This window comes from Streptomyces sp. NPDC051105, from assembly GCF_040682795.1.
GTDB lineage: Bacteria > Actinomycetota > Actinomycetes > Streptomycetales > Streptomycetaceae > Streptomyces.
Genome location: NZ_JBFBBR010000005.1, coordinates 498,475 through 555,469 on the forward strand (window position 1 = coordinate 498,475; position 56,995 = coordinate 555,469).

At 70.8% G+C, this 56,995-nt stretch carries 51 protein-coding genes and 5 pseudogenes (2 of these 56 running past the window's edge); 17 read left to right on the forward strand and 39 right to left on the reverse strand.

Going from position 1 to position 56,995, the window contains the following annotated elements:
- Positions 1-672, reverse strand: partial view of an alpha/beta fold hydrolase gene (locus tag AB0N16_RS15940; RefSeq protein ID WP_365796986.1) — the 5' portion only. The gene continues 189 nt to the left of window position 1, outside the view; the window shows 672 of its 861 coding nt (coding positions 1-672); the start codon lies at positions 670-672; its stop codon lies beyond the left edge, outside the window.
- Positions 673-1,280: 608 nt separating this feature from the next.
- Between AB0N16_RS15940 and dnaE the strand changes: the two genes are divergently transcribed.
- From dnaE to AB0N16_RS15955, 3 genes and pseudogenes are all read left to right on the forward strand, one after another.
- Complete coding sequence (gene dnaE, locus AB0N16_RS15945) at positions 1,281-4,733, forward strand: DNA polymerase III subunit alpha (RefSeq protein WP_365796988.1); 3,453 nt, start codon at positions 1,281-1,283, stop codon at positions 4,731-4,733.
- Positions 4,730-5,713, forward strand: a complete 984-nt coding sequence (locus tag AB0N16_RS15950; protein ID WP_365796990.1) for an ImpB/MucB/SamB family protein — start codon at positions 4,730-4,732, stop codon at positions 5,711-5,713. Before dnaE ends, AB0N16_RS15950 begins: the two co-directional genes overlap by 4 nt.
- Before the next feature lie 25 nt (positions 5,714-5,738).
- Positions 5,739-5,990: pseudogene (locus AB0N16_RS15955) on the forward strand (universal stress protein); the annotation flags it as partial.
- Between the two features lie 17 nt (positions 5,991-6,007).
- Here the strand turns inward: AB0N16_RS15955 and ppk2 are convergent.
- Positions 6,008-6,811: a polyphosphate kinase 2 gene (gene ppk2, locus AB0N16_RS15960; RefSeq protein WP_365796992.1), complete on the reverse strand. Its 804-nt coding sequence runs from the start codon at positions 6,809-6,811 to the stop codon at positions 6,008-6,010.
- 41 nt (positions 6,812-6,852) lie between these two features.
- Here ppk2 and AB0N16_RS15965 point away from each other — a divergent pair.
- Positions 6,853-7,017 (forward strand): annotated as a pseudogene (locus tag AB0N16_RS15965) (hypothetical protein); the annotation flags it as partial.
- A 69-nt stretch (positions 7,018-7,086) separates the two neighbouring features.
- Here AB0N16_RS15965 and AB0N16_RS15970 read toward each other — a convergent pair.
- The 3 genes from AB0N16_RS15970 to AB0N16_RS15980 form a co-directional block, all read right to left on the reverse strand.
- Positions 7,087-7,752: a CBS domain-containing protein gene (locus AB0N16_RS15970; RefSeq protein WP_365796994.1), complete on the reverse strand. Its 666-nt coding sequence runs from the start codon at positions 7,750-7,752 to the stop codon at positions 7,087-7,089.
- Between the two features lie 293 nt (positions 7,753-8,045).
- Entirely contained in the window at positions 8,046-8,705 is a 660-nt protein-coding gene (locus AB0N16_RS15975; RefSeq protein ID WP_365796996.1) for a response regulator transcription factor, read from the reverse strand.
- Positions 8,702-9,889 carry a histidine kinase gene (locus tag AB0N16_RS15980; protein WP_365797141.1) on the reverse strand — a complete coding sequence of 396 codons (1,188 nt, stop codon included), beginning with the start codon at positions 9,887-9,889 and terminating at the stop codon, positions 8,702-8,704. The genes AB0N16_RS15975 and AB0N16_RS15980 overlap by 4 nt, the downstream gene beginning before the upstream one ends.
- Before the next feature lie 540 nt (positions 9,890-10,429).
- On the opposite strand from AB0N16_RS15980, the gene AB0N16_RS15985 reads away from it, so the two are divergent.
- The 4 genes from AB0N16_RS15985 (at position 10,430) to AB0N16_RS16000 (ending at position 14,120) form a co-directional block, all read left to right on the forward strand.
- Positions 10,430-11,386, forward strand: coding sequence for an ABC transporter ATP-binding protein (locus AB0N16_RS15985; protein ID WP_365796998.1), 957 nt, complete (start codon positions 10,430-10,432; stop codon positions 11,384-11,386).
- Entirely contained in the window at positions 11,383-12,399 is a 1,017-nt protein-coding gene (locus AB0N16_RS15990; RefSeq protein WP_365797000.1) for an ABC transporter permease, read from the forward strand. Before AB0N16_RS15985 ends, AB0N16_RS15990 begins: the two co-directional genes overlap by 4 nt.
- A 270-nt stretch (positions 12,400-12,669) precedes the next feature.
- On the forward strand, positions 12,670-13,326 hold the full coding sequence (locus tag AB0N16_RS15995) for a TetR/AcrR family transcriptional regulator (RefSeq protein WP_365797002.1): 657 nt from the start codon (positions 12,670-12,672) through the stop codon (positions 13,324-13,326).
- Positions 13,327-13,406: 80 nt separating this feature from the next.
- On the forward strand, positions 13,407-14,120 hold the full coding sequence (locus tag AB0N16_RS16000) for an alpha/beta hydrolase (RefSeq protein WP_365797004.1): 714 nt from the start codon (positions 13,407-13,409) through the stop codon (positions 14,118-14,120).
- 106 nt (positions 14,121-14,226) lie between these two features.
- Here the strand turns inward: AB0N16_RS16000 and AB0N16_RS16005 are convergent, their stop codons facing one another.
- A complete protein-coding gene (locus AB0N16_RS16005) occupies positions 14,227-14,808 on the reverse strand; it encodes a TetR/AcrR family transcriptional regulator (RefSeq protein ID WP_365797006.1) in 582 nt (193 codons plus the stop codon).
- 127 nt (positions 14,809-14,935) lie between these two features.
- Here AB0N16_RS16005 and AB0N16_RS16010 point away from each other — a divergent pair, with 127 nt between their 5' ends.
- Positions 14,936-15,775 (forward strand): alpha/beta hydrolase, encoded by an 840-nt coding sequence (locus AB0N16_RS16010; RefSeq protein ID WP_365797008.1) that lies wholly within the window; start codon positions 14,936-14,938, stop codon positions 15,773-15,775.
- A gap of 56 nt (positions 15,776-15,831) precedes the next feature.
- On the opposite strand, the gene AB0N16_RS16015 is transcribed toward AB0N16_RS16010, so the two are convergent.
- On the reverse strand, positions 15,832-15,984 hold the full coding sequence (locus AB0N16_RS16015; protein ID WP_365797010.1) for a hypothetical protein: 153 nt from the start codon (positions 15,982-15,984) through the stop codon (positions 15,832-15,834).
- 80 nt (positions 15,985-16,064) lie between these two features.
- Here AB0N16_RS16015 and AB0N16_RS16020 point away from each other — a divergent pair, with 80 nt between their 5' ends.
- Positions 16,065-16,934: a hypothetical protein gene (locus AB0N16_RS16020; RefSeq protein WP_365797012.1), complete on the forward strand. Its 870-nt coding sequence runs from the start codon at positions 16,065-16,067 to the stop codon at positions 16,932-16,934.
- A gap of 294 nt (positions 16,935-17,228) precedes the next feature.
- Here AB0N16_RS16020 and AB0N16_RS16025 read toward each other — a convergent pair whose 3' ends face one another.
- Together AB0N16_RS16025 and AB0N16_RS16030 are read right to left on the reverse strand one after the other, a co-directional pair.
- On the reverse strand, positions 17,229-17,621 hold the full coding sequence (locus tag AB0N16_RS16025; RefSeq protein WP_365797013.1) for an SRPBCC domain-containing protein: 393 nt from the start codon (positions 17,619-17,621) through the stop codon (positions 17,229-17,231).
- 29 nt (positions 17,622-17,650) lie between these two features.
- Positions 17,651-18,586, reverse strand: coding sequence for an NADP-dependent oxidoreductase (locus AB0N16_RS16030; protein WP_365797015.1), 936 nt, complete (start codon positions 18,584-18,586; stop codon positions 17,651-17,653).
- A gap of 137 nt (positions 18,587-18,723) precedes the next feature.
- On the opposite strand from AB0N16_RS16030, the gene AB0N16_RS16035 reads away from it, so the two are divergent.
- Positions 18,724-19,596, forward strand: coding sequence for a LysR family transcriptional regulator (locus AB0N16_RS16035; RefSeq protein WP_365797017.1), 873 nt, complete (start codon positions 18,724-18,726; stop codon positions 19,594-19,596).
- Positions 19,597-19,889: 293 nt separating this feature from the next.
- Here the strand turns inward: AB0N16_RS16035 and AB0N16_RS16040 are convergent, their stop codons facing one another.
- The 10 genes and pseudogenes from AB0N16_RS16040 to AB0N16_RS16085 form a co-directional block, all read right to left on the reverse strand.
- Complete coding sequence (locus tag AB0N16_RS16040) at positions 19,890-21,149, reverse strand: cytochrome P450 (RefSeq protein WP_365797019.1); 1,260 nt, start codon at positions 21,147-21,149, stop codon at positions 19,890-19,892.
- 655 nt (positions 21,150-21,804) lie between these two features.
- Positions 21,805-23,889 (reverse strand): SpoIIE family protein phosphatase, encoded by a 2,085-nt coding sequence (locus AB0N16_RS16045; protein WP_365797021.1) that lies wholly within the window; start codon positions 23,887-23,889, stop codon positions 21,805-21,807.
- 310 nt (positions 23,890-24,199) lie between these two features.
- Positions 24,200-25,279 carry a S1 family peptidase gene (locus tag AB0N16_RS16050; RefSeq protein ID WP_365797023.1) on the reverse strand — a complete coding sequence of 360 codons (1,080 nt, stop codon included), beginning with the start codon at positions 25,277-25,279 and terminating at the stop codon, positions 24,200-24,202.
- Position 25,280: 1 nt separating this feature from the next.
- Positions 25,281-25,834 (reverse strand): annotated as a pseudogene (locus tag AB0N16_RS16055) (hypothetical protein); the annotation flags it as partial.
- Between the two features lie 159 nt (positions 25,835-25,993).
- On the reverse strand, positions 25,994-26,893 hold the full coding sequence (locus AB0N16_RS16060; protein WP_365797025.1) for a S1 family peptidase: 900 nt from the start codon (positions 26,891-26,893) through the stop codon (positions 25,994-25,996).
- 309 nt (positions 26,894-27,202) lie between these two features.
- Positions 27,203-27,388, reverse strand: a pseudogene (locus AB0N16_RS16065) (DUF1684 domain-containing protein); the annotation flags it as partial.
- Positions 27,385-28,197 carry an LLM class flavin-dependent oxidoreductase gene (locus AB0N16_RS16070; RefSeq protein ID WP_365797027.1) on the reverse strand — a complete coding sequence of 271 codons (813 nt, stop codon included), beginning with the start codon at positions 28,195-28,197 and terminating at the stop codon, positions 27,385-27,387. The gene AB0N16_RS16070 and the pseudogene AB0N16_RS16065, both read right to left, overlap by 4 nt.
- 61 nt (positions 28,198-28,258) lie before the next feature.
- Positions 28,259-28,387 (reverse strand): hypothetical protein, encoded by a 129-nt coding sequence (locus AB0N16_RS16075; RefSeq protein WP_365797029.1) that lies wholly within the window; start codon positions 28,385-28,387, stop codon positions 28,259-28,261.
- 30 nt (positions 28,388-28,417) lie between these two features.
- Positions 28,418-30,175, reverse strand: coding sequence for an FAD/NAD(P)-binding protein (locus AB0N16_RS16080; RefSeq protein WP_365797031.1), 1,758 nt, complete (start codon positions 30,173-30,175; stop codon positions 28,418-28,420).
- On the reverse strand, positions 30,172-30,333 hold the full coding sequence (locus AB0N16_RS16085) for a hypothetical protein (RefSeq protein ID WP_365797033.1): 162 nt from the start codon (positions 30,331-30,333) through the stop codon (positions 30,172-30,174). The genes AB0N16_RS16080 and AB0N16_RS16085 overlap by 4 nt, the downstream gene beginning before the upstream one ends.
- A 981-nt stretch (positions 30,334-31,314) precedes the next feature.
- Here AB0N16_RS16085 and AB0N16_RS16090 point away from each other — a divergent pair.
- Positions 31,315-31,755 carry a cell division protein SepF gene (locus AB0N16_RS16090; RefSeq protein ID WP_351699550.1) on the forward strand — a complete coding sequence of 147 codons (441 nt, stop codon included), beginning with the start codon at positions 31,315-31,317 and terminating at the stop codon, positions 31,753-31,755.
- Between the two features lie 37 nt (positions 31,756-31,792).
- On the opposite strand, the gene AB0N16_RS16095 is transcribed toward AB0N16_RS16090, so the two are convergent.
- Both AB0N16_RS16095 and AB0N16_RS16100 read right to left on the reverse strand, forming a co-directional pair.
- Positions 31,793-32,986 carry an acyl-CoA dehydrogenase family protein gene (locus AB0N16_RS16095; protein ID WP_365797035.1) on the reverse strand — a complete coding sequence of 398 codons (1,194 nt, stop codon included), beginning with the start codon at positions 32,984-32,986 and terminating at the stop codon, positions 31,793-31,795.
- A 140-nt stretch (positions 32,987-33,126) separates the two neighbouring features.
- A complete protein-coding gene (locus AB0N16_RS16100; RefSeq protein WP_365797037.1) occupies positions 33,127-34,734 on the reverse strand; it encodes an MFS transporter in 1,608 nt (535 codons plus the stop codon).
- Between the two features lie 260 nt (positions 34,735-34,994).
- Between AB0N16_RS16100 and AB0N16_RS16105 the strand changes: the two genes are divergently transcribed.
- Positions 34,995-36,326 carry a mannosyltransferase family protein gene (locus tag AB0N16_RS16105; RefSeq protein WP_365797039.1) on the forward strand — a complete coding sequence of 444 codons (1,332 nt, stop codon included), beginning with the start codon at positions 34,995-34,997 and terminating at the stop codon, positions 36,324-36,326.
- A gap of 238 nt (positions 36,327-36,564) precedes the next feature.
- Entirely contained in the window at positions 36,565-37,596 is a 1,032-nt protein-coding gene (locus AB0N16_RS16110; protein ID WP_365797041.1) for a phosphatase PAP2 family protein, read from the forward strand.
- Between the two features lie 126 nt (positions 37,597-37,722).
- Here AB0N16_RS16110 and AB0N16_RS16115 read toward each other — a convergent pair whose 3' ends face one another.
- Positions 37,723-37,938 (reverse strand): I78 family peptidase inhibitor, encoded by a 216-nt coding sequence (locus AB0N16_RS16115; RefSeq protein ID WP_351699538.1) that lies wholly within the window; start codon positions 37,936-37,938, stop codon positions 37,723-37,725.
- A gap of 473 nt (positions 37,939-38,411) precedes the next feature.
- Positions 38,412-39,107: a transglycosylase family protein gene (locus AB0N16_RS16120; RefSeq protein WP_365797043.1), complete on the reverse strand. Its 696-nt coding sequence runs from the start codon at positions 39,105-39,107 to the stop codon at positions 38,412-38,414.
- 542 nt (positions 39,108-39,649) lie between these two features.
- On the opposite strand from AB0N16_RS16120, the gene AB0N16_RS16125 reads away from it, so the two are divergent.
- Positions 39,650-40,435: a hypothetical protein gene (locus AB0N16_RS16125; protein WP_365797045.1), complete on the forward strand. Its 786-nt coding sequence runs from the start codon at positions 39,650-39,652 to the stop codon at positions 40,433-40,435.
- Between the two features lie 621 nt (positions 40,436-41,056).
- Here AB0N16_RS16125 and der read toward each other — a convergent pair.
- From der to AB0N16_RS16155, 6 genes are all read right to left on the reverse strand, one after another.
- Positions 41,057-42,535: a ribosome biogenesis GTPase Der gene (der, locus tag AB0N16_RS16130; RefSeq protein ID WP_365797047.1), complete on the reverse strand. Its 1,479-nt coding sequence runs from the start codon at positions 42,533-42,535 to the stop codon at positions 41,057-41,059.
- 77 nt (positions 42,536-42,612) lie between these two features.
- Complete coding sequence (locus AB0N16_RS16135; protein WP_365797143.1) at positions 42,613-43,200, reverse strand: lysophospholipid acyltransferase family protein; 588 nt, start codon at positions 43,198-43,200, stop codon at positions 42,613-42,615.
- A 134-nt stretch (positions 43,201-43,334) separates the two neighbouring features.
- Positions 43,335-44,021, reverse strand: a complete 687-nt coding sequence (gene cmk / locus AB0N16_RS16140) for a (d)CMP kinase (RefSeq protein WP_365797049.1) — start codon at positions 44,019-44,021, stop codon at positions 43,335-43,337.
- 96 nt (positions 44,022-44,117) lie between these two features.
- On the reverse strand, positions 44,118-45,203 hold the full coding sequence (locus tag AB0N16_RS16145; RefSeq protein ID WP_365797051.1) for a prephenate dehydrogenase: 1,086 nt from the start codon (positions 45,201-45,203) through the stop codon (positions 44,118-44,120).
- Positions 45,200-45,562, reverse strand: a complete 363-nt coding sequence (gene aroH, locus AB0N16_RS16150; RefSeq protein WP_365797053.1) for a chorismate mutase — start codon at positions 45,560-45,562, stop codon at positions 45,200-45,202. Before aroH ends, AB0N16_RS16145 begins: the two co-directional genes overlap by 4 nt.
- Positions 45,563-45,659: 97 nt before the next feature.
- Positions 45,660-46,067: a YidB family protein gene (locus AB0N16_RS16155; RefSeq protein WP_365797055.1), complete on the reverse strand. Its 408-nt coding sequence runs from the start codon at positions 46,065-46,067 to the stop codon at positions 45,660-45,662.
- 108 nt (positions 46,068-46,175) lie between these two features.
- Between AB0N16_RS16155 and AB0N16_RS16160 the strand changes: the two genes are divergently transcribed.
- Both AB0N16_RS16160 and AB0N16_RS16165 read left to right on the forward strand, forming a co-directional pair.
- Entirely contained in the window at positions 46,176-46,928 is a 753-nt protein-coding gene (locus tag AB0N16_RS16160) for a DUF6529 family protein (protein WP_365797057.1), read from the forward strand.
- Positions 46,929-46,950: 22 nt separating this feature from the next.
- Positions 46,951-47,694, forward strand: coding sequence for a nucleotidyltransferase domain-containing protein (locus tag AB0N16_RS16165; protein WP_365797059.1), 744 nt, complete (start codon positions 46,951-46,953; stop codon positions 47,692-47,694).
- A 31-nt stretch (positions 47,695-47,725) separates the two neighbouring features.
- On the opposite strand, the pseudogene AB0N16_RS16170 reads toward AB0N16_RS16165, so the two are convergent.
- From AB0N16_RS16170 to AB0N16_RS16215, 10 genes and pseudogenes are all read right to left on the reverse strand, one after another.
- Positions 47,726-47,926 (reverse strand): annotated as a pseudogene (locus AB0N16_RS16170) (nucleotidyltransferase domain-containing protein); the annotation flags it as partial.
- Positions 47,927-47,930: 4 nt separating this feature from the next.
- Positions 47,931-48,953 carry an ADP-ribosylglycohydrolase family protein gene (locus AB0N16_RS16175; RefSeq protein WP_365797061.1) on the reverse strand — a complete coding sequence of 341 codons (1,023 nt, stop codon included), beginning with the start codon at positions 48,951-48,953 and terminating at the stop codon, positions 47,931-47,933.
- A complete protein-coding gene (locus tag AB0N16_RS16180) occupies positions 48,950-49,669 on the reverse strand; it encodes an NUDIX domain-containing protein (protein ID WP_365797063.1) in 720 nt (239 codons plus the stop codon). Before AB0N16_RS16180 ends, AB0N16_RS16175 begins: the two co-directional genes overlap by 4 nt.
- Before the next feature lie 253 nt (positions 49,670-49,922).
- Positions 49,923-51,044, reverse strand: a complete 1,122-nt coding sequence (locus AB0N16_RS16185; RefSeq protein WP_365797065.1) for a pseudouridine synthase — start codon at positions 51,042-51,044, stop codon at positions 49,923-49,925.
- Between the two features lie 11 nt (positions 51,045-51,055).
- Entirely contained in the window at positions 51,056-51,706 is a 651-nt protein-coding gene (gene scpB / locus AB0N16_RS16190; protein WP_365797067.1) for an SMC-Scp complex subunit ScpB, read from the reverse strand.
- Positions 51,703-52,794: a segregation/condensation protein A gene (locus tag AB0N16_RS16195; protein WP_365797069.1), complete on the reverse strand. Its 1,092-nt coding sequence runs from the start codon at positions 52,792-52,794 to the stop codon at positions 51,703-51,705. Before AB0N16_RS16195 ends, scpB begins: the two co-directional genes overlap by 4 nt.
- A gap of 18 nt (positions 52,795-52,812) precedes the next feature.
- On the reverse strand, positions 52,813-53,439 hold the full coding sequence (locus tag AB0N16_RS16200; protein ID WP_365797071.1) for a hypothetical protein: 627 nt from the start codon (positions 53,437-53,439) through the stop codon (positions 52,813-52,815).
- Positions 53,424-54,551 (reverse strand): ParA family protein, encoded by a 1,128-nt coding sequence (locus AB0N16_RS16205; RefSeq protein WP_365797073.1) that lies wholly within the window; start codon positions 54,549-54,551, stop codon positions 53,424-53,426. The genes AB0N16_RS16200 and AB0N16_RS16205 overlap by 16 nt, the downstream gene beginning before the upstream one ends.
- Positions 54,552-54,963: 412 nt before the next feature.
- Complete coding sequence (gene ald / locus AB0N16_RS16210; RefSeq protein ID WP_365797075.1) at positions 54,964-56,088, reverse strand: alanine dehydrogenase; 1,125 nt, start codon at positions 56,086-56,088, stop codon at positions 54,964-54,966.
- Between the two features lie 135 nt (positions 56,089-56,223).
- Positions 56,224-56,995: the final stretch of a tetratricopeptide repeat protein gene (locus AB0N16_RS16215; protein WP_365797077.1), read on the reverse strand. Its footprint extends 1,286 nt past the window's final position; only the last 772 of its 2,058 coding nucleotides appear in the window; the start codon falls outside the window, past its right edge — the gene reads right to left on this strand; it ends in the stop codon at positions 56,224-56,226.

The window sequence follows — 56,995 nt, forward strand, 5'->3', positions numbered from 1 at the left end:
GGCCACCTCGTCGTACTTGGTGGCGATGACCGTGTAGTGCACGCCGGGAACGGTGTCGCCGCCCGCGTTGAGGTTGGTGAGGAAGGCCGAACCGGGGATCTGGTCGGCCAGGCCGGGGGTACTGGCCGTGATCAGGTCCGCGGCGCCGGGGAAGTACGGCAGCAGGTTGGTGAGGCCGCTGATGGTGGCGCCGTGGTTGTCGGGGGCGAGGCCAACGAGGGCGTTCACCTTGGCGGCGCCGCCGAGGAACCTGAGGTAGTAGCGGGGCATCATGCCGCCCTGGGAGTGGCCGACGAGGTCGGCCTTGGCGGCGCCGGTCGCACTCAGCACCTTGTCGACGTAGGCGGAGAGTTGCTGTGCCGACTTGTCGATGGGGCCGAGGCCGTAGAAGAGCGGGACGCCGGAGAGCTGGCCGTAGTCGAGGGAGAAGACGCAGTAGCCGCGATCCTCCAGGTACGGGGCGAGGGAGAGCCAGTTGTCGACGGAGTTGCCCAGCGTGCCGTGGACGAGGATCACTGGGCGGGGGTGGGTGGCGGAGGGGCGGCAGGAGTAGTCGTTCCAGCCGGTGCTGGGGGCGCTCGACGCGTGGGCGGTAGCGGCGGGGACGGTGGCGACGGCGGCGGCGAAGAGCAGTGCGGTCAGGGGTCTGAGCACTCGCTTCCAGGGCAGCATCGTGTGATCTCCTTGCGGCTCAAGGGAGTTGCGACGGCCTTACGCCCTGTGATCCGGATCACGAGGATGCTGTTCACTCATCAAGTTACGGACGAGTAGTGCAACCGTGAAGTTACGCGTCGGTAAAACTTCCGAGTAACCGGTCGCGCGTCATCCACCTGATGGGGTGTCACCAGTCAGGCCCGAGAGGACCATAGGGCGCGATACGCGCCAAACCGTCACACAACACCCATCTCTCGGCCGCCCGGGGCGCACACCCACCCCCCGCCACCACCGACCACCGATCACCAGCCACCGGCCACCGGTCACCGGTCACCGGTCACCGGTCACCGGTCACCAGCCACCAGCCACCAGCCACCAGCCCACGAAACGTGTCGGTTGCACTACAAACAGCTACCGCCCGCTCGTCTCAGCCTCCAACCACCCTGCACGGCTGGAGAAGTGACGGAGCGGCACTTCCCCTGCCCGCCACCCACCCCACCAAAGAACCGTTTACACGTTCGATTCCTGTCGCCTACCTGGGCTGATGAGGTTAGAGTAATCGAACGAGCGTACGATGAACATATCGGGCGCATGGTCGAAAAGGGGTGGAGTGATGGAGGTGCGGCATGACGGGCTTCGCCCATCTGCACGTCGCGTCCGGTTACTCCGCCCGCTACGGCGCCTCCCACCCCGAGCAGCTCGTCCGGCGGGCGGCCGAGCAGGGCATGCCGGCGCTCGCGCTCACCGACCGGGACACGGTCACCGGGGCCGTCCGGTTCGCGCAGGCCTGCGCGAAGGACGGGGTCACGCCGGTCTTCGGCATCGACCTGGCGGTGCAGGCCCTTGCGCCTCCGCCGCCCGCCCGGCGTCACCACACCCCGGCGCGCGGTGGCGCACACGTCGTGGAGCCGCCGCTGCGGTTCGTGCTGCTCGCGCGGAACCGGGAGGGCTGGGCACGGCTGTGCCGCATCACCTCGGCCGCCCACGTCGGCGCCGTGTCCGGTACACCGCCGGTGGTGCCGTGGGAGGCGCTGCGCGAGTACGGCGGCCCCGGTCTGAGCGTGCTGCTCGGGCCGCTCTCGGAGCCGGTGCGGGCACTGTCGGTGGGCCGGGAGGACGTCGCGATGAAGCTGCTGGCGCCCTGGCGGGAGATCTTCGGGAGGGAGGTCCGATTGGAGGTCGTCGCGCAGAAACGTTTCGGCATGGAGCCTGGATCCCTGCGCCTGGCCGCCCGCACCCTCGCGCTGGCCGACCGCACCCGCACCACCGCCGTGCTCTCCAACGCCGTCCGCTACGCCGACCCCGGCCAGCACCGCCTCGCCGACGTCCTGGACGCCGCCCGACTGCTGCGACCGATCGACCGGCGCCGGCTGGACAGCGGACAGCGCTGGCTCAAGGACGAGCGAGGAATGGAGACCGTCGCGCGCATGATCGTCGAATGCGCCGGAGGAGACATCCGTCGGGCCCGCCGGCTGATCGCGGACACCGCCGCCACGGCGGCCGCGTGCACCGTCGACCCGGCGGCGGACCTCGGGCTCGGCACACCGCACTTCCCGGAACCGGCCCTCTTCGGGGCGGAGCCCCGGACGGGCGGCGCGGCACAGCTGCTGCGCGGGCAGTGCGAGGCCGGTCTGGCCAGGCGCGGCCTCGACCGCGACCGTACGGCGCTCGACCGACTGGACGAAGAGCTCAAGGTGATCTCCGAGCTGGGCTACGACTCGTACTTCCTCGCCGTGTCCCAGGTCGTGGCCGACATCCGGGCCAAGGGCATCCGGGTCGCCGCCCGCGGCTCCAGCGCCGGCTCGCTGGTCTGCCACGCCCTGGACATCGCCACCGCCAACCCGCTCGACCACCGCCTCCTGTTCGAACGCTTCCTCAGCACGCGCCGGGCCTCACTGCCCGACATCGACATCGACGTGGAGTCCGCACGCCGGCTGGAGTGCTACGACACGATCTTCGAACGGTTCGGCAAGGAGCGGATCGCGGTCACCGCCATGCCCGAGACCTACCGCGCGCGCAGGGCGCTCAGGGACACCGGCCTCGCGCTCGGCATCGCCCCCGCTGACATCGACCGGATCGCCAAGAGCTTCCCGCACCTGCGCGCCTCCGACATCACCAGCGCCCTCGCCGAACTGCCCGAGCTACGACAGCTGGCCGCCGAGGCACACCGGTACGGCCCCCTGTGGGAGCTGGCCGAAGGCCTCGACTCCCTGGTCCACGGCATGGCCATGCACCCCTGCGGCGTGGTCATCAGCGACGCCACCCTGCTGGACCGGCTGCCGGTGCAGCCCACGCCGCAGGGCGACTACCCCATGGCGATGGCCGCGAAGGAGGAGATCGAGGCGCTCGGCAACATCAAACTCGACGTCCTGGGCGTGCGGATGCAGTCCGCGATGGCCCACGCCGTCACCGAGATCGAACGGACCACCGGCAACCACATCGACCTGGACGACTCCGAGCAGGTGCCGCTCGACGACGTCTTCGCCTTCAAGCTCATCCAGGAGAGCCAGACCCTCGGCCTGTTCCAGCTGGAGTCCCCCGGCCAGCAGGACCTCCTCTCCCGGCTCCAGCCCCGAGACGTCCAGGACGTCATCGCCGACATCAGCCTCTTCCGCCCCGGCCCGGTCGCCGGCGGCATGCCCGAGCGCTACATCGCCGCCCGCCACGGCGGCACACCCGGCTACGCCCACCCCGACCTCGAACCGACGCTCTCCGACACCTACGGCGTGACCATCTGGCACGAGCAGATCATCGAGACACTGTCGGTGATGACCGGCTGCGACCGGGCCTTCGCGGAGATCACCCGGCGGGCGCTCGGCGACAAGGAGCAACTGCCCAGGATCAGGGACTGGTTCCACGAGCGGACCCGCGCGCGCGGCTACAGCGCGGCCGTCCGGGAGGAGGTCTGGAATACCGTCGAGGCCTTCGGGGCGTACGGCTTCTGCCGCGCCCACGCGGTCGCCTTCGCCGTACCCGCCCTGCAGAGCGCCTGGCTCAAGGCGCACTATCCGGCGTTCCTGCTCGCCGGGCTCCTCGAACACGACCCCGGGATGTGGCCCAAGCGGGTCCTCGTCTCCGACGCCCGCCGCCGCGGGGTTCCCGTCCTGTCCGTCGACATCAACAACTCCCGGGTGAAGCACACCGTGGAGAAGACCGACGGAGACCAGTGGGGAGTGCGTCTCGCCCTCTCCGCCGTGCACGGCATCAGTGAGCAGGAGTGCGCCCGGATCGAGGAGGGACAGCCGTACGGATCGCTGTCCGACTTCTGGCAGCGGGCGCACCCCAGCAGACCGGTCGCCGAACGCCTCGCCGAGATCGGTGCCCTGAACTGCCTCCACGACGGCCGCCTCACCCGGCGCGACCTGCTGCTCCAGATCGCCGAACTCCACCGCCAGTCCCGCACCCGGTCCGCGCACGAGGGACAACTGCCCATCGACACGGGCGCGGTCGGCGGGGCGGAGCCGAGCGGGCTGCCGGAGATGACCGGACGCGAGGCCCTGAGCGCCGAGCTGAGCACCCTCGGCATCGACGTCTCCCGGCATCTGATGGTGCACCACCACCGGCTGCTGCGCGAGATCGGCGCCACCGACGCGGCCCACCTGGCCGGACTGCGCGCCGGTCAGCAGGTCCTCGTCGCGGGTGTACGGGCCTCCACCCAGACCCCGCCGATCGCGAGCGGCAAGCGGATCATCTTCGTCACCCTGGAGGACGGTTCCGGCCTGGTCGACCTGGCCTTCTTCGAGGACTCCCACCCGGCCTGCGCACACACCGTCTTCCACAGCGGGCTGCTCCTCGTCCGTGGCACGGTCCAGGTGCGCGGCACCCGCCGTACCGTCGTCGGCACCATGGCCTGGGACCTGGACGAGATCGCCGCCGCCCGCCGCGACAACGGCCCCGAAGCCGCCCTCGCCCTCCTCGGCGCCAGCCGCCCCCACCCGACCCCCGCCCAGCCGCACCGCACCCTGGCCGACGGCACCGCGGGCGCACGGCTGCACCCCTACGCCGACCTCCAGCCCGCCGGCACCCGCTCCGCCGACCTGAAGAAGTTCGGCCACCGAAGCCCAGGGAGCGCGGGATGACCACACGTCAGCGGCACATCGCCCACCTTCACCTGCACGCGACACCGACCGAGGATCAGTACGCCGATATAATCGAACTGATGTCTGGTGTCACGCCCCACGTCCAGGTCGTCCCGCCCAACGCCGTACAACTGGACCTGACGTCGGCACTCAGATACTTCGACCTGTCTCCTTACGAGGTGGTCCAGCTGGCGAAGCTCAGACTGAAGGCCCTCTACGGCATCGACAGCAGCGCCGGACTCGCGGGCAACCGCATGCTGGCGGCCATGGCGGCCGACGCCTCCGCGCCGGGAGAGACCACCTGGGTACCCACCACCGACGCGGCCGACTGGCTGTACCCGCGACCGGTCACCGCGCTGCCGGGGATCGGCCGCACCACCGCGGACACGCTCAGCAGATACGGCCTGCACACCATCGGCCAGGTCAGCGAGCTGCCCGCCGGGACGTTGCAGCGGCTCCTCGGCGCGGGCCCCGCCCGACTGCTGGCCGAACGCGCCCGCGGCCGCGACCCTCGCCCGGTCGTCCCGATGGAACCGGCAGAACACCTGACCGCCGACCTCGTACTGGAACGGGACTGCCTCGACCCGGCACAACATCACCGGGCGGTCCTGGGGCTTGCCGACCAGATCGGTCAACGCCTGCGCGGTGAAAGCCAGATCGCGCGGCGACTCACCCTCACGGTCCGGTACGCCGACCGCAGCTCCACCACACGCACCCGCACCCTGCCGGAACCCACCAGCCACTCACCCACCCTGGCCACGACCGCCCTGGGCCTGCTGACCGCCCTCGGGCTGCAACGGGCAAGAGTCCGTGCCTTCGCGGTCCGTGCGGACGGTCTGTTGCCGGCCGACAGCGCCTACTGGCAGCTCTCTCTGGACACTGGTGATACCCGTGCCCGCGCGGTCGAAGCCGCCGCAGACCGCGCCCGTCGACGCTTCGGGCCGGAGGCCGTACGCCCGGCCGCTCTGGCGACGGAGTGACCTTGTGCGCCGATCAGCCGGTGGGTACGACGAGAACGGGCCAGTGGGAATGGCGGAGGAGGCGCTGCGCGACGTACCGGAGGAGGTGCGCGTGCACCGGCAGACCGTCGGGGGCCCCGCCCGCCAGGTACTGCTGGCCGCCTCCCACACGGCCGACCTGCTGGTGGTGGGCGCCCGGCGGAACACCGGGCACCTCGGGCTCCAGCTCGGCCGGGTGGCCCACGGCGTCCTGCACCACGCCGCGTGCCCGGTCGCCGTCGTACCCGAGCGGACGTGACCGTGATGACCGGCTACTCAGAGACTCGCCGCGTGGTCGGGGACGTAGGTCTGCAGATCCCGCGGCGGACGCTCGTAGCCGGTCGACGGCGGGCGCTTCGGGAGCTTCAGCACCGGCGGCGGCACGTCGTGGTACGGGACGGTCGACAGCAGGTGGGCGATCATGTTCAGCCGTGCCCGGCGCTTGTCGTCGCTCTCCACGACGTACCAGGGCGTATCGGGGACGTCGGTGTGCACCAGCATCTCGTCCTTGGCCCGGGAGTAGGCCTCCCAGTGGGTGATCGACTCCAGGTCCATCGGCGACAGCTTCCAGCGCCGCAGGGGGTCCTCAAGGCGCTTGCGGAACCGCTCCTGCTGCTCGGTGTCGCTCACCGAGAACCAGTACTTGCGCAGCAGGATCCCGGACTCGACCAGCATCCGCTCGAAGATCGGGCAGTGCCGCAGGAACAGCTGGTACTCCTCCTTCGTACAGAAGCCCATCACATGCTCGACGCCGGCCCGGTTGTACCAGGACCGGTCGAACAGCACGATCTCCCCGGCGGCCGGCAGGTGCTCCACGTACCGCTGGAAGTACCACTGGGTGCGCTCGCGCTCGGTGGGCTTGGGGAGCGCCGCGATCCGGGCGATGCGCGGGTTGAGGTTCTCCGTCACCCGTTTGATCGTGCCGCCTTTGCCGGCCGCGTCCCGCCCCTCGAAGATCACTACAAGACGTGCCCCCGTGGCCCGTACCCACTCCTGCAGCTTCGCCAACTCCGCCTGCAGACGCCGCAGTTCCGCTTCATACACCTTGCGCGGCAGCTCCGCCGCCTTCTTGCCGGCCATGCCGCCTCCACCGCCCGATGACTGACTCACGGAGCCATCTCATGTCCAAGGTCGAACACCAGGACGCCACCGTACTTTCCGACGAGGAACTGCGCACCCTGGACGCCCACTGGCGCGCCGCCAACTACCTCGCCGCGGGTCAGATCTACCTGAGGTCCAACCCGCTGCTCACCGAACCGCTGCGCCCCGAGCGCATCAAGCCCCGGCCGGGTGCACAGCGCCGTGTCGAGGCGTCACGGGTGCGGGGCAGCGGTGCTTCCGTACGCCCAGGCCTGTCAGCGCGAGGCGTTTCGCGCGGACATCGGCATGAGGCAGCAGCGGACGTCGACCACGCCCTCGACCGCGCGGGCCAGTTGCTCGGCCACCCGGGCCAACCCGTTGTCGTCGACCCACCCGGTGAGGCTGACGACACCCTCCGCGACCTCGACCCGCATGTGGTCGGCGGAGAGCGGGAAGAGGCGGTCGATGACCTCGTGCCGTACCTCTTCGGCAAGTTCCTCGTCGTCCCGCAGGAACACCTTCAGCAGATCCGAGCGACTGACGACGCCCTCGAGCATGCCCTCGGCGTTGACCACGGGCAGCAGCTTGACCTTGCGCTGGGCCATGATGCGCGCAGCCTGGGCGAGCGTGGCGTTCGGATGCGCGGTCACGGCGGGCGTGCTCATCAGCTCTTCGGCGGTCACCGCGCCGGCCTTCGCCAGGTCGTCGAGGCGCTGCCGCTGGGGGAACCGGTCCGGATCGCTGTCCCGGAGCTCCTCCTTCGGGAGCAGATCGGCCTCGGAGACGACACCGATCACCCGGCCCCCGCCCTCCAGCACGGGCAGGGCGCTGACCTTCCGCTCCTCCATCATGGTGACGACGTCCTTGAACGGGGCGTCGCGACCGACGGCCGCGACGGTGTGGGTCATCACGTCGCTCACGGTGTGCGGTTTGCCGGGCATGATCTCCTCCTCGGGAGGACGGGCGAGGCCGAAGGGTCCCTGCCCCCAGAGTGGGCCCGGCCGGTACCCGGCGCCACAGGCCGCCCGAACCTGGCACAGGGTCGTTCGGCCTCCATGCGGGCGCTTCCGTGGAGACTGAAGAGGTTCTTCGATGACGCCGGCAGCAGGAGAAGGGGAATCCCGGTCCGGCCGACCCCGGGCTCATCTCCACCGCCGCCAACCTCGGCGGTCTCGCGCTCGGTCCGCCGGCCGCGGGCACCCTCGTTCACCGGCAAACCTTTTCGGTCACAGCACTAGCCCAGACCGGCGTGGTGAACGGTCAGCGCGATCTGTACCCGGTTGGTGAGTTCCAGCTTGGTGAGGATGTGCGAGACGTGGGCTTTGACGGTGGGCAGACTCATGTACAGCTCGGCTGCGATCTCCGCGTTGGTCTTGCCCTGTCCCACGGCCACCGCGACTTCCCGTTCCCGCTCGCCCAGCCGGTCGAGGCGGATGCGCGCCTCGGCGGTCACCGTACTTCGGTCCGTCCCGCTGTCCCGGGTGGCCCTGGCGATGAGCTGCTCGATCACCGCGGGTGAGAGCACCGGCTCGCCCGCCTTCACCCTGCGCACCGCCGCGACGATCTCGGCGGGTGGAGTGTGCTTGAGCAGGAAACCGGCCGCGCCGTCGCGCAGCGCACCGAGGACCTGCTCTTCGTCCTTGAAGGTGGTCAGCATGACGACGGCAGGCGGGTCGGGGCGGGCACGGAGCAGTCTGGTTGCCTCCAGGCCGTCCACGTCGGGCATCCGGATGTCCATCAACACCAGGTCGGGGGCGTGCTCGTCGACCAGTGCCGGGACCTCGCCGCCGTCCCCCGCCTCGGCGACCACCTCGATGTCGTCAGCACCACCGAGCATCAGGCGGAGCCCTGCGCGGACCAGCGGGTCGTCGTCGACGAGCAGCACACGGATCATGCGGGCCAGGGTAGCCAGGCCCGCAGCACATAGTCCGGTCCTGACCTGCCATGGCTGAACCGGCCACCGGCCAGCACGACGCGTTCCTCGATGCCGATCAGCCCCTGGCCGGCCCCCGGGATGCCGTCACGCGGGGCACCGCGTCCGACCGGATTGGACATCTCCAGGCTGAGGCCGTCACCGGGTCCGCCTTCCACGGTGATCCTGACCGGCGAGCCGTGGGCGTGCTTTCTGACGTTCGTCAGTCCTTCCTGAACGATCCGGTAAACCGTCAGTCCGGAGATCCCCGCCGGGCCGTCGGCCTCGGCCACCCACATGTCCAGGTCGACGCGCATACCGGCGTCCTGTGACTCCTTGACCAGGCCGGGTACCTCGGCAAGCCCCGTCTGCTGGGGCCGGGTGCCGTCCACGACGGGGCCCTCGGCCGGTGACCGCAGTACCTGCAGCACCACCTGCAGATCCTCCAGTGCCTGGTGCGCGCTTTCCCTGATCACGGCGGCGGCGCGGGCGGTTTCCTGCCCGGACGCCCCGGAGTTGAACTCCAGGGCACCCGCGTGGACGCTCAGCAGGGAGAGCCGGTGGGCCAGAACGTCGTGCATCTCCCGCGCGATGTCCTGCCTGGCCTCGCCCTGGGCACGCTGGGCACGGAGCACCGCCTCGGCTTCGGCCCGTTCGGTGCGCTCGCTCAGGGACCGGACGAACAGCCCCCAGCCGACCGCGGCGGCGATCAGGACCGCCACGATCACCGCGCTCGCGATCCGCACCCCGGAGGCGTAGGGATTCATGAGGAAGTAGACGGGTATCGGCAGCAACGCCAACAGGGCGACGGTCAGGATGGTGCGCGGTGGTCTGAGGACGGCGACCGTGAAGAGCGCCACGACCAGGGGCACCACGGCCGGGGTGACGGCCGCGGCGGCCACGGCCACGACGGCGACGGCGGTAGGCCATCGCCGGCGCCACCACAGGACCCCGATGGCCACCAGGGAGACCGGGTTCACCACCCAGGTGAAACCGAACAACAGCGGCGACGTGAAGGTCAGCGTGCCGAATGGCATCGTGCCGGAGCCGAATTCCGGGCTCAGTGCCAGGTTTCCCGTGTTCTGGACCGGAGAGAGGGCCGCCGACAGCACAGCGGCCAGCACGACGACGCCGAGGTCGATGACTTTCTCACGCCGGTAGTCCATCACGGAGACCAAATGTAGAGCGGCCGCCGCGGGGTGCCCAGGGACGAAGGTCCTGCCGGGGAAACCGCAGACTTTGGTATATCGCCTGAACCGACCGGTCCGAGCTGTGACCAGGGCGGATGTACCGCCCCGAAGCCCATGCCGCCGGGACCCGGCCGGCACCTCCGGACCGGCACACCCGCGGATTACGCCTTTGGTCGGCGCGAACACCGACTTTGAGCCGAAGCCGCCCCTGGGCCGGCCCTTCTAGCGTTCCGGAAGTCACACCGCATGACTTCCGCATCTCTTTCACGAAGGGCCCGACCTTGAAGAAACACGTTCTGCTTCTGTTGGGGGCACTGCTCGCATTCTCTGGCGGGGTGCCACTGGCGCAGCGGCTCTACGCCCATCTCACGCTCTGGGGATTCGGAGTCCCCGGCTACGGGTCGTCGCTGATCAAGCTGGCTCTGGTGCTCGCCGGCGGCGCGGCACTGGTTTTCGCAACGCGTATGCCCGGCGCTCTCTGGCGCGGTCCCCGATCGCAGGAGAGGCAGCCCCACCATGACTGATCTGCGAGAGAGTCCGTCCGGGCACACCACGGAGAGCGCGGCCCCGGCTTTGGAGGCGGTGGGACTCGGCAGGCGCTACAAGCGCGGCTGGGCGTTGCGGGACTGCTCGTTCCGGCTGCCGGCCGGCCGGATCTGCGCGCTGGTCGGCCCGAACGGCGCCGGCAAGACGACGTTGCTGTCGCTGGCCGCCGGTCTGCTGGAGCCGAGCACCGGCACCGTCCGGTTGGGCGGGCATCCGGCCCGGTCCGCCGAGGCCCGGCGGCACACCGCGTTCCTCAGCCAGGAGAAGGCGCTCTATCCGCGTTTCCGGGTCTCCGAGATCCTGCGCATGGGCCGTGAGCTGAATCCGACCTGGCACCAGGAGACCGCCGAACGCATCATCTCCGCGGGAAACGTCCCGATGGACGCCAGGGTCGGCACCCTGTCCGGCGGCCAGCGCACCCGGGTGGCCTTCGCTCTGGCCCTGGGTAAACGTCCGCGGCTGCTGCTGCTCGACGAGCCGATGGCCGATCTGGACCCGCTGGTCCGGCGGCAGATGATGGACACGCTGATGGCCGAGGCCGTCCAGCACGGCTCGACCGTCGTGATGTCCTCCCACCTGGTGTCCGAGCTCGAGGGAGTCTGCGACTTCCTGGTACTGATCGGCAGCGGCACCGTCAGACTGGCCGGCGACGTGGACGAACTGATCCGCGCCCACCGGATGGTCTCCGGCCCCGACACGGAGGCGGAGCGGTTGGCGAACCTGCCCGGCCAGGTGACCGTCGAATCCCGCAGCGCGGGCGGCCGCACCACGGCGCTGATCCGCCCGCGCGGCCCGCTTCCGGCAGAGACGGAGCCGACCCTGCCGAGCCTGGAGGAGCTGCTGCTGGCCCACCTGCGGACGGACGACGCGGCACCGCTGATCACGTCCACCGCGCGTCCCGGCTCACGCCACGAGGTGACGGCGTGAGCGCGACGTTCCCGATCTCTTCCCGCCCATCGGCCCCGACCAGGTACGGACTACGGCTGCGCGGGCTGACCTGGCTGGTCTGGCGGCAGAACCGGCTGGCGTTCTGGGCCGGTCTCGGTGTCGCGGCCGCCGTCGCGGTCTACGCCGTCGTGCGGCATCAGGAGATGGCGCACGCCATCGCCCAGGGGAATCTCGACGCCTGCCGGGGCACCGAGATCGGAGCCGGCGCCTGTTCCAACAAGCTCATGGCCTTCACGCAGACCTACCAGTTCCCGATGCGCCGACCGCTCCAGGTCATGTTGGCGCTGCCGTTGGTCTTCGGCGTCTTCCTGGGCGGCCCCCAGCTGGCGCAGGAACTGGAGTCAGGTACCTACCGGACCGTGTGTACGCAGTCCGTGACACGGTTGCGCTGGTTCGCAGCCAAACTGCTCGTACCCGTGACCGTGACGGTGGTGATCAGCGGGACGATCGCCGCCGCGATGACGTGGTGGTGGCAGCCGGCCGGGCACCTGCTGGGCGGCTCGTTCCCCTGGTGGCAGTGGTATCCGTACGACGGCATCGGCCCCGTGGTGGTCGGCCTGTCCGTGCTGTCCCTGCTCCTCGGCGTGACCGTGGGCCTGATGGTGCGCCGTACCGTCCTGGCGATGGGCGCGACCGTGGTCCTGAGCGCGGGTGCGATGTATCTGCTCGCATCGCTCCGAGGCCATCTGCTGCCCACCACCCTGGCCACGGTTCAGCAGCCGACCGCCTCTGCGGCTCCGTCGAACGCGTGGGTGCTCTCCGAGGGCCTCACCGACGCCGCCGGGCGACGCGTGCCGGATCTGCCCAGTTGCTACGCGGCCGACGACTACGCGAAGTGTCTTGTGCGGCACGGCAGGACCGGCCGCTGGGCGGAGTTCCATCCGGCATCCCAACTCTGGCCCCTCCAGTGGGCGCAGACCGGCCTGTGTCTGCTGCTGGCGGCCGCGCTCGCCGGGCTGTGTGTCTGGTGGATCCACCGCCGCGCGGTCTGAACCGCGGCTCGGATTCGGCTTCTTCAAGGTTCACGAGCGGTCACCTGGCCACGAGACGGCCGCCCTGGCCCCGCGTCGGCCGAGATTGCCGGATGTCGGAACTTCTGGCAGCAACACCGGTTTGCTCCGCTCCTGCCGGGACCCTCCCTCCACACCGACGGCCGAACACTGAACAGTGTGTATGAACATCACGTATGCTGTGCGCGGCCGGCCGGACGGTCCGGCACCACGGGCAGGCACCGTTGGCGGCTGCATGGGAGGAGGGCGACCATGACGTCGGTGACGCGACGCCGAACTCATGATCACGAGCGGCGGTCCGCGGCAACAGAGGCGAAGCTGCTCTCGTCGGTGGAAAAGCTCCTCAACGCCGGTGAATCCTTCACGGAGATCAGCGTTCAACGCATCATCGAAGAAGCCGGAGTGTCACGGGCTACGTTCTACGCGTACTTCCAGGGAAAGCCGGACATCCTCAGGCGGCTCGCACAGAAGGTCAGGGACAGGTCTCTCGCCTTGGCCCGGCAGTGGGATCCCGGGGCGGGCGAGGACGGCGCGGCCAGGTACACGCAGTTCTTCGAGGAGGTGCTCGCCCTCCACCGGGCACACCATCCAGTGCTTTCGGCGGTTCGAGAAGTCGCTTCCTACGACCCGGACATGCGGGACTTCTACTCGGCCGATCTGGAGGGATTCGACGAGGCCGTGCTCACGACGCTCGTGGAGCAGCAGCGGAGCGGAGCGACGCCGGCCGACCTTGACGCCGTGGCCGCAAGCAGGGTCATCGTCTGGGGCGGAGCCCAGGCCATCGCCCATCACATCAGCGTGGACGACGGGACCGGCGATGCCGCACTGGCCCGTGAGCTCGGAAACATCTGGTGGTACGGCGCCTATCGCCGTCCAGCCGGTAACGCCGGGCGGCCGCATGACGGGTGAGTCCTCGCCCGACACGGACGCCAACGGCCCTCCGCTGTTTCTTCTTCCGAGGACGCCCACTTGACCTAGAGAGGATTGCAGTGACCGAAATCAATTCCACGTATGTGCTGATCCCGGGTGCCTGGCATGGGGGATGGTCTTGGCGTCCGGTTGCCGAGCGGCTGCGTGCCGCGGGTCACCGTGCGGTCTGTCTCACTCTGCCCGGCCTGGGTGACGGTGACGATCCCGCGGGTCTTGGGCTCGAGGATGCGGTGGACCATGTGGTGTCCGAGGTGGAGAAGCTGGGCACCGAGGTGACCCTGGTGGGTCACAGCTGGGGTGGCTATCCGCTGGCCGGCGCAGCGCACCGTCTGCCGGGCAAGGTCTCCAGGGTCGTCTACTACGCCGCGCAGGTGCCTGTGCGGGGCAGGTCGTTGGTGGAGGACAATCCTCCGGAGGCGGCAGCGATGCTGCGGGGACTGATCGACGCATCCCCGACGCGTTCGATCCCGCCTACGCTGCAGTGGGTCCAGGGCCTCTTCATGCAGGACGTCGAAGAGGCGACCCAGCGTCTGGTGGCGGATCTGCTGACGCCGCAGCCCGGCGCCTATTTCCTGGACGCGCTCGATGTCCCCAGCGTGGCCGAGCTCGGCATTCCCGCGCTCTACATCCTCGGCCAGGACGATCGTGCGCTTCCCCTGCCCGGTGCCGAGTTCGCGGCACGGCTGGGACTGGAACCCCTGATGGTTCCCGGGACCCACGAGGGCATGCTCACCCACCCTGATGAGGTCGCCAAGGCGATCCTGAACGGCTGACGTTGAGTGAATGAGGTCCTCGGACACCTGGGTGTCACGGGTCCGAGGACCTCGTCGGCGGTTCCTTCCAGGCGAACAACTCGGCCGCCCGCCCACGGCCTGCGTATCAGGGCTCGTCGGTGATTGATCGCAGGGCCGAGGCGAGCACGGCGTCGAGTACGGCCTGGGCGTGGTCGCCGGAGGGCAGGGCCCGCGCGAGGGTGACCGCGCCCACGATCGAGGCGAGAAGGGTCCAGGCCTGCTGTTCCCGTTCCTCCTGCGTGCCGTGCATGGCGGGGGCCAGGAGCGCGACCACCTCGACCATCCGGCGCCGGTACGCCTCGCGGACCGGGTCGCCCGCTCGTGCCACGTCGGCGCTCAGCGACGGCATCACGCAGCCGTGTCCGGGGTCCTCGCGGTGCAGGTCGCTGAGGTAGAGGCGGAGCATCTCGCCGAGCATGCGTCGCCGCTCGGCCGGCTCCTGGTCGGCGAGGCCGGCGAATTCGACGCCGAGTTGTGCGGCCACCACCTCTTCGAGGACAGCTTCCTTGTTGGCGAAATTGGAGTAGAGGGCCCCTGAGGTGACCTGGGCCGAGGCGGCAAGCGCGTCGACGCCGACGGCGTGGAAACCGTTCTCCTTGAGCGTGCGGCCCGCTTCGCGCACGATCGCGGCCTTGGCCTGGGCCTTGTGCTCCTTGGAGTACCTCACCCTGATTCCCTCCTTCGGCGTCTCCGGCTCTCTCCGCCAACTTAGGGTAGCGCTCGTTATATAACGAGCGTTACGCTATGCGGGTCAGACGCCGTCACCGGCACGGAGCGACAGAAAGAGCACAGCCATGCCTGCAACCAGCAAGGACGCCGTCACCAAGACCGTGGACGTGGGCGGGACGCCCTTCGTCTACCGCGAGCTGGGTCCGGCCACGGGCGTTCCGGTGGTGTTCCTGCACCACTTCACCGCGGTCCTGGACGACTGGGACCCCGCGGTGGTCGACGGGATCGCGGCCGAGCGGCGCGTCATCCTGGTCGACCTGCGCGGCGTCGGCGGCTCCGGCGGCACCACCCCCGACAGCATCGAGGCCATGGCCGACGACGCGACGGCCTTCATCGAAGCGCTCGGGCTGGGCACGGTCGACCTGCTGGGCTTCTCCCTCGGCGGCGCGGTCGCCCAGGTCATCGTCCAGCGGCGACCCGACCTGGTCCGCCGCGTGGTGCTGGCCGGCACCACGCCCGCCGGCGACGAAGGCCCCGCAGGCACGGGGGCCGTTCTGCAGGCCGCCCTGGAGAAGGCGAGCGCCCAGGGAAAGCACCCCAAGCACTTCCTGTTCTTCTCACCGACCGCCACCAGCCAGGCAGCCGCAGACAGCTTCCTCGCCCGCCTGGACGAACGCACGGCAGACCGCGACGCACCGGTGTCCGACGAGACGATCGGCGCCCAGCTGACCGCCCTGGCCAAGTGGGAGAAGGGCACCTCGCCCGCCGCCCTGGCCGCCGTGAACAAGCCCGTCCTGGTCGTCAACGGCGACGACGACACGATGCTGCCCACCATCAGCTCGTTCCACCTCGCCCGGATGCTGCCCAACGTCCAGCTGAGCATCTACCCCGACTCCGGACACGGCGCCATCTTCCAGCACCACGAACTGTTCGTCGCGCAAACCCTGGGCTTCCTGCGCAACTGACACCCCCGACCACCGCACGATCACCTGGAGAGAACCCACGTCACCGCCGGGGCCGGCTACCCCGCGGCGGTGCTGCCCGGCCTGGTGCTGACCGCGGCCGGGGTCGGGCTCGCCCTGCCGACGGCGTCGATCGCGATCACCAGCGGAGTCCGGGCCGGCGACCAGGGACTGGCCGGGGCTCTGTTCACCACCAGCCAGCAGACCGGCATGTCGTGTCCCTCGACATGTAGGGTCCCTCGACATGTCGGATCACTCGACATGTCGACCGAGTCGACATACTGTCGTCGGTGTGACTGAACCGAACGAAGCAGCACGCATCGCCGCCCTGTCCGAGCTCATCGCCTGGGCCGAGCGCCGGCAACGGCTCAGCGAGGACCGCGCCGACGCCGTGGCCGCCGCTTGGCGCACCGGCACCCGCAACGTTGCCGAGCTGGCTCGCCTCGCCAGGGTCAGCCGCGACACCGTCTACGCCGATCTGGCCGCCCGAGCCATCAGCCCCGGCTCTCGCGGGCAGGAGATCTCAGGCCCCCAGAAGGCCGGCGGAATTCCCCTCCGAGGCGAATCGGTGCGCACCGTCGCCAGGATCGCCGACGCCGTCGCCCGGCCGGCCTTCACCCATGACCCCGACGATCCACTTGTACGCGCGACGCTGGCCGCGTCGAGCGCCCTGGAGACCGTGGCCGACGTGCTGGAACCGCCGACGGACCAGGGGCCCGGCTGGACACCCCGAGAGACACTGCCCGGCCTGGCGGACGAGGGGGAGAAGCTTGCGCACCACAGCCGCCGGGCCTTGGCCGCCATCACCGAACCAGCCGAACTCACGGCAAGCTCCGCCGGGTACCGACAATCCCTCCTCCATACCGGCCGACATGCGGTGGCCGACGGAGCGAGCGTCACTCTCACTCTGCCGACGGGCGGGGTCATCACGCTCGAGGTGGGACGCGACGAGACCGGCTGGACCCGCCTGACGAGCGACAGCCCCCTCCTGGTGGAAGGCGTCGACAGCCTCGACCATCTGGAGGCGCAAGCGGCCCTCCACACACTGGCCCGCATCGCCACCCGACACCTCACGGAGACGGCCCTCGCTGAGCAACGCAAGGACGCGCCGCCCGGAAGCCGCAGCCCGCGTACCCGCACCCTCCCGAGTAACGAGAACTGACAGCACCCGTTTCATCTCACGGTAGCCGCGTTCACTAGTCGCGTTCAATGGGAGTGCTCAGCCTCGATCTTGCGTGACGGCCCGTCGGTTCTTCCGGCGGGCCGTTGATGCCGACGTGCCGTTCATTGCTTTTCCTTGTGGTGATGGCGCCCTGTGCGCCTTTGGGCGCCGTGGCCCGCGGACCACGGCTCGTGGGAAGCGCGGTCTGCGGGCGTGGAGGTGTTGCGGTGCGCGGGCGGGCGCCCGGCGTGTGGACTGTGCGGGGCCGTCAGTGGCCGGATTCGAGTCGTTCTCTCAAGGCCCTGCCGTGGCTCGCATAGTCCTCCTCCATCTGGGTCGGGCGGGCTCTACGGTCGCCACGGCGGCCGTGCCGGTGAACTCCTCGGATTCCGTGTATCGCGTTCCGCCGGCGCGGGGTTCGAGGACGAAGGAATGTCTGCCCATGAGGACATCCGGAATGCCGCCCTCCCAGACAATCCGTCGCGGTGCCTCGTAGTGGACGACCGTGAAACGGTATTCCCCGTCGTTCTCGGCCCCCCGCGACACCTGGGCCCGCAGTCGGGTTCCGGGCAGGATTTCCTTCGGAACCTCGACGAAACGCAGTGTGGGGTGCCACTGTGCGTATCCGGCGAAGTCGGTCAGTTCCCTCCACACATCCTCGGGGGGAGTGGCGATGTCGGTGACCACGGTGATGACCGGACTGTGCTGCACGTTCCTCACACCGACCTGCCGTTCTCCAGGACGATCTTGCCCCGGACGTGTCCGCCGGCCAGCACCTGCTGGGCCTCCGCAGCCTGGCTGAGGGGGAATGCCCGGTCGACGTGCACCGTGATCTTCCCCTCCTCGGCGAGCTCAACCAGCCGGGTCAGGTCGTCGCCGTCAAGGTGGGCGTACACATCGATGGCGCCCTCGTACTCGGTGGCGGATCGGGTGATGGAAGCGACCCGCGCCCCGAGGGCGGCGAGTGCCCGCGTGGTGGAGAGGGAGCCGCGCCCCGCGGTGTCGAGCACCGCGTCGACCCCGTTCGGAGCGATCTTCAGCACCTGCTCGACGAGCTCGTCGCCGTAGCGCACCGGCGTCGCTCCCAGGGACTCGACGAACGCCTGGCCGGCCTCGGAGGCCGTCCCGATCACCCGCGCGCCCCGCGCGATCACGATCTGGACGGCGAGGTGTCCGACGCCTCCCGCCGCCCCGTGCACCAGTACGGTGTCGCCGGCGGTCACCTTGAGGCTGTGCACGATCGCCTGGTAGGCGGTGAGCCCGGCGAGCGGCAGCCCGGCGGCCTGGGCCCAGCTCAGGTTCCTCGGCTTGCGGACGAGCTGACGCGGTTCGGCCGAGATCTTCTCCGCGTATGTGCCGTAGTGCATGGCCTGGCCGCGGACGAACCCGATGACCTCGTCGCCCGGCCCGAATCCCGTCGTCGCGACTCCCACCTGCTCGACGACCCCGGCCAGATCCCACCCGGGCGTCACCGGAAAGAGCGAGTCCACGAGAGGATCCGCGGCACCGCTCTGGAATGCCAGATCCGCAGGGTTGAGCGCCGCCGCCTCGATTCTCACCAGAACGAGATCGGCGAACATCTTCGGATCCGGAATATCGACGACTTCAAGGACTTCGGGCCCGCCGTAGTTCTGGTACTGAACAGCCTTCATAGCTCCACTTTTCTTTTTCCGTGTGATTCGGCATAAGCAGCCCACCTGGCCGCTGCCTGGGCGGCACACGGTCAAGCTGACCAGGATGCCTACGGCGGAGCAATGACTCTCTGCGCAACAGGCAATACCTTGGACGCATGAATGAGCTGGAGACCCGGGAACTCGGCTACTTCGTGGCCGTGGCCGAAACGCTGCACTTCGGCAAGGCCGCGGAGCGCCTCGGCATCACGCAGCCACCCCTCTCCCGGGCCATCGCCCACCTGGAGAGGCGTGTGGGCGTCCCTCTGCTGGAACGGACCACCCGACAGGTGAGGCTGACCGCCGCGGGCGAGGTCTTCCTGGCCGAGTGCCGCACGATTTTGGCGACGATGGACACCGCCGTACGCAAGGCGCGTAAAGCTGCCGAGCAGGAACAGGTCACCATCGCGGTACGGCCCGCCGCCGGCCCCGGCGTCCTGCCCGCCCTGCTCGCCGCCGCACAGGGCCCCGACGGTGTGCTCACCGACGTCGTTTTCACCTACGACGAGATCAGTGCGCTTCGGGACGGCACCGCCGACGTCGCCCTCATGTGCCGGTCGACCGCCACCCCCGGTCTCGAAACGATCGAGCTCGGCCAGGAGCGGCCGGTCGTCCTGCTCCCGGCGGGCCACCCCCTGGCCGACCGCCCGTTCCTGGAACTCACCGCGGTGGAGGCCCTGCCGGGCTACGCGGCGCAACTGCCGAACGAGCCGCTGGACGCCATGGCCGACCGCGTCGCTCTCGGCCTGCTCGTAGTCGTCGTCGGCGAAAGCGTCCGTGACCGCCTCGGCGTATCCGTGCGGGCGGTGCCCGTCCACGGATACCCGGCCACCCAGCTGGTTCTGGCCTGGCTCCCGGACGCGTGCTCGGCCGCGTCCCGCCTGGCCGCGACCGCCCGCGCGGTGATGGCCGACAGCAGCCGGGAAGAGGCACTGCCGACGGCGGCGTCAGCCGGCGGCGAGGCGAGCCCTCTGCGGCGGCCCGCCGCGTGAGCGGCCTGGGCGGCCTCAACTCCCGTCCGTAACTTCCATGGTCGGCGGCTCGCCCGGCCGCAGACCGACATCCAGGACGCCCGAACGACCGAAGTGACCGGCAGGAACCGGCCACCTGCAGCGCGACCCGCTCCGGGGGAACCATTGGGGATGTCGTCGAAACACGGCCCCGCTCGCCGTTCGGTCGTAGCGGATGTCCGGCCGGGGGCTTCGAACGGCCCCCGGGTCCGCTCACCCGGTACGCGCGCGACGGGTGTGACCGCCCACGACTGACGCCGGGGAGGCTTGGAAGGTCAAGAGGTCGCCGAGACCTGCGTACCGGGGTCGTGATGCTCGGAGGGCGGAGTGAAGGCGACGTCCAAGCTGGTCAGTCCTCGGAAGTTGAGACTGCGCTGCCAGCGCGGCTGAGCGCCGTCGAGCCTCCAGTCGGGCAGCCGCGTGAGGAGCGCCTCCAGTACGGTGACGCCTTCCAGCCGGGCGAGCGCCGCGCCGAGGCAGAAGTGCGGCCCGTATCCGAAGGCGACATGACGCCCGGCGGGTCGTTGGAAGTCCAGCACGTCGGGGTCGGGGAAGGCCGCCGGATCCCGGTTGGCGGCGCCGCACACGAGGAGTACCGCCTGGCCGGCGGTGATGGAGCGACCCGCCAGGTCCAGGTCGTGCCGGGCCCGCCGCAGCATCAGCTGCACGGGGCTGTCGTAGCGCAGGAGTTCCTCGACTGCCGCGGGGATCAGGTCTGGCCGGTCGCGCAGTTGGTCGGCGGCCTGCGGGTGCTTCAGGAGGGCGAGGGCCGCGTTGCCGATGAAGTGGGTGGTGGTCTCGTGGCCGGCGATCAGGAGCAGGGCGCAGTTGGCGAGGAGTTCGTCGAAGTCCTGGTCGGGGTTCTCGGTTCCGGTGTCCAGCAGGGCGCGCAGGGTGTGCGGGGCGGGCGGGCCGTCCTTGCGGGTGAGGAGTTCCCGGAGATAGGCGAGCATCTCTTCCATGCTCTGCGAGGCGGCCCGGCTCTCGTCGGCGTCGAGCCGGGAACTGCCGATGGCCGCAGCGACCGGGTCGGACCAGGAGGACACTGCGGGTCGGTCCTCTTCCGGTACGCCCAGGAGGTCACAGATGATCGCCAGGGGCAGCGGGCGGGCGAGGTCGGCGACGATGTCCAACCGGCCGGTCGGTGCTGCGCGGGTGATGATCTGATCGAGGGTGTCGGAGATCCGGTCGCGGAGTGCGGCCACGGCCCGGGGGGTGAAGGCTCTGCTGAGCAGGGCGCGCAGCCGGGCGTGGTCAGGGGCGTCGCTGTAGAGCATCTGCCGGCTCAGGACCCGGACCAGTGGCCGTAGTTCCTCGGAGACCGCCTCGATGTCCGGATAGCGCACCGAGGAAAAGCGGGGATCACTCGCCGTGTTGCTGACCACGGCATGACCGGTCGCGACCCAGGCGTTCAGGTGGCGGTCCCAGTAGAGGTCTTCGGCGTCTCGAAGGTCCCGGTAGAAGTCGTAGAGACGGTCCTGGTTCTGGGGCCTCAGAGCAGACAGCAGGGACGTGTGTGTCGCGCGTGTGGGCACCGTCGGATGGTAGCAGCGCGGGAGCGCCATCTGTCCGGATGAACGATTGTCTTATCAATACTTCTCAATACTTGTGTAGCGAGTGGGTCACTTGTGTAGCGAGTGAGTCCGAACTCCTACGGTCCACCCGGCGGTTACGGAGGGGACGCCGCGGAGGCGAGGCAGAAGGACACGCTGCTCAGGACGGTTCTCCGTCCAGTCGGCCGAGGGCAGGCGGCACGGCGGCCGTGGCTCCTGCCAGGAGTGTGCCGCAGGTCACCACGACAGAACCGACGGGTGGGAACACCCCTGGGCGGCGGGCCGTTCATCTACACGTGGCTGCGGAGGGGACAGTGTCCCCGGGCCTCACCTACAGCCCATGGGGACGATCGTCCGGCTGAAGCCCCATGGAGCCCCTCGCCGAGAGGCGACCGCCCTCCGCACGCCACCATCTACGGCCCCGGCTGGTCTCCCCCGTCCAGCCGGGGCTTCTCGTGCGCCCGACGTCCGTGGTGACCCGTCGAGAACGTCCAGGTCCGCTCGGCCACCGGTCCCCCGATCGCGGTACGGCGGGAGCGGGAGCACCATGAAGCCACGCTGCGGGCCGGCCCGACCTCCCACGACATCGGCTACGGACCACGCGGCCCGCCGACGGCGCGAAACAGCGGTGCCCGGCCTAGGGCCGGTGCCGAGGGCGGGCCGGGGGCGGGAGGGACTGCTCGGCCCAGACGGTCTTGCCGTCGGGCGTATGGCGGACGCCCCAGTTCTGTGCGAGCTGGGCGACGATGAACAGGCCGCGCCCTCCTTCGTCGACGGTCTTCGCGTGGCGCAGCCGTGGCGCGAGGGAGCTGCTGTCGTGGACTTCGCAGGTGAGGGTGCGGTCCTTGATGAGCTGTAGCTGGGCGGGCGGGGCGCCGTAGCGGACGGCGTTGGTGACCAGCTCGCTGACGATCATTTCGGTGGTGTAGGCGGTTTCCTCGTCGATGCTCCATCGGACGAGCTGGTGGCGGGCGTGGGTGCGTGCCTTGGCGACGGCCTTGGGGTGGTGGCCCAGACGCCACGTGGCGACCTGGCCGGCGGGGAACGGGTGGGTGCGGGCGAGGAGGAGGATGACGTCGCTGTGGCGGGTGTCGTTCCGCAGCTGGTAGAGCACCTCGTCGCACAGATCCTGCAGGGGCCGCCCGGGGCTGGCCAGCACCCGTCGCAGGGTGTCGGGGGACGGTGAGGTGTGCAGCAGGGCCGCGGTGTAGAAGGCGATGACGCTGCCGTCGGCGACGGGGACCGTGGCGGCGGCGAAGGGCGGGCCCCCGGCGCTGCCCAGGGGAGGTCCGCTCGGCAGGTCCAGGACCTCGGTGGTCCCGTCGGGATGGGCGATGACGGGTGGGGGATGCCCGGCAAGGGCGACGGTGCAGGTCTGGGCGAACGGGTCGTGGATCGCGTACGCGCAGCTTCCCGTCAGGGGCACGAGATCGCCGGGCGGCAGCGCCGCGCGCTCCTCGGCGAGGCTGAGGGAGGTGTCGTTGAGGCGGGCGAGGAGTTCGTCGGGCTCCAGATCGAGAGCGGCCAGGGAGTGCACGGCGGTCCGCATCTGTCCCATCGTGATGGCCGCGTGGATGCCTTGGCCGTCGACTTCCCCGACCACCAGTGCGGTGCGGGCACCAGACAGGGCGAAGGTGTCGAACCCGCCGCCCCCGCCCACCTGGGACGGCACATGCAGGTACGCGGTCTCGACGGTGCTCCGCGGCGCGGGGTGGGGTGGCAGCAGGTGACGCTGGACCGTCAGGGCGATGGTGTGTTCGCGGGTGTAGCGGCGGGCGTTGTCGATGCACAGCGCGGTGTGAGCGGCCACTTCGAGGGCGAGGGTGACATCGCCCTCGTCGTAGACGTCCGCCTGGTCGGTGCGGTACAGGCTCAGCAGTCCCAGCACGGTGCCGCGCACGGTCAGGGGTGCCGTGATGAGGAGGCGGGCACCGGAGACGCGGATCGCCTCGGCGCGTGGCGGGTCGGTCGCCAGCCAGGGCGTGTCGGGTGTCAGGACGACGAGGCGGGGCTTGAGGTCGGTCAGCGTCTGGGCGTAGGGCGTGGGGAACGGCAGCGGTCGTACGTCGCCCACCGGGTGCGCCTGGATCTGTTCCTCGCCGCCGCTGTGGCGGAAGGCGGCACGGCGCAGCGGCACCTCCGGTCCCAGCGGGCTCAGGGGAGGTTCCTCGCCCCGTACCACGGCGTCCACCACTTCCACCACGGCGATGTCGGCGAGGTCCGGCACCACGGCCCGCACCAGTTCCTCGCAGGTGGCGACCACGTCGAGGGTCCGTCCCACGTGCTCGCGCACGGAGCCGAGGACCCGCATCCGGAGGCCCACCCTTTCGCACTCGGTGACATCGACCATCTCCGTGAGTACGCCCCACACCCTCCCCTGCGCGTCCTCCAGACGGGACGCCGAGACGGAGAAGAGGTACTCCGGCCCCGGCTCGCCCTTCGGACGCACCCCCACGAGTCGCCCCCGTACCGGCGTGCCGGTCTCCAGTACGCCGCGCAGCATCGCCTCCACCTCACCGGGTGCCGACAGGTCGTACACGTCGGTGACGTGCCGGCCCACGATCTGTCCCCGGCGCGCTTCGTGCAGAACCGGTCTGATGAGGTTGATCCGCAGGATGCGCAGCTCCGTGTCCAGGATCAGCAGGCCGGTGGGCGACTGGTGGAACAGGGCCTCCAGCACGGCGGCACCCTTGCCCGGCGAGACGGCTTCGTTGTGCGGCACGGCGACGCACCTCCCTAGTCCAGCGTGCACCGAGCTCCGGTGCACCGCTCCCCGATGCACCGCTCCTCCGATGCACCGTTCCTCCGATGCACCGCTCCCCCGCCCGCCGGCCCCTCGACCGGTTGCCGAGTCGCGAGCACGACAGGACCGCCCAGGTCACACGCACGTTCGACTCATGCTGTCCGGCTCACGCTGCCCGGGCTCACGCTGTCTCCGGCGCACGCTGCCCGGGCTCACGGCACGGCATGGAGATGCCCCGCCTCCCGGAGGGGAATTCCAGGGGCGGGGCATCTCGGGGCTTCGGCGCGGGTCAGCCGATCTGGGTACCGGTGGCCGACAGCGCCTCCGTCACCGGCTGGAAGAACGTCTCCCCGCCGGAGGTGCAGTCGCCGCTGCCGCCCGAGGTCAGGCCGATCGCGTTGCCGCCCGAGAAGAGCGAGCCGCCGCTGTCGCCCGGCTCGGCGCACACGTCGGTCTGGATGAGCCCGCTCACCGTGCCCTCCGAGTAGTTCACGGTGGCGTTGAGACCGGTGACCGTGCCGTCGTGGACCTGGGTGGTGGAGCCGCTGCGGGTCACCTTCATGCCCACGGTCGCCTCGGCCGCGCCCGTGATCTTCCGGGTGGAGCCGTTGTAGAGGTCGACCTCACTCGGGTGGTCCACCTCGGAGGTGTACTTGACCAGCCCGAAGTCGTTGCCCGGGAAGCTGGACTGGGCGTTCTGGCCGATCACGTTGCCGGAGGAGTCCGACCAGCTGGAGATGGCGTCGGTGCAGTGCCCGGCGGTCAGGAAGTACGGCTCGCCGCCCTTGACCACGTTGAAGCCGAGCGAGCAGCGCCCACCCGACCCGCTGATCGCGTCACCACCGGCGATGAAGGGCCTGAACTCCCCCTTCGAGTGCCGCAGTTCGGCCTTCTCGCCGAGCCCGTCGACGACCTTGGTGAGCTTGCTCAGCGCGGCCCCGGCGACCGTCTTGTCGGCGGTGACGACGACCTTGTTGGTGACCGGGTCGGTCGCCCACGAGGTGCCGGGGATGGTGGCGTCCTGCTTCAGCGTGGTCCGTGCGCCGTCGAGTTCGGCGAGGGAGTTGGCGACGAGTCTCGCCTTGGCCCCGGCGGCCTCGACGGTCCCCGCGGCGGTGTCGTCGACCACGTTGACGACGAGGTTCTTCGTCTGGGCGTCGTAGTACGTGCCGGCCGCGTCGGTGCCGAGGTCGGCGGCGAGCGTCGAGGCGAGCTTTCCGGCCGCCGGCGCGGACAGGATCTGCGGTGCGGCGACCTTGGCGGGCTCGCTGGCGTTCGCACTCTGGAAGGTCACTCCGGCGGCGACGAGCGCGGCTGTCCCCGCGCCCGCGAGGGCCGCCCGGCGCCTGGGTATGCGTCGGTGCTTCAACTCATGTCCTCCTGTGGGGGGTCGGCCCGTAAGGTTGTGGGGACCTCAGGGCCGGAAGGCCGGTTGACGGGCGCCTACTATTCCGACACCCACAGGGAGCACACAAGGTCGACTTCAGGTCGCGCGTGCGCGGATGTTGTGCGCCCCCGGTGCCCGGACCGTTCACAGTCACCCCAGGAGGCTTCGCACTGCAAACACTACGGGCGAGTAACTCTCGGCGGAGAGTGACACTCACCCCTGGCCGGAATTCGCCCCTCCAGCCTCGCCGGGCTCGCCTTTGACCCTGTCCACCGCGGACCCCCTCGGCCCCGGACGGCAGTTGCTGCTGGGCCCGCTCCAGGAAGCGCAGCAGTTCCACCGGGAACGTCAGCACCATGGTCGAGTTCTTCTCGGCGGCGACCGCCACCACGTCTGCAGCAGCCGTAGCTGGAGCGCGGCCGGCTGCTCCGACATCTCCTTCGCCGCCTCCGCGAGCTTCTTGGAGACCTGCAGTTCGGCGTCGGCGTTGATGACCCGGGCCCGGCGCTCCCGGTCGGCCTCGGCCTGCCGGGCCACGAGAGCGGCTCCGGCCGCCACCAGCGCCTCGACCATGCCGACCCCCAGGGGGTGACTCCAATGGTCCCTCGACGGCAACTCCGGCACCCGCTCAAAAGGGAGCCCCCGCACGCCGGTTGCGTACGGGGGACCACTGGGAGAACGGATCCGGGAGGATCGTCAGCCGACGCTCACGCCGTAGTAGCTCAGCGCCTCGGTGACCGGCTGGAAGAAGGTCGTACCACCGGAGGTGCAGTCGCCGCTGCCGCCGGAGGTCAGACCGTAGGCGACGGAACCGCCGTAGAGCGGGCCGCCGCTGTCGCCGCCCTCGGCGCAGACCGTGGTCTGGATCATGCCGTAGACGATGTCACCGCTGCCGTAGTTGACGGTGGCGTTGAGCGCGGTGACCCGGCCGCTGTGGGTGCCGGTGGTCGAACCGCGGCGGTACACCGTCGTCCCGACGCTGGGCGTGGCCGCGCTGGAGATGGTCTGGCTGCCGACCGCGCTCGGGTGCGCGATCGAGGTGTTGGTGTACTTGACCAGCGCGAAGTCGTTCGTCGGGAAGCTGTAGCTCACGTTCGTGCCCAGGACCGTGGTGTGGCCGGAGTTGCTGTACCAGGTCGAGGCCACCTCACCGCAGTGCCCGGCGGTCAGGAAGTAGTACGTGCTCCCGCTGTGCACGTTGAAGCCGAGCGAGCAGCGGTAGGCACCGCCGTAGATGGCGTCGCCGCCGGTGATCAGCTTCTTGAAGGTGCCGGGGGTGCGCTTGATGGTGATCGCGCCGGCGTCGGCGCCCGCCTGCCGCTTGATCTTGGCGATCTCGGCGGCGGAGACCGTGGAGTCGGCGGTGACGACGACACGGTGGGTCTTGCTGTCGACGGCCCAGGCGGTGCCGGGGACGTCCGCCTTCAGAACGGAGCTGTTCACGGCCTTCAGTTCGCTCGCGCTGAAGGTGTGGACGGGACTCGCGCTCGCGGTGGGGACGGCGAACGCTGCCGCGGCCAGGAAACCGGTGCCCACGGCGATCAGCCGGGTCCGTCTCGAGATACCGCTGCGGGGGGTGGTGCGCTTGATCCTCACTTTTCGTTCCCTCCCAGGGGAATCAGGGGGCCCGCGTGGGGTCGGGGCCCGTGAGGCGCAGCCAGGGATGATGTCCGGGTTCCGGACACGCAATGCCCCTGACAAGCGCTGAGGGGGAGTATTCGGGCGAACGGCCGGTACCCGCAAGAGTGCCTTTCGGCCGTGCGACTGTGTTCGAACCATGCCGACTTTGTGTGATCTCGTCGTGATCCGGGCGAGTTGACGCCCGGTCACAATATCCGCGAAACCCTCAGGACACTGGGGGCTCCCCCGCCTCGACCGCGAGGCCCAGCCTGTTCCCGGCGGCGCGAAGGGGCAGATGAAGTGGTCCGCGAGGGCGCACGGCGACGGCTGTGCCCGGTCGAGGTCGACGAGGGTGGAGCCGTCGGCGCCCGGGGCGGCCGAATAGCTGAACCTGAAACGGTAACCGCCGGCCCCGCTGGTGACGTCGGCGAACACCGCCCACAGCCGGCCGCCCGGTCGGTCCTCGATCAGGGTGCCGCGAACTGGCCCGCGGGCCGGGCCAGGCCCAGGTGCTCGCGCAGGGTGCTGCCCGGGTAGAAGGTGCGGAACAGCCCGCGATGCTGGAGCAGCGCCACGGTGCCGTTGACCAGCCGCTCCAGATCGCGGCGCGGTTCGGCGGGGATCAGGTGGAAGCCGTCGGCGGCGCCCTCACCGTGCCAGCCGGCGATCAGTTCCGCGAGGTCCACCGGACCGCCCCGGTACAGCGGCCCCTGTACGGTCTGCCGGGGGCCGCCGCCACCGTGCCCCGGCTCGGCCGCGCGCTCCCCGTCCCCCAGATCCACCACCAGACTCACCAGCACCCGCAACGCGTCCGGTTCCCGCCCGAACTCGCCTGCCCGGTCCCGCAGTTCGTCGCGTACGGCGGCGGCCTGCGCGGAGCTCGCGGCCCGCACCAGGACGACATCGGCGTACCGGGCGGCGATCCGCAGGGCGGCCCCCTCGGTGCCGTCGGCCACCCGGACCTGATGCCCGGGCGAGGGCGCCGGCGCGTCGCTCCACCAGCCGGCCCGGCCCCGGCTGACCTGATCGAGGTGGGCGACGGCGGTCCCCGGGGCGGTCGCCAACGGCACCAGCCCGATCCGCCGGGTGGCCGGAGCCACCTGCGCCAGGACGGCGACCGGGTCGCTCTCCACCCACCCGAACCGGCCGTCGAGCGTGACGAAGTCCAGGCCCCCGCTCTCGGCGAGCCGCGCCAACTCGGCGTAGGGCTCCGCGTCGAACACACCGACCTGGTCCACGGCGGCGGCCAGATGCAGCCCCCGGCCGTACGAGCCGGTCATGAGAAACCACCTCTCCCCTAGACACCCGGGCACCGGTTCGTCGATCGACCGGCCCATCGATTCACAGCACCTTCGACAGCGAGGCCCGAGTCCGCTCCTCCCGCGGAGCGGGCGGCACCTGCCGCTCGGGCAGCTCGTAGAGCCTGTCCCCGGAGCACCCGAGGACGACGGTGACCTCGTCGGCCCGCACCTGGAGGTCGATGTCCTCGAGCGCCTCGGGCTAGGCGGCGGCCTGGCCCGTCAGGTCGCGCAGGAAGGCCAGCGCCGCGCGGGCCGTGGCGTCGTTCTGCCGGAACGCGGGCCCTCCGGTGCGCGGCCGGGTGAACGCGCCGGGCGTACGGCCGTCGGTGAACGGCCCGAGCGCGAACCGCCGGGGGTGCGGGCGCCCGCCCTCGTCGAGGATCCGCCCGTCGGCGGGGTCCACCCGGAGCAACCCGTCGGGCGTCTCGGCCGCCCCGTCGGTCCCCAGCTCGCGCAGCAGCGCGTCCCGGGCCCGCCCGACCGTCGGTTCGGGCAGCCGGGCCTCGACCAGCGCCCGCGTCTCCACGGAGAAGCCGGGCACGGTGTCCGAGGACGCCCGGAACACCCCGTCCCGCGCCGTCACCGTCATCCCGGCGCCGACGAACCTGACCACCCCCGCCCGGGACAGCGCGAGCAGCTGCCGCAGCCGGGGCCCGGGCGGCCCGGAGGCCAGATAACTGAAGAACCCGTGCCACCAGGGCCCGATGTCCCCGAGCCGCACCAACTGCCCGTAGACCGAGAGCAGCCCGAGGAAGACCGCCAAGTCGGGGCTGTGCGCCGGATCATGACGGCGGCTCAGGTCGCCCTCGAGATAGGCCCGCAGTCCCTCTTGGAACTCCTCGTGCGAGCTGTACCGCACTCCGTCCAGCGGGCGGTCCAGCGCCGCGAGGTCGAGCCGGTCGGCCGGGTCCGGTACGGCGGCCGTCACCAGCGCCCGCAGTTCGGCGTCGCCCTCGGCGGCGGCGTACTTCTCCTCGAAGTCCGGCCAGGCGACGGCCGTCCGCTCGGGATGGACGGTGAACAGCCGGTGGTAGTGGGCGAAGCCCAGCTCTTTCGCGACCAGCGGCCACACGTCTCGCCGGAAGTCGAAGCCGTCCGGCCGGGCACGCAGTTCGTCGACCTCACCGGGCCCGAGGAAGCGCGGCAAAGGCGGGCGTTCACCGGTCCAGTCGTAGCCGATCTTCGAGTGGTACGGCACTCCGCGCCGGGACCCGACGTACAGCACCGGCTCCTGTCCGGACGGGACATAGGTGTCACCGTCGTACCGTCCGCCCCGGCCTTCGGTAAGGAGCACCATCAGGTCGACGAAGGCGAGCCCGAACCCCCGTACCAGCACCGGTTCGCCGGGCCGCAGGGCGGACAGGTCGCTGTCGGCGGTGAAGTCCGGCGGCAGGTGGACCAGCCCGTGCGTGTCGGCGTACGCGGCCAGGGCGGCCTGTTCGGGGTCGAGGTCGGCGTCCAGGTGGCCGAGGGCGAGGACGACGAGGTCGGCGAGGAGCGGGCGGGGGCGGCCCTCCAGCCAGACCTGCTGGCGCCCGTCGCGCGGCCCGCTCACCCGCAGGGCACGACGGGGATGGTGGTGCACCGTGACGCCCTCGGGCAGGTCGGCCACGGCGCGCTCGTAGACGTGCCGCAGATAACGGCCCTGGATCTGCCGGTCGGCGAAGGTGCGGCCGTCCAGGCCCGCCCACTCGTGCAGGGTCGGCCCCTCCCGTACCGGGCCGGTCATCCGCACCGTCTCGTCGGTGAACATGGTGACGTCCTCGGCGTGCGAGTTCATCCACAGCAGCGGCGACTGGGCGGCCCGCCAGATGCGGCCTGCGCCAGGCGGGTGCGGGTCGACCAGATGGATGTCGAGGCCCGGACCGGCGTACAGCTCGGGCGCGTTGGCGGCGATGCGTTCGAGGAGCCCGGTCCCCCGCGGACCGGCTCCCACGATCACCAGCTGGGGCCTCATCGGGCCGTCCCCGTGCCGCTCAGGACCGAGTCCGAGGTGAAGCAGCCGGCGACGGCGGCCGCCCACTGCCCGTACCGGCGGCGCGGGACGGTTCTCTGGACGTCCGCGCGCTCGGGTATGCCGGGGGCGGTGGCTTGGGCGGGGGTGTCGGATGACATGTGAAGGCTCCGTGGCGGATGGATCGAACACGGTGGACGCGCGCACGGTGGTGCGGCGGGTGCCTTCACACGGAACGCCGCTGGGCGGCGCTCTTACGGCCGAGCCCCTCAGCAGGGCCGTCCGTCGACTCTACGGGGACGTTTCCCCTCTCTGTCAAGGGTGTCCAGAGTGTGAGCAGCGCGTCTCAAGTCAGTTGACGGGGAATCGGAGACCTGTTCCACTTGGCCCATGCATCCGCAGCAGTGGCTGGTCACCCGCTCCCACATCGACTTCGGTCGCGTGTGGTCCTGTTCCTGTTGAGCTGACCCCCTGCGCGCCCCGCCGACGGCGGGGGCTCTTCGCGTTCTCCCTCGCACTCCTCGCTTCGCCTTCACACGCGCACCCCTCCCCTCGTGTCCCCCTCGCGCTCCGCGCGCCTGCTGATCCCAGGAGCCGCTCGACGTCACCCACGCCCAGCCGTGCCTGTTATAAGCGCTTTACACTCCTTGTTGCGATCACCTGCAGCCCGCGCTATGCCGTCGCGGCCGGCCCGGGCCTGAAGTTCCTCGTCCCAGGCGACTGTGAACAAACCCCGTCGCCGACGGTTCGTACCACCGAATTCCGAAGACGCGGGGGCCGCCCGCGCCGACGACAGGCGCCTCTCGGATCTTCCCGCCGCAGCCGAAGAACTGACAGCGCGTCAGGGTCCGCACGACGCTGAGCTGCACTGTCGTATCGGACGACTGTCGGTTCGTCGCCCGCCACCGGTTCACCCGGACGCACCCCTCATCACCCATACGCCCGGAACAATCATATTTCACTCACAGTCAGCAGCCGTGCGAGCAGCGGCCCTTGGCACAACTGGGCTCTCGACGTATTCGCTCTGCACCAGTACCGTCACAAACCCCCCGCGCGGCGTCTATCCACTTGGCGCGCCATCCGCATCATGGACGACCATAGGGATGCGGAAGCATGAAAGACCGCTGTGAGAGGAGGCGTCCATGGGATCGGTACGCAAAGCGAGTGCCTGGCTTGGCCTCGTCGACGACAACGATGACGAGCGCTACTACGACGACGACTACTCCGAAGGGACCGAGCAGCCCGGGGATGCCTGGGTCACCGACCCCCGGGTCAAGGTGGCCTCGGACACCGCCGAGGAGAAGGGCCGCAGGATCGGCACGGTCACCCCGGACAGCTTCCGCGACGCCCGCGCGATCGGCGAGCTGTTCCGCGAGGGCGTGCCGGTCATCGTGAACCTCACGGCCATGGAGGCCGGCGACGCCAAGCGGGTCGTCGACTTCGCGGCCGGGCTGATCTTCGGCCTGCGGGGTTCCATCGACCGGGTGTCCAACCGGGTCTTCCTGCTCTCCCCCGCCAACACGGAGATCGTCAACGGTGAGCCGGCCTCGCGCCGGGAAGACGGTTTCTTCAACCAGAGCTGAGGCAGGGCCGCTCGCCGGCCCTGCCCCCGCGCAGGGGTCACCGGAAGGCGTCGAGCCCGGTGAGCGCCTTGCCCAGCACGAGCTGGTGCATCTCGACGGTGCCCTCGTAGGTGAGCACCGACTCCAGGTTGGTCGCGTGCCGCATCACGGGATACTCCAGCGAAATCCCGTTCGCACCGAGGATCGTGCGTGCCGTACGGCAGATCTCGATCGCCTCTCGTACGTTGTTGAGCTTGCCGAAGCTGACCTGCTCGGGACGCAGGCGGCCGGCATCCATCCGCCGCCCCAGGTGATGGGCGAGCAGGATCCCTTTGTGCAGTTCGACCGCCATGTCGGCGAGTTTGGCCTGGGTGAGCTGGAAGCCGCCGATGGGCCTGCCGAACTGCTCCCGCGACTTCGCGTAGTCGACGGCCGTCTCGAAGCAGGTGCGTGCCGCGCCCATGGCGCCCCAGACGATGCCGTAGCGGGCGTGCGACAGACAGCTGAGCGGCCCCTTGAGGCCGGTGACCTCCGGTAGTACCGCATCGGCCGGGAGCCGTACGCCGTCCAGGACCAGCTCGCTGGTGACGCTCGCCCGCAGCGACCACTTGTGCTTGATCTCCGGCGCCGAGAACCCGGGCGTGTCGGTGGGCACCACGAACCCCCGGATCCCGTTCTCGCTCTGCGCCCACACGACGGCCACCCCGGCGACCGAGCCGTTGGTGATCCACATCTTCCGCCCGTTGAGCACCCAGTCGCCACCGGCGTCGCGCTTGGCGTGCGTGCGCATGGCGGCGGGGTCGGAGCCGTGGTCGGGTTCGGTGAGACCGAAGCACCCGATGACGTCACCGGCGGCCATGGCGGGCAGCCAGCGCTGCTTCTGCGCCTCGCTGCCGAACCGGTGGATCGCGTACATGGCCAGCGACCCCTGCACGGACACGAGCGACCGGATGCCCGAGTCGGCGGCCTCCAGCTCCAGACAGGCGAGCCCGTACTGCACGGCGGACGCGCCGGCGCAGCCGTACCCGGTGAGCGACATCCCGAGCGCCCCGATGCCGCCCAGCTCCTTGGCGAGCTCCCTGATGCCCGGCAGCTCCCCGCTCTCGTACCACTCGGCGACGAACGGCAGCACCCGGTCCGCCGCCCAGCTCCGCACGGTCTCCCGGACGGCGAGATCCTCCGGCTCCAGAAGATCGTCGATACCGAGCGGATCACCGGCATCGAACGGAGGCAACTTCCCGGACGCGGACATGAAAACCCTCCCAAAAACTAGCACCGCTAGTTACAACAGGCTACGCGCAGTCTCCCGGTTCTCCCACCCGGACACCACCCGCACGAGTCAGCAGCAAGGCGCACGTCGCCGGGGAGGGCCCAGCACCGCCGGCGACCGGATCAGGCCGAGACGCGGGAGCGTTGAGGCTCGCGCGGGGCCGGTACCTCCACCGCGGCCTCCTCGCACTGCATCGCGCGCGGCAACCGCAGTGCCATCACCGCGCCCAGCAGCAGCAGTCCCGCGCTCACCAGCAGCGTCACATGCAGACCGTGCACGAAGGAGTCCCGCGCCGCGTGGCGCAACGCCGCGCCCGTCGGGCCGCCGAGCCGCCCGGCGACCTCGTAGGCCTCGCCCAGTGAATGCCCCGCCGCGGCGGACGCCGACTCCGGCACGCCGGGCACCCGGGACAGCCCCGGCGCGTACGCCGCGTTCATCACGCTGCCGAGAAGCGCGATCCCGATGCCCGCCCCCAGCTGGTACGAGGTCTCGCCGATCGCCGCGGCCCCACCCGCCTGCGCCGCCGGCGCCTCGCTCAGCATCGACTCGTACGCCCCGAAGAGCGTGGTCTCCAGACCGAAGCCGAGCAGCACGAAGCCGAACAGCAGCAGGCCGGCGTTGTCCACCCCGCCCATCGCCGTCAGCGTCAGCACCGCCGCCGCCGTCAGGCAGAAGCCGAAGCACACCATCCGGCGCGGCCCGAAGCGCCGCAGCAGCCGCGCCCCGGCCAGCCCGGCCGCCATCGCGGCGAGCGTCAGCGGCAGCAGCCGTAGGCCCGTCTGCAAGGGCGAGAGGCCCAGCACCAGTTGCAGATACTGCGCGGCGATCAGTTCGAGACCCACCAGCGCGAGCATCGCAAGCACGATGCAGCCCACCGCCGTGCCGAACGCCGGCCGCGCGAACATCTTCAGGTCCACCAGCGGGAAGGTACGCCGCCGTTGCCGTCGTACGAACAGGAACAGCAGCAGCGCGCCGAGTACCAGCGGCGCCGTCGTGAGCGCGTCGGCGGCCGGCTCGCCGCTGCCCAGCCGCTTCACGGCGAACACCACGCCGAACAGCCCGGCCGCCGCCATCAGGGCGCCCACGACGTCCCAGGGGCCGCTGCGGTCGCCGCGCGACTCGGGGAGGAGAAGCCGCCCCACCGGAAGACTGACCAGCATCAGCGGGATGTTGACCAGGAAGACCGAGCCCCACCAGAAGTGTTCGAGCAGGAAGCCGCCCAACAGCGGCCCCACGGCCGCGCCGACCGCCGCCACCGCGCTCCATATGCCGATGGCGAGGGCCCGTTCACGGCGGTCGGGGAAGACCTGCCGGAGGATCGACAACGTCGCCGGCATGATCATCGCACCGCCGACGCCGAGCAGTGCCCGGGCCCCGATCAGCGCCTCGCCGCTCGGCGCGACGGCCGCCGCCGCGGAGGCGACTCCGAACAGGGCGTATCCGAGGAGCAGGACGCGTCGCCGGCCCACGCGGTCGCCGAGCGTGCCGAAGAGGATCAGCAGCGAGGCGCAGACCAGCGGGTAGATGTCGACGATCCAGAGCAGTTCCATGGCGCCGGGCTTGAGGTCCTCGGTGACGGCCGGCACCGCGACATGCAGCACGGTCGCGTCGAGGGCGACCAGCAGCAGGCTGACGCAGAGGACGACGAGGACGACCCAGCGGTTGGCACCGGCACCGGCCCCGGTCGCCCGACGGCGCGGCCGTACGGCTGCCGTGGTCGTCCCGGACATGTACGTACCTCCCAGATGATCCCTCGCGCGCGGCGGATCGGCGGGGCGGGGACTCCCCGTCGTACGGCCGGAGAGGAGCGGGGTCTCCGGCCCGCGCATACGAACGCGAGTGACACGTCAGCGTACGCGAGTTCGTTACAGGGGCACGTGGCGGACCTCTCACACTCTCCACAGAACTCGTGTGGCGTACGCCACTGGCCTCGCTGTGCACCACGCCCGGGCGAGCCCCTCGGTTCCGCGCCCCGTCGATAATCGAGCCCGTGACCGATCTTGAAACGCCCGTGGCGGCACCGCGCGTCCCCGCCCTGCGCCGGGCGGCGCCGGCCCTGCTCGGGTACGCCGCCGTGCGCGCCCTGGGCCTGCTCGCGCTGGCCGTGTGGAGCGGGGCGCGCGGCAAGAGCGCGTACACCTTGTTGACGGCGCGCTGGGACTCGCTGTGGTACACGCGGGTCGCCGAGCTCGGGTACGGCTACGAGGTGCGGCTGCCGAACGGCGACGTCCACTCCAATCTGGCCTTCTTCCCGCTGCTGCCCTGGCTGGAGCGCCTGCTGCACGCGCTCACGCCCCTCTCCTACGCCGGCGCGGGCCTCACCGTCGGTCTGCTCGCCTCGCTCGCCGCGGCCTGGGGGATCTTCGCGGTCGCCGACTTCGTGTACGGACCGCGGGTCGGCCTCTGCGCGGTGCTCCTGTGGGCCGTGTTGCCGGTGGGGATCGTGCAGTCGATGGCGTACAGCGAGTCGCTGTTCACGGCGCTGGCCGCCTGGTCGCTGTACGCCGTGCTGACCGGCCGCTGGCTGACCGCGGGCGTGCTGGCCGCGCTGGCGGGGCTGACCCGGCCGGTGGGGCTCGCCGTGGTGGCGGCGGTGTGGACGGCGGGTGTGATCTCGTTCGTGCGAGATCGGAGCGCGGGCGCGCGCGACCGTAGCGAGAAGCATGCACACGGCGCACGCGAGGACGGCCGCGCCCCGGAGCCGCCCAGCGCCGCACGCGCCCGGCGCGCCCCGCGACCAACCGGCGCGCCCCACACAGCGCACGCCCCTCATGCGGCACGCACCACCCACGCCCCAGGCACCGCGCACCCCTCCGGCGCGCCTGCCTGGCGCCGCGCCCTCGGCATGCTCCTCGCCCCCGTCGGCGCCGCCGCCTACGTCCTGTGGGTCGGCCACCGCACCGGTAAGGGCCCGCTCGGCTATCTGGACGTCCAGGCGGGCTGGCGCAACGGCTTCGACGGCGGCTACGCGTTCGCACGCTTCGTCGCCGACAAGTTCACGTCATTTCCGTCCGCCCTGGCCGGAGCGGGTTTGATCGCCGGTGTCTGCCTGTTGCTGTGGCTCTACGTGATCGGCGTCCGGCAGCGGCAACCTCTTTCCCTGCTGGTCTACACGGGTGTCGTCCTCGCGCTGGCCCTGTGCGCGTCGAGCTACTTCGGCTCCAAGCCGCGTCTGCTGATGCCGGCCTTCCCGGTGCTGCTGCCGCTCGCCCGCGCCCTCGCCCGGGCGCGCACCAGCAGATCCGTGCTGATCACGGCGGGTGTGGCGGTAACCTCGGCCGCGTATGGCGCGTTCTGGCTCAACGGCTCCGGTCCACCATGATCGTCGCCGACGCGCGGGTGAGCAGCCGGGGGATTCCACCCCACGCTTTGGTTAACGAATTCATAAGTGCCATAAAACGGCCGCCCGGCATGATCAAAGGAATTGAAGGGCAGGCCCACCGAGGATTACGAAATCCTTAGAATTCGGAGGCCTCCTGAGAGGTTTCCCACATCACATCGTCATCACAAAGCCGCAGTTTCGACCGGGAACAGAGCTCACTCGCTGTAACGTCGATTGGGTGCGTACCGAACGAAACCTCACCCGTCTGGACCGGGTGTTCGCCAGGCTGGACCGTGAGCCGGAACGACCGGCCCACATTGATGTGCCGAAGATGAGCCGGCACCGGGTCGTGTTGTTCACCGCGACCCTGGCCTTCTACCTGGCGATCGTGTGGGCCGTCGTGATCACGTCCTGGCTGGTCCGGCTCGACTGGCAGGTCATGTTCTTCCGGCCGTACCAGCAGTGGTCGGGAATCCACTGGTTCGTCGACTACTACGTGGTCCTCGGCCAGCGCGGACCGACCGCCGTGATGGTCGCGGCCTGGCTGGGCTGGCGCTCGTGGCGGCAGCACACCCTGCGCCCGATGCTGACGCTCGGCGCCTCCCTGCTGCTGCTCAACATCACGGTCGGCGCCGCCAAGCTCGGCATGGGGCGCCTCGGACCGCACTACGCGACCGTGATCGGCTCGAACGAGATGGGCCTGGGCGGCGATATATTCCCCAGCGGCCACACCGCCAACGCGGTGGTGACCTGGGGAATTCTGGCATATCTGGCCTCCACCCCGAGAGCCCGCCGGTGGCTGTCCGCGGCCTCCGCGGTCACCTCGCTCGGCGTCGGCATGTCCACCGTCTACCTCGGTACGCACTGGCTGAGCGACGTGTTGCTGGGCTGGGCCGCGGGGCTGCTGATCCTGCTGGCGCTGCCGTGGTGCGAGCCGTTCATCGCCCGTGCCGAGACCTGGCTCTTCGACCTGCGCGACCGCTGGCGTGCCCGCCGCGGCGGTACGGTCCCCGTGCCTGCGCCCGTTCCGGTCGCGCCGGTGGCGCTCAGACCGCGTACGGCGTCCGCGGAGGACGCGCCGGCGCCGGAGCGCGAGCCGGTCACCTCGGCCCGCTCGCCCCGCGCCCCGATCCACCTGGCGCCCGGCCCGCACACGACCCGCTCGGAGCGCACCCCGGTGACCCCGGTGGGCAGCCGCCGCCCCCAGCACCCCGAGCGCCAGCCGCGCGGCGGCGCCGCCCAGCCGGCCCGCCCGCTGACGGGCGGCTGACGGCCGTACGGACGCGACAGCGCGACAGCGCGGCAGCCCGGTACGCACAGCCGGTACGCACAGCCGGTACGACGGCGAAGGCCCCGGTTCCCCACTCTGGGAACCGGGGCCTTCGCCGTCGTACCGTCAGCCCTTCCAGGCGCGCGCCACGACGCCGTCCCGTACCTCGAAGTTCAGCCGTCCCGCCCGGTACTCCATGGTGATGATCGCGCCCGGCGGCAGCGAGCGCACCGTCGGCCACCCTCGCTGCCGGGCGAGTTGTTCCGCGTCGCCCGCGTCGAGGCCGACGTACCCCTGCGGGCTGTCCTGGGGCTCCTTCGGCGGAGCCGGATTCGGTGCCATGCGGCCACGCTAGGCCGCTTCCGGCGGGGACGGAAGTCGAGATCGGCCGGCGAACTCCGCTGTCCGTCTCCGGTCACGCTTCTGTCACAGAATCACGACACGCGTTTCGGTCGAACTCCGTCACACGTACGGGCGGTTCAGTACGCCTTCTTTGCGCATTCCCGTGCAATTCCCTGATGCCGGTAGGGTCTTCCGAAAAGCCAGCCGGAAAGAAGCGGAAGCAAGGACCAGGGGCGCTCGGGGGAGCCCATTCCATTCAGAATCCGCAGGCCGCCACCGAAGCTGACACCGCATAAGAGTTTCACTGCTTCAGCACAGAACCCGCGTACGGCACCGGGGCCGGGCCCGGTGCCGGCAGCGTGCGGCGGCGTGCACCCGAAGCCCGGCGCCCCGCCGGAATCAGCCTCACCAAGCGCCACGCCCCGCCCGGTCGGAACCGGGCGGGGCGTGGCGGTGCGGGGCAGGGGGTCGCGTCAGAGCGCGAGGCGCTGCCCGGGCACGATGAGGTTCGGGTCGTCGCCGATGACGGCCTCGTTGGCGGCGTACAGGCGCTGCCAGGTGGTGCCGTGGCGCTCGGCGATCACGCTCAGGGTGTCCCCCTCACGGACGGTGTAGTCGCCCCGGGCGGAGTCACGGCCGGTGTGGGTCGTCGGGCGCTGCGCCTTCTTCTGCACAGGGGCCGACTTGGTGGTGGTCGACTCGGCGGCCGACCCGCCGGTCGACCGGGTGGCCGACTCGGTGCTGCTCCTCGTGGTCGCCGAGGCGCCCTCGGGCGCCGAACCGGTCGCTCCGGCCCGCGCCGAGCAGACCGGCCACGCGCCCCAGCCCTGGGCCTGCTGAACCCTGGTGGCGACGGCTATCTGCGCTTCCCTGGAGGCCTGGTCGGCCGTCGACGCGTAGGCGGAGCCGCCGTACGCGCGCCAGGTGGAGGCGGAGAACTGGAGTCCGCCGTAGTAGCCGTTGCCGGTGTTGATGTGCCAGTTGCCGCCGCTCTCGCACTGGGCGATGCGGTCCCACACTCCGTTGTCCGCCGCCTCGGCGTTGCCTGTCGCGGCCAGCAGGCCCAGCGGGGCGAGCAGCGCCGCTCCGGCCAGGGCCGCCGTCGTACGGCCCTTGCGGGAGCCGTTCTTGGCGACGGTCTCACGGGTGGTATCGGCACACTCGGACATGTATTTCCCTCTCCACATACCCGGGCTCCCCCAAGCGTGACGCGGTCCCCGCGCGATGGACGCGGTTCGTCGCGCTCGCCCCGTCCGCCACGGCCGGTCCTGCGGTGGTGCTCTGCCTGGTGCCGGCCGGCGGACGTACCCGAGCGGTGCTCGTTGCACACGGCGGAGGAATCTAGAGATCTGGAACGCCCGAAATCAACCAACTCCCCGTCAGGCCAGGCCAGTTCGACGTTACCGGAGGTAGCGGTGATTTCAAGCCACCCACTACATTCCGTGATTTCATGATTTATCTACCATGTGATCGGTGGATCTGTGATTCACTTCACCGCGTCAAATTCCTTTGGCTTGCGAAGAGTTGACGGTGAGTGCCGGATTCCGCACGTCGGGTGACCCTGCGCAGTGGATGGGTGGATCCCGATCCCCCCGAGGCGTGACCACCACCACAGATCACCCGTTGTCTTCTTCATGAGCCCGCAATCCCCTTGGGCTCATGGACCGGGATCCTCCCGGGCCTTCACGCACCGCATCCCGAGGGAGCCACCGTGCCGCGCATGCTCGACGTCAGCGACGAGGTACGCGCCGAGATCGGCGACGAAGAAGCCGACCGGCTGCTCGCCGGAGACAACGCCCCCGGCAGTTACGACTGCACGTCCTGCCGCACCCCGGGCGACTCCGAACAGGAGCGCACCAGCACCGTCCTGTTCATCGGGGACGAGACCGCCGTCCTCGCCTTCGCCCACGCCGGCTGCCTGCCCTCGCAGGTCGTCCAGGTCACCGAGGAGCAGTTGCAGGGCGCGGTCCGCTCCATCAGCGGTGACAGCGCGCCCGGCGGCGGCCCGCAGAGGTCCGTGCCCGAGCAGGCGGTGCTCGGGGTGACCAGCGGACTCGTGCTGATCGCCGGGGAGCTGCACCCGGCGCTCGTCGTCGAGCCGACCTCGCCGATCGTACGGCCGGGCACGGACGGGGTGGGCGACGACTTCCTGCCGCTCCTCATCGAGCAGGGCTTCATGCCGGTGACGGCGCTGGCCGCGGTGCCGCCGGTGCTGCACGGGTGGTCGGTGCTGCTGGCGGTGGGCCAGCTGCACGCGGTGCTCCAGCCCGGGAACAACGGCGGACAGCCGGTGGCCTGGTGGCAGGCGCACCAGCCGTTGCAGGTGACCGACGGGTGGCGGGCGGCGGCCAACAAGCACCAGCAGGTGCTGATGTTCGCGGCGCCGGTGGGGTCGATCGGGCGGCAGCCCCGGGAGGACCTGCTGCGCGATGCGCTCGACAAGGCCGCGGCGAACGGGAAGCTGGTGGCGGCGGCGTTGCCTCTTGCGGGGGTCTGAGCCTCACCCAGGGGCGGAAGGTGCGGGTCTCGTCGGCGGGTGCGGGTGCATCGTGGCTGGTCGCGCCCAGGCGGCGGAGCCGCATATCCGATGCGGCCCCGCGCCCCTAACGGGCGCTGTATAGCCGCATCCCTTTGGTGACCCGGTCGTTTGGACATACGTGCACGCATACGACTTTCCGCCCCGCCGGCCGTCCTTTGCCACCGTTCCGTCCGCTCGGGCGGGACAGGAGGCTCCAGGCGGGCTCTCGGCCACGCCTATCTACGACTCGCTCTACGCGGAGTGGGTCAAGGCCTTCCGTACGCTGCCGGGTGACCGCAGCGGTGAGGAGGGGATGGGGTTCGTCGCCTTCGGGACGACCCCGTTCAGCACCGGCACGTACGGCCTGGGGATGTACGGAGGGAACTCGTACAGCGCGTACAGCGCGGGCTCATACAGCACCCGGCACAGCGGTGAACAGCCGCAGCCGCCGCAGTGGCAGCGGATCGGGACGCTCGGGCGCTCCCATGACACCGGGATGACCCCCGTACCGGCGGCGCTTCCACCGGGACCACGCCGGGGTCTGTGACGGATACGCGAGGGGCGGCCACCGATGACGGTGGCCGCCCCTCGGGCGTACGGCTACTTCTTCTTGCCGCGCTTCTCGCGCACCCGTACGGAGATGTGGATGGGGGTGCCCTCGAAGCCGAACTCCTCGCGCAGCCGGCGTTCGATGAAGCGCCGGTAGCCCGCCTCGATGAAGCCGGAGGCGAAGAGCACGAACCGCGGGGGCTTGGTGCCGGCCTGGGTGCCGAACAGGATGCGGGGCTGCTTGCCGCCCCGGACCGGGTGCGGATGCGCCGAGACCAGCTCGCCGAGGAAGGCGTTGAGGCGGCCGGTGGGGACGCGGGTCTCCCAGCCGGCGAGGGCGGTCTCGATGGCGGGGACCAGCTTCTCCATGTGGCGGCCGGTCTGCGCGGAGACATTGACCCGGGGCGCCCAGGCGACCTGGCCGAGCTCGGTCTCGATCTCGCGTTCCAGGTAGTAGCGGCGCTCCTCGTCGAGGGTGTCCCACTTGTTGTAGGCGACGACGATGGCGCGGCCCGCCTCGACGGCCATGGTGACGATCCGCTGGTCCTGCACGGAGATGTTCTCGGAGGCGTCGATCAGGATGACCGCCACCTCGGCCTTCTCGACGGCGGCCGCGGTGCGCAGCGAGGCGTAGTAGTCGGCGCCCTGCTGCAGGTGGACCCGCTTGCGGATACCGGCGGTGTCGACGAACTTCCAGGTGATCCCGCCGAGTTCGATCAGCTCGTCGACCGGGTCGCGGGTGGTACCGGCGAGTTCGTTGACGACGACCCGCTCCTCGCCCGCCACCTTGTTGAGGAGGGAGGACTTGCCGACGTTCGGGCGGCCGATGAGCGCGATCCGGCGCGGGCCGCCGACCGCCGTGCCGAAGGTCTGCTCGGGCGCCTCCGGCAGCGCCTCCAGGACGGCGTCCAGCATGTCGCCGGTGCCGCGGCCGTGCAGGGCCGAGACCGGGTGCGGCTCGCCGAGGCCGAGGGACCAGAGGTAGGCCGCGTCGGCCTCGCCGCTGGGTCCGTCGACCTTGTTGGCGGCCAGCACGACCGGCTTGCCGGCCTTGCGCAGCAGGCGTACGACCGCCTCGTCGGTGTCGGTCGCGCCGACCTTGGCGTCGACGACGAAGACGACCGCGTCGGCCGCCTCGATCGCGTACTCGGCCTGGGCGGCCACGGAGGCGTCGATACCGAGGACGTCCTGCTCCCAGCCGCCGGTGTCGACCACCTTGAAGCGACGGCCGGCCCACTCGGCCTCGTAGGTGACACGGTCGCGGGTGACGCCGGGCTTGTCCTCGACGACGGCCTCGCGGCGGCCGATGATGCGGTTCACGAGCGTCGACTTGCCGACGTTCGGGCGGCCGACGACGGCGAGCACCGGCAGCGGGCCGTGGCCCGCCGCCTCGATGGCACCCTCGACATCCTCGACGTCGAAGCCCTCTTCCGCGGCGAGCTCCATGAACTCCGCGTACTCGGCGTCGCCGAGCGCCCCGTGGTCGTACTCGTGCTCAGCCGAGTCGCCGGGCTGGATGTGGTCGTTCATGAAGTCCGTACCTCGTCGTTCATCGTGGTGATCGGTGGATAGGCCCCGTATCGGACTGATCCACTACTTAGTGTCGCCTAGCGTCCGGTCAGACGCCTGGCGTTTTCCAGGTGGCTGGTGAGCTGCTTCTGGATGTGCTCGGTGGCCTGGTCCAGGGCCCCGCGGGTGCGTCGGCCGCTGCCGTCGCCCGCCTCGAAGGGGTCGCCGAAGACGACGTCGACGCGGGTGCGCAGCGGGGGCAGCCCCTTGACCAACCGTCCAGGCCGCTCGGAGCTTCCCAGGACGGCCACGGGCACGATCGGCGCCCCGGAGCGCACCGCGAAGTAGGCGAGGCCCGCGCGCAGCGAGGCGAAGTCGCCCTCGCCCCGGCTGCCCTCGGGGAATATGCCGAGCACTCCCCCGGCCGCCAGCACGCCGAGCGCGCGGGTGACCGCCGTGCGGTCGGTGGACTGCCGGTCCACCTTGAGCTGGCCGATCCGGGTCAGGAACGGGTCCAGCGGCCCGATGAACGCCTCCTTCTTGATCAGGAAGTGCGTCGGCCGGGGCGACACGCCCATGACCATCGGGCCGTCGATGTTGTGGGAGTGGTTCACGGCGAGGATCGCCGGGCCGTTCGCCGGCATCCGCCAGGCACCCAGCACGCGCGGCTTCCACAGGCCGTACATGAGGCCGACACCGATACGCCGCCCCACCTCGGCGCCCCGCTGCGACGGAATCGGCGCCGCAGACGGCTTCGACGGTTTCAGCGGGTTCGACGGTTTCAGTGGGTTCGACGGGTTCGACGGGTTCGACGGAAGGCTCACTTCCCCGCCCGCTTCTCCTCGACGAGGGTGACGACGCACTCGATGACCTGGGCCAGCGTCAGCGCGGTGGTGTCCACCTCGACCGCGTCGTCCGCCTTGGCGAGCGGCGAGGTCTTGCGGGTCGAGTCGGCCGCGTCCCGCTTGATCAGGGCCTCGCGGGTGGCGTTGACGTCGGCACCCTTGAGTTCACCGCTGCGCCGGGCCGCGCGGGCCTCGGCGGAGGCGGTGAGGAAGATCTTCAGGTCGGCGTCGGGCAGCACGGTCGTACCGATGTCCCGGCCCTCGACCACGATCCCGGTCTCGGTGCCGTGGGCCAGCGACCGCTGCAGCTCGCTGATCCGCGTGCGCACCTCCGGGACCGCGCTGACCGCGCTGACCTTGGAGGTGACCTCCTCGGTGCGGATCGGGCCGGCGACGTCCACGCCGTCGACGGTGATCGTCGGGTGGGCCGGGTCGGTCCCGGAGACGATCTCCGGCTTGCCGGCGACCGCGGCGATGGCGGTCGGGTCGGTGAGGTCGATGCCGTTGTTCACCATCCACCAGGTGATCGCCCGGTACTGGGCTCCGGTGTCCAGGTAGCTCAGACCGAGCTGGGTGGCCACGGCCTTGGACGTGCTCGACTTGCCGGTGCCCGAGGGGCCGTCGATCGCGACAATCACGGGCTTTACGGCGCCGTTTTCCACGGGGGGACACCTTCCGGATGCAGGGTGGTGGGTGGTGTGCGGGACGCCGTCGCGCCCCGCACAAGGTTACCGGCCCCCGCGACCGCTGAATTCAGCCTATTGCCGCAGCGCCCAGCCCCGGTCCCGCAGCGCCGTGGTGAGCACCGGCGCCGCCTTGGGCTCCACCCAGATCTGGACGTGGCCGGCCTGCTGCCCGGTCGCGTGCTCGATGCGGACGTCCTCGATGTTGACCCCGGCCGCGCCGGCGTCCGCGAAGATCCGGGCCAGCTGGCCGGGCTGGTCGTCGATGAGCACCGCCACGACCTCGTAGGCGCGGGGCCCGGCGCCGTGCTTGCCGGGCACCCGGACCTGCCCCGCGTTGCCGCGCCGCAGCAGGTCCTCGATGCCGGCCCCGCCCTCCTGCCGCTTGGCGTCGTCTGAGGACTGCAGGGCCCGCAGGGCGCGCACGGTCTCGTCGAGGTCGGCGGAGACGTCCGCGAGCAGGTCGGCGACCGGACCGGGGTTCGCGGAGAGGATGTCGATCCACATCCGGGGGTCCGAGGCGGCGATCCGGGTCACGTCCCGGATGCCCTGCCCGCACAGTCGTACGGCCGCCTCCTCGGCGTGCTCCAGCCGGGCCGCGACCATGCTGGACACCAGGTGGGGCATGTGGGAGACCAGGGCGACCGCGCGGTCGTGGGCGTCGGCGTCCATGACGACCGGGACGGCACGGCAGTGCGAGACCAGTTCCAGGGCGAGGTTCAGTACCTCGGTGTCGGTGTCCCGGGTCGGGGTGAGCACCCAGGGGCGGCCCTCGAAGAGGTCGGCGGTGGCGGCCAGCGGCCCGGACTTCTCGCGGCCGGACATGGGGTGCGTCCCGATGTACGACGACAGGTCCAGGCCCCGCGCCTCCAGATCGCGGCGCGGGCCGCCCTTGACGCTGGCCACGTCGATGTAGCCACGCGCCAGGCCCCTGCTCATGACGTCCGCGAGGACGGCGGCCACATGGGCGGGCGGGGCGGCGACGATCGCCAGGTCGACGGGACCGTCCGGGGTCTCGTCGGTGCCGGCGCCGAGCGCGGCCGCCGTACGGGCCTGCTCCGGGTCGTGGTCGGCGAGGTGCACCACCACGCCCCGCTGGGAGAGGGCGAGGGCGGCGGACGTGCCGATCAGGCCGGTTCCGATGACGAGCGCGGTTCTCACTGGGCGATGTCCTTGCGCAGGGCGGCCGCGGCGCCGAGGTAGACGTGACTGATGTCGGCGCGGGGCCGGTCGGACTCGATGTGCGCCAGTATCCGTACGACCCGGGGCATGGCGCCCTCGATGTCCAGCTCCTGGGCGCAGATCAGGGGCACGTCGACGATGCCGAGCTTGCGCGCGGCGGCCGCCGGGAAGTCGCTGTGCAGGTCGGGGGTGGCCGTGAACCAGATGCTGATCAGGTCGTCGGGGGTCAGCCCGTTCCGTTCCAGGACGGCGGTGAGCAGCGCTCCGACCTGCTCGTCCATGTGACCGGCCTCGTCCTGCTCCAGCTGGACGGCCCCCCGGACCGCTCGTACCGCCACGGCACTGCTCCTGTTCTGACGTCGGCGTCTTGGTCCGTCCAGCCTAGTCAGGCCGCCGCCGGGCCCGTGCGCGGTGCCCGCCCGCTGAGACGGCGGCTCACCCGGACTGCTGCCGGATCAGGTCCTCGATCGAGGCCTGCGGCACCTCGCCCTCGGGGGTGAGCCGGTCGACGACCTCGGGCAGTTCCCGGGCGATCCGGTCCGCGGCGTTCCGCGGGCTCACGCCGGCCTGCTCGGCGACCCGCTGAAGGGTGTCGTCTGGCAGGGCCTGCTGGATCTGGTCGCCGGTGACGGGCCGGTTGGTTCCGGTGCCGATCCAGGAGTCCTTCTGGGCGGTGAGACCGGACCTGGCCAGGCTGTCGAGGAGGCCGCCCAGCGAACCCCCGCCCTGGCCATGGCTGAGGGAGCCGATCAGCGCGCTCAGGAGTCCGGCGCCCTTGCCGTCGCCGTCGCCGTCGCCGCCCAGGAGGCTGCCGAGCATGCTTTCCAGATCATTGCCTGCCATGACCATGCCTTTCGGGGCCTTCGAGAATCGGTGCCTTGGAGAATCGGAGCCTCCGAGAATCGGAGACTTCGAGAAGGCGTCAGCGGACGCCGGCGGACCCCCTGGTCAATGTCGTCCGAATCACCGCGTCCCGCTACTCGGGGGAGGCCCGCCCACTCGGGGGACGCCCACGATGAGACGCCCCGGACGCCCCGGGCTCCGCACCGTCCGGACGCGTTGGGCTATCAGACGTACGAAAAGAACGTTTTGTGGCACTCCATCACGACTTGCTTCTTCTTCGATGCTTTCAGTGCCAAGATGCTGCTGCTCCGCTCGGAGCGACTCCCTGGCGTCCGCCTTCTGGTTCTTCCGCACGTTCGGAGCGACGACATGACCGACGGTTCCACCCGCCGCACGATGCTCACGACGGGCGCGTCGGCGCTCGCCGTGTGCTGCGTGGGATGCGGCAACGGCAACGGCTCCTCCAGCTCGTCCGCATCACCCGCCGCCTCCGCGTCGGCCTCTGAGTCCGCCTCCGCCTCCGCATCGGCTTCCGCCGAGGCGTCCTCCTCCGGCTCCGCCAGCGCGGCCGCCGGGAAGGCGCTGGCGCAGACCAGCGAGATCCCGGAGGGCGGCGGCATGATCTTCAAGGAGCAGAAGATCGTGGTGACGCAGCCGAAGAAGGGCGAGTACAAGGCCTTCTCGGCGATCTGCACCCACCAGGGCTGCACGGTGTCCAAGGTGACCGACGGCACCATCGACTGCCCCTGCCACGGCAGCAAGTTCCACATCGCCGACGGCTCGGTCGCGCACGGCCCGGCCACCAGGCCGCTGCCGGCCGAGTCGATCACGGTGACCGGAAATTCGATCACCCTGGGCTGACCGGGCACGTACGCTCCCGGGCATGCAGCCCGAGGACCTGGTACGCGACCACACGATCTACGCCTGCGTCATGGGGTCGAGGGCCTTCGGTCTGGCCACGGAGGACAGCGACACCGACCGCCGGGGCGTGTTCCTCACCCCCACGCCCCTGTTCTGGCGCTTCGAGAAGCCGCCGACACATGTGGAGGGCCCGGGCGAGGAGCGGTTCTCCTGGGAGCTGGAGCGGTTCTGCGAGCTGGCGCTGCGGGCCAACCCGAACATCCTGGAGTGCCTGCACTCGCCCCTGGTCGAGCACCTCGACGACACCGGCCGCGAGCTGCGCGGACTGCGCGGTGCCTTCCTCTCCCGGCAGGCGTACGACACCTTCACCCGCTATGCCCTGGGCCAGCGCCGCAAGCTCGACGCCGACGTCCGGGTGCACGGCGCCCCGCGCTGGAAGCACGCGATGCATCTCCTGCGGCTCCTGACGAGCGCCCGCGATCTGCTGCGCACGGGCGAGCTGACGATCGACGTCGGTGACGCGCGCGCGTCACTCCTGGCGGTGAAGCGCGGCGAGGTCCCCTGGCCGGAGGTCGAGACCCGCATGACCCGCCTCGCCGAGGAATCCGAGCGGGCCCTGCACGGCACCCCGCTCCCGGCGGAGCCGGACCACGCGCGCGTGGCCGACTTCCTCTTCCGGGTCCGCCGTGCCTCAGCCCTGCAGCCGTACCCGGACCAGGAGGTCGTGCAGGGCGTCGTGGGCCCTGGGCGCGTCGGGCGGCGCTGAAGGCGTGCTGCGCCTGGTCGAGCAGCCCGTGCAGCCGGCAGCGGGTCTCCTCCGGCTCGTGCAGGCCGACCAGGTCGGCCGCGGGCAGCAGATGGCCGCCCCGCAGATCCACGTCGGAGTCCCGGGACGGGAGGCCGTACAGAGGCGCCCCGGAGACGGTCGCGAACAGCAGGGGGTGGGGCTGCTCCGCGACGACGGGCGCCAGGTCCAGGTCCGGATCCAGGTCGACCATGTGGTCAAGCGTCCCAGAGCGCGCCCAGCGTCTGCAGGTCGCCCCGGTACTCGATCCGGTCGGCCCACTCCGTCGGCCAGGCGTCGACGCCCAGCCAGGCCCCCGCGAAGGCGCCGGTCAGGCAGGCGATCGAGTCCGAGTCGCCGGAGGAGCAGGCGGCCCGGCGCAGGGCCGTCACCGGCTCGGCGGGGAAGAGCAGGAAGCACAGCAGACCGGTGGCCAGGGCCTCCTCGGCGATCCAGCCGGCGCCGGTGGCCAGGCACGGGTCGGCCTCCGGGGAGGCGGTCCGCACGGCCTCCTCGAGGCGGTCGAGTATCGCCAGGCACTCGTCCCAGCCGCGCGCGATGAACGCCTCGGGGGTCGCGTCCTGGCTCCGGGTCCACAGGTCGCCGAGCCAGGTCTGGTGGTAGTGGGTGCGGTTGTCGACGGCGTACGACCGCAACTGCCCGACCAGAGCGGCCGGTTCGGTCCCCGTCGCCAGCAGCCGCACGGCACGCGCGGTGAGGTCGGAGGCGGCCAGGGCGGTGGGGTGGCCGTGGGTGAGGGCGGACTGCAACTGGGCGGCACCGGCCCGCTGTTCGTCGCTCAGCGCGGGCGCGAGCCCGACCGGCGCGACCCGCATGTTGGCCCCGCACCCCTTGGATCCGATCTGGCTGGCGTCCTGCCAGAGCCGCCCCTCCTCCTTCAGGAGATTGCAGGCCTTCAGACAGGTCCGTCCGGGCGCCCGGTTGTTCTCGGGCGACTGGTACCAGTTGACGAACTCCTCGCGCAGCGGCCGCTCCAGACGCTTGGGCGCGAGCACCCCCCGGTCCATGGCGGTGCGCAGCCCGTGCCCGACCGCGAGCGTCATCTGCGTGTCGTCGGAGACGACGGCCGGCCTCGACAGCTCCATCTCCCGCCACGGCCCGCACTTGGCGAGGATCGAGGGCACGTCGTTGAACTCGGTCGGGACGCCGAGCGCGTCCCCGAGGGCGAGACCGATCAGGGAGCCGCTGGCGGCGCGCTTGTACGCGAGGTTCGAGGTCATGCGGGGCGTCCTTCCCGGGACGGGCGGAGCAGGGGTGGATGGAGCGTGGCTGCGGTGCCCGCGCGGTAGAGCGCGGCGGGCTTGCCACGGCCGCCGGTCAACCGGGCGGCACCCTGCACCGGTTCGACGAACCCGGGCGTGGCGAGCACCTTGCGGCGGAAGTTGGGGCGGTCCAGTTCGACGCCCCACACGGTCTCGTAGACGTTCTGCAGCTCGCCGAGCGTGAACTCGGGCGGGCAGAAGGCGGTGGCCAGGCAGCTGTACTCCAGCTTCGCTCCGACGCGTTCATGACCGTCGGCCAGGATCCGGTCGTGGTCGAAGGCGAGTCGCAGCGCCGGGTCGTAGGGCAGCCAGCGCGCCTGGGCCGCGTCACCGCCGCCGCGCGGTTCGGGCGCGTCGGGCAGCAGTGCGGTGAAGGCGACGGAGACGACCCGCATCCTCGGGTCGCGGTCCGGCTCGCTGTAGGTGCGCAGCTGCTCGAGGTGCAGCCCCGACACGTCCGACAGTCCGGTCTCCTCGGCGAGTTCCCGCCGAGCCGCCGTCTCGGCCGACTCCCTGGGCAGCAGGAAGCCGCCCGGCAGCGCCCACCGTCCGGCGTACGGCTCCTGTCCGCGCTCGACGAGCAGCACGTGCAGGGCACCCGCGCGGAGGGTGAGGACGGCGAGGTCGACGGTGACGGCGAAGGGTTCGTAGGCGTACTTGTCGTAGCCCCGCATGCGCCCGTCCACCCCCTCGATCTCGTTGCTCGATTGCTTGTTGCCCGACCCGGTGCTTGACCCCGATCCAACTAATAGTCGTTACGACTATAAAGCTGCCGCAGGTAACCGCGCAAGCCCTCAGTGGCCGCTGGGGCCCCGTTCCCGGATACGACGACGGCCGATTCCGGGCTAGCCGGAACCGGCCGTCAGAAGGCCGCGCAAGCCCCTTCACGGGGTTCACGGGCCCTTGTACGGGGCCTTGGAGGGGGTCTTAGAGGTCGACTTCCTTCAGGAGCATCCCGACCTCGGTGTTGGACAGGCGGCGCAGCCAGCCCGACTTCTGGTCGCCGAGGGTGATCGGCCCGAAGGAGACCCGCACCAGCTTGTCGACCGGGAAGCCGGCCTCGGCCAGCATGCGCCGCACGATGTGCTTGCGGCCCTCGTGCAGGGTGACCTCGACGAGGTAGTTCTTGCCGGTCTGCTCGACGACCCGGAAGTGGTCCGCGCGCGCGTACCCGTCCTCCAGCTGGATGCCGTCCTTGAGCTGCTTGCCGAGATCGCGCGGGATCGGGCCCACGATGTGCGCGAGGTAGGTCTTCTTCACCCCGTACTTGGGGTGGGTCAGCCGGTGCGCCAGCTCGCCGTGGTTGGTGAGCAGGATGACGCCCTCGGTCTCGGTGTCCAGGCGTCCCACGTGGAAGAGCCGGGTCTCCCGGTTGGTGACGTAGTCGCCGAGGCACTGCCGCCCGTCGGGGTCCTCCATGGTGGACACCACGCCGGCCGGCTTGTTCAGCGAGAAGAACTGGTACGACTGCGTGGCGACGGTCAGCCCGTCAACCCTGACCTCGTCCTTCTCCGGGTCGACCCGCTTGCCCTGCTCCAGGACGATCTCGCCGTTGACCTCGACCCGGGCCTGCTCGATCAGCTCCTCGCAGGCGCGCCGGGAGCCGTAGCCCGCGCGGGCGAGGACCTTCTGCAGCCGCTCGCCCTCCTGCTCGGCGCCCGGGAAGGTCTTGGGGAGCTTCACGTCCGGCTTGCCGGCGTACCGCTCGCGGTTGCGCTCCTCGGCCCGGGCGTCGTACTCGCGGGAGCTCGCCGGGGCCGTACGGCCGCGACCGGTGCCCTGTCCCTGCCTGGGGCCACCCTTGGCGCCGCCGCGCGCCGAGGCGCCACGACCCGACTTCGGGCCGTCCTGAGTGGCGCCGGGGCCCACGTCGTAGCGCCGCTCCTCCGGGCGCGGCTTCTTCGGCCGGCCCCCCTGCTTGTCGTCGCGGGCGTTACCGGCGCCGCGGTAGTTACCGCGGCCACCGCTGCTCCCGCCGCGGCCGCCGCTGTTGCCACCACGGCTCCCGCCGTTGTTTCCGCTGCTGTTCCTGCCGCTGCTGCTTCGCATCAAATTTCCGTCTAGTCGTCTGCGTCGTCTGCGTCCGGCACATCGGGTGCGTCCGGATCGAACGACGGTACGCCCTCCTGGGTCTCGGCCTCGATCGCCTCCGCCTCCGGGAGGAAGGGCGCGAGTTCCGGAAGCTCGTCCAGGCCGCGCAGGCCCATCCGCTCCAGGAAGTAGTTCGTCGTCCTGTACAGGATCGCACCTGTTTCGGGTTCCGCGCCCGCCTCCTCGACCAGACCGCGCTGGAGCAGGGTGCGCATCACACCGTCGCAGTTGACTCCTCGTACGGCCGAGACGCGGCTGCGGCTCACCGGCTGGCGGTACGCGACGACCGCGAGGGTCTCCAGCGCGGCCTGGGTGAGCCGGGCTGTCTGGCCCTCCAGGACCAGCCGCTCGACGGCGGGCGCGTACTCGCCTCGGGTGTAGAAGCGCCAGCCGCCCGCGACGAACCGCAGCTCGAAGCCGCGGCCCTGCGCGGTGTACTCCTCCGCCAGCGCCCGCAGCGCCTTGGTGATCGTCTGCTTCGGCCGCTCCAGGAGCTTGGACAGGTGCTCGGCGGTGGCGGGCTCGTCCACGACCATCAGGACGGCCTCCAGGGCCGGCTTGAGGTCGAGTTCGGCGACCGGACGCAGCCCGGTCGGCAGCTGGGTGGTGTCCTCGCTCACGCCTTGTCCTCCTTGGGCGGCTCCGGCGGCCGGTCGAACTCGTCGGTCACCGTCGGCTGGGTCTGCCCGTCCCCGCCGGTCCACCGCACGATCAGATCGCCGAGCGCGGTCTCCTGGTCCAGGGCGACGGCCTTCTCGCGGTACAGCTCGAGCAGGGCCAGGAAGCGCGCGACGACGGTCAGGGTGTCGTCGGTGTCCTCGATGAGCGCCTGGAAGCTGGCCTCGCCCAGCTCCCGCAGCCGGGCCACCACGATCCCGGCCTGCTCCTGCACGCTGACGAGCGGGGCGTGGATGTGGTCGATGTACACCTGCGGCTTGGGCTTGGGCTGCATCGCCTTGACCGCGAGCTTGGCGAAGCCCTCGGGGCCGATGCTGATGACGACCTCGGGCAGCAGCTCGGCCAGGTGCGGCTCCAGGCCGACGGTGCGGGGCCAGCGGCGGGCCTCTTCGTCCAGGCGACGGTTGAAGATGTCGGCGATCTGCTTGTAAGCGCGGTACTGGAGCAGTCGCGCGAACAGGAGGTCCCGGGCTTCGAGGAGCGCCAGGTCGGCCTCGTCCTCGACCTCGGCGGCGGGCAGCAGCCGGGCGGCCTTGAGGTCGAGCAGGGTGGCGGCGACGACGAGGAACTCGGTCGTCTGGTCCAGGTCCCAGTCCGGTCCCATGGCCCGGATGTGCGCCATGAACTCGTCGGTGACCTTGGAGAGCGCGACCTCGGTGACGTCCAGCTTGTGCTTGGAGATCAGCTGGAGGAGGAGGTCGAAGGGGCCCTCGAAGTTGGCGAGCCGGACTTTGAAGACACCGTCGGGGACGGGTTCCGGTTCGGTGGTCCCGGCGGGAGCTTCACCGGCCCCCTCGACAGGAAGGGCCTCCGGCTCGGGTCCGGGCTCCGGTACGACGGGATCCGGCTCCGGTACGACGGGTTCCGGTACGACGGGATCCGGCGGCGGTGCGACGGGATCCGGCGGCGGTGCGAACGCCTCGGACTCCGCCTCCGTGGCCACGGCCGCGGCCGCCGCGCCCGGCCCCTGTCCCAGCACACGCCGACGGCCGCCGGAGGGGCCGGAATCGGGAGCGTCGGTCGAGGTCATAGCCCCCGCAGGCTACCTCTACCGGCCGCGCAGCCGTCGTACGAGGATGCTCGCGTCCCCTCGGGACTCGAGGTCGGCCAGCACCACGGCGACCGCCTCGCGGACGATCCGGCCCCGGTCGACGGCCAGTCCGTGTTCGCCGCGGAGCACGAGACGCGCGTGCTCCAGGTCCATCAGCTCCTCGGCGGAGACATAGACGGTGATCTTCTCGTCGTGCCGTTCGCGGCCGCTGGGCCGCCGGGCGGGTGCCCGGCCGCCCCGCTTGCGGGGCTGGGCCTGCTCGGCGGAGGCGCCAGAACCTTCCTGCGCGGCCTGCCGCCGCCCGGACCGGTCGGCCGAGGGCGTGACCGTGACCGCCGACCCGGCAGGTGCCGAGGCGTGGTTGCGGGACTCCCCGGCATCGGCCGGCTCGGCCCCCGTTGCCACGTGCTCCGCGCCCTCGCCGTCGCCGCCCTGCACGGGCACCGAGTGGGGTGCGTCGTCGGCGGCCTCGACCGCCGAGTCGTCGCTCTCCGCGGGACTCGCGGGAGCCGGCACCCGGGCCTCGCCGTTGGCCGGGCGCCTGGGAGTGGACGGCTGCAGCGCCATCCCCCCGGTCGTACGGAACAGTTCGTCGGCCCCCGGCAGACTCACTCGGCGTGACACCGGGCGAGCACCTCCCTGGCGAGCTGGCGGTAGGCGGCGGCACCGACGGAGTTGGAGGCGTACGTGGTGATCGGCTCACCGGCGACCGTGGTCTCCGGGAAGCGGACCGTGCGGCCGATGACCGTGTGGTAGACGTGGTCGTCGAAGGCCTCGACGACCCGCGCGAGCACCTCACGGCTGTGCACGGTGCGGGAGTCGTACATGGTGGCGAGGATGCCGTCGAGCTCCAGCTCCGGGTTGAGCCGCTCCTGGACCTTCTCGATGGTCTCGGTCAGCAGGGCGACACCACGCAGGGCGAAGAACTCGCACTCCAGCGGCACGATCACCTTGTGGGCGGCCGTCAGCGCGTTGACCGTGAGCAGGCCGAGCGAGGGCTGACAGTCGATCACGATGTAGTCGTAGTCGGGCAGCAGCGGCTTCAGGGCGCGCTGCAGCGTCGACTCGCGGGCGACCTCGGAGACCAGCTGGACCTCGGCGGCCGACAGGTCGATGTTGGAGGGCAGCAGGTCCATGTTGGGAACCGCTGTTTTCAGGAGCACCTCGTCGGCCGCCATGCCCCGCTCCATGAGCAGGTTGTAGACGGTGAGGTCGAGCTCCATCGGGTTGACGCCCAGACCGACCGACAGCGCGCCCTGCGGGTCGAAGTCCACGAGCAGTACCCGCCGGCCGTACTCCGCGAGCGCGGCACCCAGGTTGATGGTCGACGTGGTCTTGCCGACGCCGCCCTTCTGGTTGCACATCGCGATGATCGTCGCGGGTCCGTGACTGGTCAGCGGGCCCGGGATCGGGAAGTACGGCAGCGGGCGACCGGTCGGGCCGATGCGCTCGCGGCGCTGGCGGGCCGCGTCGGGCGCCAGCGTGGCCGCGTACTCCGGATCGGGCTCGTACTCGGCGTCGGGGTCGTAGAAGTGCCCCTCGGGCAGTTCGTCGTAGTCGGCGAACTGGCTGTGGGGCGCGCCACTTCCGTCGCCGGCCATGGCGTTCACGTGATGGCCATCCATGCTCTGGTGTGCTGTCCGCGTGGTCAGCGAACTCTGATGGGCTGCGAAGGTGCGCACCGCGACGGAGCCGACAGCCTCGAACCCCGCGGGACCCTGGTCCCGTACCGGCATTCCTGGTTGACCACCCCCGGGAGAAAATGTCGACTCATTCACAAGTCGTCTTACCTCCTTGGTGACCAGGAAACTTCTAGACAGGTCAGCGTGGCACCATGCCGACAGTCGGCGACTCTATGGCGTGTCGGGCGTTCGCAGCAACACAATCCGCCGGACCCGGCAGGATGTGTCGGCAATGAAACATCCCGCTGTCAAGGGCGTACGGCCGTCGCACAGCAGGTTTCACCGGTGTGCGAATCGGTCGAAGGGTTACGTTCGAGGCGAGTTGACCGAGCGTCGCAAAGTGACCATACACACATCCGGCCGGACCTTGTCGGGCAAGGTCCGGCCGGATGAGCGCGATTGACGCGGCTTGTTGACGTATCGCCTTTACGAAAAGGTGACTTAGTCACCGCCTCGGCGGAGCGGCTCAGTCCAGCAGCGTGCCGAGCTCGACGTGCTCCAGGCCGTGCGCCTCGGCGACCTCGCGGTAAACGACCTTGCCGTCATGGGTGTTGAGACCCTTGGCGAGCGCGGCGTCGCGGCGCAGCGCCTCGACCCAGCCGTTGTCCGCCAGCGACACGATGTAGGGCAGCGTGGCGTTGGTGAGCGCGTAGGTGGAGGTGTTGGGCACCGCGCCGGGCATGTTGGCGACGCAGTAGAAGACCGACTCGTGGACCCGGAAGGTCGGCTCGGCGTGCGTGGTGGGGCGGGAGTCCTCGAAGCAGCCGCCCTGGTCGATCGCGATGTCGACAAGAACACTCCCCGGCTTCATGCGGGAGACCAGCTCGTTGGTCACCAGCTTGGGGGCCTTGGCGCCCGGGATGAGCACCGCGCCGATCACCAGGTCGGCCTCCAGGCACGCCTTCTCCAGCTCGAAGGAGTTGGACATGACGGCCTTGACCTTGGTGCCGAAGATCTTGTCGGCCTCGCGCAGCTTGTTGATGTCACGGTCGAGCAGGGTCACGTCGAAGCCCATGCCGATGGCGATCTGCACGGCGTTCCAGCCGGAGACACCGCCGCCGATGACGACGGCCTTGGCGGGCAGCACACCGGGGACGCCGCCGGGCAGGACGCCACGGCCGCCGGCCGCGCGCATCAGGTGGTAGGCGCCGACCTGCGGGGCGAGCCGGCCCGCGACCTCGGACATCGGGGCGAGCAGCGGCAGCGCGCGGCTCGGCAGCTCGACGGTCTCGTAGGCGATGGCGGTGGTACCGGACTCGAGGAGGGCGTCGGTGCACTCCTTGGACGCGGCCAGGTGCAGGTACGTGAAGAGGGTCTGGTCCTTGCGGAGGCGGTGGTACTCCTCCGCGATCGGCTCCTTGACCTTCAGCAGCAGGTCGGCGGTGGCCCACACCTCGTCGGCGGTGTCCAGGATCCGCGCACCGGCGGCGATGTACTCGTCGTCCGGGATCGACGAGCCGACACCGGCGCCGCGCTCGATGACGACCTGGTGGCCGTGGCGCACCAGCTCGTGCACACCGGCGGGGGTGATGGCCACCCGGAACTCGTTGTTCTTGACCTCGCGGGGGATGCCGACCTTCACGTCGATCACGGTCCTTGGCTCAGAGGGTGTGGGGGCATAACAGCACATACCCGGCATGCGGGAACACACCAGGAGACACCGCAGGAGAACCGGCGGCAGAGCCAGTTTAATGAAGGCGTTCCGGCTGTCTAGCCTTTCATTGCATCAATCTTCGCCGGGCACGCTACGGATTTCGCAGGTGTTATCTCCCTGTTCCGGGTCGGAGTCCTGGTCGAGGGGCTCCTCACCCAGCATGCGCTCGGCGGCGGAGCGGTGCAGGCTCGCGGCGGTGGAGTCACCGAGACGCTCCAGCGTGTCGGCGAGCCGCAACTGGAGCGCGGCCTGGAGCCGGGCGTCCTCGGCGCGGCGTGCCCACTCGACCGCCTCCTGGCAGGTGCGCAGCGACTCCGCGGGCCGGCCGGCGTACTCCTGGACCCGGGCCAGCTCGCTCAACGCCCGCGCCTGCGCGGCCACATCGCCGTTCTTGCGGTGTCCGGAAACGGCCGCGCGCCAGGCCCGCAGCGCCTCGCCGTAGCGGCCCGCGTAGGTGTGCGCACCGGCGATGCGGCCATAGAGCCGGGCGGCCTCGGCGCGCTCGTCCCGGGCGAGGCGCTGGGCGAGGGCGCGGCCGAACCAGTCGGCGGCCCGGTCGTAGTCCCCCAGCTCCTGGTAGGCGCCACCTACGGATTCCATTGCGCGGCCGGTCGCGTACGGGTCATTTGCCCTGCGTCCGGCATCCAGCGCAGACCGATAGCGCGCCAACGCGTCCATAGTGCGTCCGGTCCCTGCGTCCAGGTCGGCCAGGTTCAGCAGTGCGGCGGCCTGCTCGCGGGGCAGGTGGCGGCGTTCGGCGACATCCAGGACGAGCCGGTGGATCCCGTACAGGTCGGGGGCGGCCGCCCGGGTGCCGAAGTGTGCCGCCATGGCCTTGACCAGC

Coding starts and splice junctions, on each gene's coding strand:
- dnaE (WP_365796988.1), top strand. CDS start 1,281: ATGACGGGCTTCGCCCATCTGCACGTCGCGTCCGGTTACTCCGCCCGC.
- AB0N16_RS15950 (WP_365796990.1), top strand. CDS start 4,730: ATGACCACACGTCAGCGGCACATCGCCCACCTTCACCTGCACGCGACA.
- ppk2 (WP_365796992.1), bottom strand. CDS start 6,811: ATGGCCGGCAAGAAGGCGGCGGAGCTGCCGCGCAAGGTGTATGAAGCG.
- AB0N16_RS15970 (WP_365796994.1), bottom strand. CDS start 7,752: ATGCCCGGCAAACCGCACACCGTGAGCGACGTGATGACCCACACCGTC.
- AB0N16_RS15975 (WP_365796996.1), bottom strand. CDS start 8,705: ATGATCCGTGTGCTGCTCGTCGACGACGACCCGCTGGTCCGCGCAGGG.
- AB0N16_RS15980 (WP_365797141.1), bottom strand. CDS start 9,889: ATGGACTACCGGCGTGAGAAAGTCATCGACCTCGGCGTCGTCGTGCTG.
- AB0N16_RS15985 (WP_365796998.1), top strand. CDS start 10,430: ATGACTGATCTGCGAGAGAGTCCGTCCGGGCACACCACGGAGAGCGCG.
- AB0N16_RS15995 (WP_365797002.1), top strand. CDS start 12,670: ATGACGTCGGTGACGCGACGCCGAACTCATGATCACGAGCGGCGGTCC.
- AB0N16_RS16010 (WP_365797008.1), top strand. CDS start 14,936: ATGCCTGCAACCAGCAAGGACGCCGTCACCAAGACCGTGGACGTGGGC.
- AB0N16_RS16015 (WP_365797010.1), bottom strand. CDS start 15,984: ATGCCGGTCTGCTGGCTGGTGGTGAACAGAGCCCCGGCCAGTCCCTGG.
- AB0N16_RS16030 (WP_365797015.1), bottom strand. CDS start 18,586: ATGAAGGCTGTTCAGTACCAGAACTACGGCGGGCCCGAAGTCCTTGAA.
- AB0N16_RS16035 (WP_365797017.1), top strand. CDS start 18,724: ATGAATGAGCTGGAGACCCGGGAACTCGGCTACTTCGTGGCCGTGGCC.
- AB0N16_RS16070 (WP_365797027.1), bottom strand. CDS start 28,197: ATGACCGGCTCGTACGGCCGGGGGCTGCATCTGGCCGCCGCCGTGGAC.
- AB0N16_RS16080 (WP_365797031.1), bottom strand. CDS start 30,175: ATGAGGCCCCAGCTGGTGATCGTGGGAGCCGGTCCGCGGGGGACCGGG.
- AB0N16_RS16085 (WP_365797033.1), bottom strand. CDS start 30,333: ATGTCATCCGACACCCCCGCCCAAGCCACCGCCCCCGGCATACCCGAG.
- AB0N16_RS16090 (WP_351699550.1), top strand. CDS start 31,315: ATGGGATCGGTACGCAAAGCGAGTGCCTGGCTTGGCCTCGTCGACGAC.
- AB0N16_RS16095 (WP_365797035.1), bottom strand. CDS start 32,986: ATGTCCGCGTCCGGGAAGTTGCCTCCGTTCGATGCCGGTGATCCGCTC.
- AB0N16_RS16100 (WP_365797037.1), bottom strand. CDS start 34,734: ATGTCCGGGACGACCACGGCAGCCGTACGGCCGCGCCGTCGGGCGACC.
- AB0N16_RS16115 (WP_351699538.1), bottom strand. CDS start 37,938: ATGGCACCGAATCCGGCTCCGCCGAAGGAGCCCCAGGACAGCCCGCAG.
- AB0N16_RS16120 (WP_365797043.1), bottom strand. CDS start 39,107: ATGTCCGAGTGTGCCGATACCACCCGTGAGACCGTCGCCAAGAACGGC.
- der (WP_365797047.1), bottom strand. CDS start 42,535: ATGAACGACCACATCCAGCCCGGCGACTCGGCTGAGCACGAGTACGAC.
- AB0N16_RS16135 (WP_365797143.1), bottom strand. CDS start 43,200: ATGTACGGCCTGTGGAAGCCGCGCGTGCTGGGTGCCTGGCGGATGCCG.
- AB0N16_RS16155 (WP_365797055.1), bottom strand. CDS start 46,067: ATGGCAGGCAATGATCTGGAAAGCATGCTCGGCAGCCTCCTGGGCGGC.
- AB0N16_RS16160 (WP_365797057.1), top strand. CDS start 46,176: ATGTCGTCCGAATCACCGCGTCCCGCTACTCGGGGGAGGCCCGCCCAC.
- AB0N16_RS16165 (WP_365797059.1), top strand. CDS start 46,951: ATGCAGCCCGAGGACCTGGTACGCGACCACACGATCTACGCCTGCGTC.
- AB0N16_RS16175 (WP_365797061.1), bottom strand. CDS start 48,953: ATGACCTCGAACCTCGCGTACAAGCGCGCCGCCAGCGGCTCCCTGATC.
- AB0N16_RS16180 (WP_365797063.1), bottom strand. CDS start 49,669: ATGCGGGGCTACGACAAGTACGCCTACGAACCCTTCGCCGTCACCGTC.
- AB0N16_RS16185 (WP_365797065.1), bottom strand. CDS start 51,044: ATGCGAAGCAGCAGCGGCAGGAACAGCAGCGGAAACAACGGCGGGAGC.
- AB0N16_RS16195 (WP_365797069.1), bottom strand. CDS start 52,794: ATGACCTCGACCGACGCTCCCGATTCCGGCCCCTCCGGCGGCCGTCGG.
- AB0N16_RS16205 (WP_365797073.1), bottom strand. CDS start 54,551: ATGCCGGTACGGGACCAGGGTCCCGCGGGGTTCGAGGCTGTCGGCTCC.